This window comes from Kitasatospora sp. NEAU-69 (assembly GCF_057158765.1).
The window spans coordinates 1-56,604 of sequence record NZ_JBWXUE010000003.1; the positions used below are offsets into that span (position 1 = coordinate 1).

Annotated in this window: 51 protein-coding genes (1 of these 51 only partly in view); 18 read left to right on the plus strand and 33 right to left on the minus strand. The window is 71.9% G+C overall.

Features of this window, described 5'->3' with window-relative positions; genetic code table 11:
• Nucleotides 1-107: 107 nt before the first annotated feature.
• From AC060L_RS04265 to AC060L_RS04275, 3 genes are all read left to right on the plus strand, one after another.
• Nucleotides 108-674: a hypothetical protein gene (locus AC060L_RS04265; protein WP_483797064.1), complete on the plus strand. Its 567-nt coding sequence runs from the start codon at nt 108-110 to the stop codon at nt 672-674.
• A 125-nt stretch (nt 675-799) separates the two neighbouring features.
• Nucleotides 800-1,588 carry a DUF4097 family beta strand repeat-containing protein gene (locus AC060L_RS04270; protein ID WP_483797065.1) on the plus strand — a complete coding sequence of 263 codons (789 nt, stop codon included), beginning with the start codon at nt 800-802 and terminating at the stop codon, nt 1,586-1,588.
• A 248-nt stretch (nt 1,589-1,836) separates the two neighbouring features.
• Entirely contained in the window at nt 1,837-3,504 is a 1,668-nt protein-coding gene (locus AC060L_RS04275; RefSeq protein ID WP_483797066.1) for an MFS transporter, read from the plus strand.
• 145 nt (nt 3,505-3,649) lie between these two features.
• Here the strand turns inward: AC060L_RS04275 and AC060L_RS04280 are convergent, their stop codons facing one another.
• The gene (locus AC060L_RS04280) at nt 3,650-5,494 is read right to left on the minus strand and encodes a glycoside hydrolase family 15 protein (RefSeq protein WP_483797067.1); all 1,845 of its coding nucleotides are present in this window, start codon (nt 5,492-5,494) and stop codon (nt 3,650-3,652) included.
• Nucleotides 5,495-5,674: 180 nt separating this feature from the next.
• On the opposite strand from AC060L_RS04280, the gene AC060L_RS04285 reads away from it, so the two are divergent.
• Together AC060L_RS04285 and AC060L_RS04290 are read left to right on the plus strand one after the other, a co-directional pair.
• A complete protein-coding gene (locus AC060L_RS04285; protein ID WP_483797068.1) occupies nt 5,675-6,238 on the plus strand; it encodes an NADPH-dependent FMN reductase in 564 nt (187 codons plus the stop codon).
• Nucleotides 6,239-6,256: 18 nt separating this feature from the next.
• Nucleotides 6,257-6,724 carry a nuclear transport factor 2 family protein gene (locus AC060L_RS04290; RefSeq protein ID WP_483797069.1) on the plus strand — a complete coding sequence of 156 codons (468 nt, stop codon included), beginning with the start codon at nt 6,257-6,259 and terminating at the stop codon, nt 6,722-6,724.
• A 636-nt stretch (nt 6,725-7,360) separates the two neighbouring features.
• Here AC060L_RS04290 and AC060L_RS04295 read toward each other — a convergent pair.
• Nucleotides 7,361-8,101 carry a dienelactone hydrolase family protein gene (locus AC060L_RS04295; RefSeq protein ID WP_483797070.1) on the minus strand — a complete coding sequence of 247 codons (741 nt, stop codon included), beginning with the start codon at nt 8,099-8,101 and terminating at the stop codon, nt 7,361-7,363.
• Between the two features lie 275 nt (nt 8,102-8,376).
• Here AC060L_RS04295 and AC060L_RS04300 point away from each other — a divergent pair, with 275 nt between their 5' ends.
• The gene (locus AC060L_RS04300; RefSeq protein WP_483797071.1) at nt 8,377-8,748 is read left to right on the plus strand and encodes a nuclear transport factor 2 family protein; all 372 of its coding nucleotides are present in this window, start codon (nt 8,377-8,379) and stop codon (nt 8,746-8,748) included.
• A 141-nt stretch (nt 8,749-8,889) separates the two neighbouring features.
• Here AC060L_RS04300 and AC060L_RS04305 read toward each other — a convergent pair whose 3' ends face one another.
• The 4 genes from AC060L_RS04305 to rpe all read right to left on the minus strand — a co-directional run bounded on the left by AC060L_RS04305 (nt 8,890) and on the right by rpe (nt 14,700).
• Nucleotides 8,890-11,691 carry a glycosyl hydrolase family 95 catalytic domain-containing protein gene (locus tag AC060L_RS04305; RefSeq protein WP_483797072.1) on the minus strand — a complete coding sequence of 934 codons (2,802 nt, stop codon included), beginning with the start codon at nt 11,689-11,691 and terminating at the stop codon, nt 8,890-8,892.
• 190 nt (nt 11,692-11,881) lie between these two features.
• Complete coding sequence (locus AC060L_RS04310) at nt 11,882-12,922, minus strand: hypothetical protein (protein ID WP_483797073.1); 1,041 nt, start codon at nt 12,920-12,922, stop codon at nt 11,882-11,884.
• 34 nt (nt 12,923-12,956) lie between these two features.
• The gene (locus AC060L_RS04315) at nt 12,957-13,916 is read right to left on the minus strand and encodes a pirin family protein (RefSeq protein ID WP_483797074.1); all 960 of its coding nucleotides are present in this window, start codon (nt 13,914-13,916) and stop codon (nt 12,957-12,959) included.
• Nucleotides 13,917-14,016: 100 nt separating this feature from the next.
• Entirely contained in the window at nt 14,017-14,700 is a 684-nt protein-coding gene (gene rpe, locus AC060L_RS04320) for a ribulose-phosphate 3-epimerase (protein WP_483797075.1), read from the minus strand.
• Nucleotides 14,701-14,912: 212 nt separating this feature from the next.
• Here rpe and AC060L_RS04325 point away from each other — a divergent pair, with 212 nt between their 5' ends.
• On the plus strand, nt 14,913-15,779 hold the full coding sequence (locus AC060L_RS04325) for an SCO6745 family protein (RefSeq protein WP_483797076.1): 867 nt from the start codon (nt 14,913-14,915) through the stop codon (nt 15,777-15,779).
• 209 nt (nt 15,780-15,988) lie between these two features.
• Nucleotides 15,989-17,209 (plus strand): FUSC family protein, encoded by a 1,221-nt coding sequence (locus tag AC060L_RS04330; RefSeq protein ID WP_483797077.1) that lies wholly within the window; start codon nt 15,989-15,991, stop codon nt 17,207-17,209.
• 91 nt (nt 17,210-17,300) lie between these two features.
• Here the strand turns inward: AC060L_RS04330 and AC060L_RS04335 are convergent, their stop codons facing one another.
• The 3 genes from AC060L_RS04335 to AC060L_RS04345 all read right to left on the minus strand — a co-directional run bounded on the left by AC060L_RS04335 (nt 17,301) and on the right by AC060L_RS04345 (nt 20,209).
• Nucleotides 17,301-18,272 (minus strand): aldo/keto reductase, encoded by a 972-nt coding sequence (locus tag AC060L_RS04335; RefSeq protein WP_483797079.1) that lies wholly within the window; start codon nt 18,270-18,272, stop codon nt 17,301-17,303.
• A gap of 63 nt (nt 18,273-18,335) precedes the next feature.
• Nucleotides 18,336-19,178, minus strand: coding sequence for an ABC transporter permease (locus AC060L_RS04340; protein ID WP_483797080.1), 843 nt, complete (start codon nt 19,176-19,178; stop codon nt 18,336-18,338).
• Nucleotides 19,178-20,209, minus strand: a complete 1,032-nt coding sequence (locus AC060L_RS04345; protein ID WP_483797081.1) for an ATP-binding cassette domain-containing protein — start codon at nt 20,207-20,209, stop codon at nt 19,178-19,180. The genes AC060L_RS04340 and AC060L_RS04345 overlap by 1 nt, the downstream gene beginning before the upstream one ends.
• 115 nt (nt 20,210-20,324) lie before the next feature.
• Here AC060L_RS04345 and AC060L_RS04350 point away from each other — a divergent pair, with 115 nt between their 5' ends.
• Nucleotides 20,325-21,065 (plus strand): TetR/AcrR family transcriptional regulator, encoded by a 741-nt coding sequence (locus AC060L_RS04350; protein WP_483797082.1) that lies wholly within the window; start codon nt 20,325-20,327, stop codon nt 21,063-21,065.
• A gap of 244 nt (nt 21,066-21,309) precedes the next feature.
• On the plus strand, nt 21,310-22,863 hold the full coding sequence (locus AC060L_RS04355) for an MFS transporter (RefSeq protein ID WP_483797426.1): 1,554 nt from the start codon (nt 21,310-21,312) through the stop codon (nt 22,861-22,863).
• Between the two features lie 19 nt (nt 22,864-22,882).
• Here AC060L_RS04355 and AC060L_RS04360 read toward each other — a convergent pair whose 3' ends face one another.
• The 3 genes from AC060L_RS04360 to def form a co-directional block, all read right to left on the minus strand.
• Nucleotides 22,883-24,385 carry an RsmB/NOP family class I SAM-dependent RNA methyltransferase gene (locus AC060L_RS04360; RefSeq protein WP_483797083.1) on the minus strand — a complete coding sequence of 501 codons (1,503 nt, stop codon included), beginning with the start codon at nt 24,383-24,385 and terminating at the stop codon, nt 22,883-22,885.
• A gap of 73 nt (nt 24,386-24,458) precedes the next feature.
• Nucleotides 24,459-25,394, minus strand: a complete 936-nt coding sequence (gene fmt, locus AC060L_RS04365; protein WP_483797084.1) for a methionyl-tRNA formyltransferase — start codon at nt 25,392-25,394, stop codon at nt 24,459-24,461.
• A 48-nt stretch (nt 25,395-25,442) separates the two neighbouring features.
• Complete coding sequence (gene def, locus AC060L_RS04370; protein WP_483797085.1) at nt 25,443-25,988, minus strand: peptide deformylase; 546 nt, start codon at nt 25,986-25,988, stop codon at nt 25,443-25,445.
• A gap of 211 nt (nt 25,989-26,199) precedes the next feature.
• On the opposite strand from def, the gene AC060L_RS04375 reads away from it, so the two are divergent.
• Nucleotides 26,200-26,745, plus strand: coding sequence for a hypothetical protein (locus AC060L_RS04375; protein ID WP_483797086.1), 546 nt, complete (start codon nt 26,200-26,202; stop codon nt 26,743-26,745).
• A gap of 1,169 nt (nt 26,746-27,914) precedes the next feature.
• Here AC060L_RS04375 and AC060L_RS04380 read toward each other — a convergent pair.
• The 16 genes from AC060L_RS04380 to pyrR form a co-directional block, all read right to left on the minus strand.
• Entirely contained in the window at nt 27,915-29,999 is a 2,085-nt protein-coding gene (locus tag AC060L_RS04380; protein ID WP_483797088.1) for a primosomal protein N', read from the minus strand.
• 108 nt (nt 30,000-30,107) lie between these two features.
• Complete coding sequence (gene metK / locus AC060L_RS04385) at nt 30,108-31,301, minus strand: methionine adenosyltransferase (protein ID WP_483797089.1); 1,194 nt, start codon at nt 31,299-31,301, stop codon at nt 30,108-30,110.
• Between the two features lie 206 nt (nt 31,302-31,507).
• Entirely contained in the window at nt 31,508-32,713 is a 1,206-nt protein-coding gene (gene coaBC, locus AC060L_RS04390) for a bifunctional phosphopantothenoylcysteine decarboxylase/phosphopantothenate--cysteine ligase CoaBC (RefSeq protein ID WP_483797090.1), read from the minus strand.
• A gap of 89 nt (nt 32,714-32,802) precedes the next feature.
• Nucleotides 32,803-33,069, minus strand: coding sequence for a DNA-directed RNA polymerase subunit omega (gene rpoZ, locus AC060L_RS04395; RefSeq protein WP_483797091.1), 267 nt, complete (start codon nt 33,067-33,069; stop codon nt 32,803-32,805).
• 54 nt (nt 33,070-33,123) lie between these two features.
• Nucleotides 33,124-33,681, minus strand: coding sequence for a guanylate kinase (gene gmk / locus AC060L_RS04400; RefSeq protein WP_483797092.1), 558 nt, complete (start codon nt 33,679-33,681; stop codon nt 33,124-33,126).
• Between the two features lie 60 nt (nt 33,682-33,741).
• Complete coding sequence (gene mihF, locus AC060L_RS04405; protein ID WP_483797093.1) at nt 33,742-34,068, minus strand: integration host factor, actinobacterial type; 327 nt, start codon at nt 34,066-34,068, stop codon at nt 33,742-33,744.
• A gap of 296 nt (nt 34,069-34,364) precedes the next feature.
• A complete protein-coding gene (gene pyrF, locus AC060L_RS04410) occupies nt 34,365-35,201 on the minus strand; it encodes an orotidine-5'-phosphate decarboxylase (RefSeq protein WP_483797094.1) in 837 nt (278 codons plus the stop codon).
• On the minus strand, nt 35,198-36,256 hold the full coding sequence (locus AC060L_RS04415; RefSeq protein ID WP_483797095.1) for a dihydroorotate dehydrogenase: 1,059 nt from the start codon (nt 36,254-36,256) through the stop codon (nt 35,198-35,200). The genes pyrF and AC060L_RS04415 overlap by 4 nt, the downstream gene beginning before the upstream one ends.
• A complete protein-coding gene (locus AC060L_RS04420; protein ID WP_483797097.1) occupies nt 36,253-37,107 on the minus strand; it encodes a dihydroorotate dehydrogenase electron transfer subunit in 855 nt (284 codons plus the stop codon). Before AC060L_RS04420 ends, AC060L_RS04415 begins: the two co-directional genes overlap by 4 nt.
• A gap of 137 nt (nt 37,108-37,244) precedes the next feature.
• Nucleotides 37,245-38,339, minus strand: coding sequence for a quinone-dependent dihydroorotate dehydrogenase (locus AC060L_RS04425; protein ID WP_483797098.1), 1,095 nt, complete (start codon nt 38,337-38,339; stop codon nt 37,245-37,247).
• Between the two features lie 60 nt (nt 38,340-38,399).
• Nucleotides 38,400-41,708 carry a carbamoyl-phosphate synthase large subunit gene (gene carB / locus AC060L_RS04430; protein WP_483797100.1) on the minus strand — a complete coding sequence of 1,103 codons (3,309 nt, stop codon included), beginning with the start codon at nt 41,706-41,708 and terminating at the stop codon, nt 38,400-38,402.
• 3 nt (nt 41,709-41,711) lie between these two features.
• Nucleotides 41,712-42,887, minus strand: a complete 1,176-nt coding sequence (gene carA / locus AC060L_RS04435; protein WP_483797101.1) for a glutamine-hydrolyzing carbamoyl-phosphate synthase small subunit — start codon at nt 42,885-42,887, stop codon at nt 41,712-41,714.
• A complete protein-coding gene (locus AC060L_RS04440) occupies nt 42,884-43,441 on the minus strand; it encodes a PH-like domain-containing protein (protein WP_483797427.1) in 558 nt (185 codons plus the stop codon). The genes carA and AC060L_RS04440 overlap by 4 nt, the downstream gene beginning before the upstream one ends.
• A 35-nt stretch (nt 43,442-43,476) precedes the next feature.
• The gene (locus tag AC060L_RS04445) at nt 43,477-44,781 is read right to left on the minus strand and encodes a dihydroorotase (RefSeq protein WP_483797102.1); all 1,305 of its coding nucleotides are present in this window, start codon (nt 44,779-44,781) and stop codon (nt 43,477-43,479) included.
• Complete coding sequence (locus tag AC060L_RS04450) at nt 44,778-45,755, minus strand: aspartate carbamoyltransferase catalytic subunit (RefSeq protein ID WP_483797103.1); 978 nt, start codon at nt 45,753-45,755, stop codon at nt 44,778-44,780. Before AC060L_RS04450 ends, AC060L_RS04445 begins: the two co-directional genes overlap by 4 nt.
• A gap of 7 nt (nt 45,756-45,762) precedes the next feature.
• Nucleotides 45,763-46,386, minus strand: a complete 624-nt coding sequence (pyrR, locus tag AC060L_RS04455; RefSeq protein ID WP_483797104.1) for a bifunctional pyr operon transcriptional regulator/uracil phosphoribosyltransferase PyrR — start codon at nt 46,384-46,386, stop codon at nt 45,763-45,765.
• Between the two features lie 323 nt (nt 46,387-46,709).
• Between pyrR and bldD the strand changes: the two genes are divergently transcribed.
• Nucleotides 46,710-47,213: a transcriptional regulator BldD gene (gene bldD / locus AC060L_RS04460; protein WP_483797105.1), complete on the plus strand. Its 504-nt coding sequence runs from the start codon at nt 46,710-46,712 to the stop codon at nt 47,211-47,213.
• A 93-nt stretch (nt 47,214-47,306) separates the two neighbouring features.
• On the opposite strand, the gene AC060L_RS04465 is transcribed toward bldD, so the two are convergent.
• From AC060L_RS04465 to AC060L_RS04480, 4 genes are all read right to left on the minus strand, one after another.
• Nucleotides 47,307-48,158, minus strand: coding sequence for a thioesterase family protein (locus AC060L_RS04465; RefSeq protein WP_483797106.1), 852 nt, complete (start codon nt 48,156-48,158; stop codon nt 47,307-47,309).
• A gap of 144 nt (nt 48,159-48,302) precedes the next feature.
• Entirely contained in the window at nt 48,303-48,743 is a 441-nt protein-coding gene (gene nusB / locus AC060L_RS04470) for a transcription antitermination factor NusB (protein WP_483797108.1), read from the minus strand.
• 2 nt (nt 48,744-48,745) lie between these two features.
• On the minus strand, nt 48,746-49,312 hold the full coding sequence (gene efp / locus AC060L_RS04475) for an elongation factor P (RefSeq protein ID WP_483797110.1): 567 nt from the start codon (nt 49,310-49,312) through the stop codon (nt 48,746-48,748).
• Nucleotides 49,313-49,380: 68 nt separating this feature from the next.
• Nucleotides 49,381-50,487 (minus strand): M24 family metallopeptidase, encoded by a 1,107-nt coding sequence (locus tag AC060L_RS04480; RefSeq protein WP_483797112.1) that lies wholly within the window; start codon nt 50,485-50,487, stop codon nt 49,381-49,383.
• A 139-nt stretch (nt 50,488-50,626) separates the two neighbouring features.
• Here AC060L_RS04480 and AC060L_RS04485 point away from each other — a divergent pair, with 139 nt between their 5' ends.
• The 5 genes from AC060L_RS04485 (at nt 50,627) to AC060L_RS04505 (ending at nt 55,465) form a co-directional block, all read left to right on the plus strand.
• Entirely contained in the window at nt 50,627-50,776 is a 150-nt protein-coding gene (locus AC060L_RS04485; protein WP_483797113.1) for a hypothetical protein, read from the plus strand.
• Complete coding sequence (gene pqqC, locus AC060L_RS04490; RefSeq protein ID WP_483797114.1) at nt 50,761-51,486, plus strand: pyrroloquinoline-quinone synthase PqqC; 726 nt, start codon at nt 50,761-50,763, stop codon at nt 51,484-51,486. Before AC060L_RS04485 ends, pqqC begins: the two co-directional genes overlap by 16 nt.
• 20 nt (nt 51,487-51,506) lie before the next feature.
• Nucleotides 51,507-53,084, plus strand: coding sequence for a pyrroloquinoline quinone biosynthesis protein PqqE (gene pqqE / locus AC060L_RS04495; RefSeq protein WP_483797116.1), 1,578 nt, complete (start codon nt 51,507-51,509; stop codon nt 53,082-53,084).
• Complete coding sequence (pqqB, locus tag AC060L_RS04500; RefSeq protein ID WP_483797117.1) at nt 53,081-53,980, plus strand: pyrroloquinoline quinone biosynthesis protein PqqB; 900 nt, start codon at nt 53,081-53,083, stop codon at nt 53,978-53,980. Before pqqE ends, pqqB begins: the two co-directional genes overlap by 4 nt.
• A 78-nt stretch (nt 53,981-54,058) precedes the next feature.
• Complete coding sequence (locus AC060L_RS04505) at nt 54,059-55,465, plus strand: lipase maturation factor family protein (protein WP_483797119.1); 1,407 nt, start codon at nt 54,059-54,061, stop codon at nt 55,463-55,465.
• A gap of 6 nt (nt 55,466-55,471) precedes the next feature.
• Here the strand turns inward: AC060L_RS04505 and AC060L_RS04510 are convergent, their stop codons facing one another.
• Nucleotides 55,472-56,416: a quinone oxidoreductase family protein gene (locus AC060L_RS04510; protein WP_483797121.1), complete on the minus strand. Its 945-nt coding sequence runs from the start codon at nt 56,414-56,416 to the stop codon at nt 55,472-55,474.
• A 95-nt stretch (nt 56,417-56,511) separates the two neighbouring features.
• Between AC060L_RS04510 and AC060L_RS04515 the strand changes: the two genes are divergently transcribed.
• Nucleotides 56,512-56,604: the 5' portion of a MarR family winged helix-turn-helix transcriptional regulator gene (locus tag AC060L_RS04515; protein ID WP_483797122.1), read on the plus strand. It continues 390 nt past the right edge of the window; the window shows 93 of its 483 coding nt (coding positions 1-93); it begins with the start codon at nt 56,512-56,514; its stop codon lies off the right edge, out of view.

The window sequence follows — 56,604 nt, forward strand, 5'->3', positions numbered from 1 at the left end:
CCCCGGCCCGCTCCGACAACCCCGCCCTGACCAGGCAATCCGCCCCAAAACCCCGCCAAATGGGGGAAGACCTTGCACTGGAGCCAAAGCGGTGCCATAGTGGTGCCATGGATCTGACGCGGTACCTCGACAACCTGCGGCGCGAGATCTCGGTCGCCGCCGAGGCGGAGGGCAAGGAAGGCCGCCTCCTCGCCGAGCGGCTGGCGACCCAGCTCTCGTCGGCTTTCCAGCTGACGCTGCTGGAAGTGTTGTCGGACGCCGCGGGCGAGATCACCCGGGAGCTCGTGCCCGGATCGGTCGAACTCCGACTGCGCGGACTCGATCCGAGCTTCGTCATCACGCTGCCCCCCGAGGAGCGGGCGTACGAGGACGAGCCCGAGGGCGAGGAGTTCGAGCAGGTCCGCGCGAACGGGGCGGCGGCCACGCCGAGCATGCCCGTGTCGGTGACCGGCGAGGGGAGCGGCGGCACCGCCCGCATCAACTTCCGGCCACCCGAGTACCTCAAGACCAGAATCGAGGACGCCGCCGGCCGGGAACGGCTGTCGGTGAACGCCTGGCTGATCCGGGCGGTCTCCGCGACGCTCGAGAGCGACGAGCAGGGCCGCCCCGAGCGGCGGGCTCCGCGCAGCGGGGCGCTGCGCCAGGTCCAGCGCTACACGGGCTGGGTCCGCTAGCGCCGTCCGGCCCCACGTCCGGCCCCACGGGCCGGTCCGGTCCTGGTCGGCCCGCGCGCGAGGCCGTGCACCATCCGTCCGTCCACGATCGGGGACGCTCAGCCGCCCCAGCACGGAGTGCAGTCATGCCTGTTTTCGAGACGCCACTACCGGTTGCCGTGACCATGGAACTCGGCATCGGGCATGTCCGGCTGTACGCCGAGCAGCGTCGTGACACCGTCGTCGAAGTCACCCCGACCGACCCGCAGAACGACGCCGACGTCAAGGCCGCCGAACAGACCGTCGTCGAGTTCGCCGACCAGAAGCTGCTGCTCAGAGGGCCGCGGCAGCGCGGCCTGTTCAACCGGCTCGGCTCGATCGACGTGACGATCGAACTGCCCGACCACTCCGAGCTCTGGGCGAACGCCCGCGAGGCGGGGTTCTACGGCAGCGGCCGGCTCGACGGCGTCCGGATCAAGAGCTCCACCGGCAACATCGAGCTGGAGGAGACCGGACGGCTCGTGCTGACCACCGGCGTCGGCGACATCAGCGTGGACCGTGCCCGCGGCCCGGTCGAGGCCACCACCGGATCCGGCACCGTGCGGATCCGCGAGGCCGTTGACGCCGCGGTCCTGAAGAGCTCCAACGGCTCGATCATCGTCGACAAGGCGCGGGACGCGCTGGAGGCCAAGGCGGCCAACGGCGACGTCCGGGTCGGCAGTGTGAGCCGCGGCTCGGTCATCCTCGGCACCTCGATCGGGCAGGTCGAGATCGGCGTCGCGCCCGAGAGCGCCGCGCTGCTCGACGTCCGGTCCGTCTCCGGCAGCATCCACAACTTCCTGACCCCGATCGACGGTCCCGATCCGTCCGATCAGACCGTCAAGGTCGTCGCCAGCACCACGGTCGGCGACGTCATCATCCGGCGCAGCGCCTGACGGGAACGTCAGCGCGGCGCTGACCACAGTCGCGGTACCGGGGAGCCGTTCCAAGGCGACTCATCGGTACCGGTTCAAGCGGGCCCCGGAGAGACCCCCGCTCTCCGGGGCCTACCCCTCCCGAGGGAACCGCCGGCACCCGGGGTGGCCGCACCGTGCCCGAAGCATGCCCGCTTCCGCACCCCACACCCGGCCGGTAGACCCTGCCCGTTGTCCGGCACGGTCACCTACTGCACAAGGAATCCATCATGACTGAAGCAAGCAAGTCAACCATGGCACCCGACGATTCCCCACCCCTGGCCGCCGTGCCGGCCGCGAGTTCGGGCAAGACGCCCAAAGCGGCCTGGTTAAGCCTCGCCACGGTTGGCGTGGGCATCATGATGGTGCAGCTCGACGGCACCGTGGTCGTGGTCGCGAACCCGGCGATCGCGAAGAGCCTCAACGCGGGCCTCGACAGCCTCCAGTGGGTGATGACGGGCTATCTCCTCGTCCTGGCAGGCCTGTTGATCCCGGCCGGCACGCTGGTCGACCGGATCGGCCGCAAGAAGGGCCTGCTGATCGGCCTGGTCGGCTTCACCGCCGCCTCGGTCCTGTGCGCGCTGTCCGGCTCGATCGGGATGCTGATCACCGCCCGCGTCGTCCAGGGCGTCTTCGGCGCGATGCTCATCCCGGCCGCGCTGGCGGTCATCAAGGCCGCGTTCCCGGCGGACAAACTGGCCACCGCGATCGGCCTGTTCAGCGGTGTCACCGCGATCTCGCTGGCCGGCGGACCGCTGCTGGGCGGCGTGATGGTGCAGCACCTCACCTGGCAGTGGGTGTTCCTGATCAACCTGCCGTTCGGCGTGCTCAGCGTCATCATGGCCGCCTTCTTCGTCCGTGAGTCCCGGCAGCCGGAGCCGCAACCGCTCGACCTGCCGGGCGGCGTGAGTCTCACGCTCGCCATCGTCAGCGTGGTCTGGGCGCTGACCCACGGTCAGGAGGACGGCTGGGCCTCCGGCCGCACGCTCGGGTACCTCGGGCTGGGCGTGCTGCTGCTGATCACGTTCGTCGTGGTCCAGCGCAAGCGCCGCTACCCGATGGTGCCGCTGGAGCTGTTCCGGATCCGCTCGCTGTCCGTCGGATGCCTGCTGATGGTGGTGACGATGTTCGCGTTCTACGCGATCATCTACTACCTCAACTTCTTCCTCCAGGGCATGCAGGGCAAGAGCCCGATGTCCGCCTCCATTGCGCTGCTGCCACTGACGCTGACGTTCATCGTCTCGGCGCCGCTGGGCGGTTGGGCCGTCGACAGGTTCGGCGTCAAGCAGTCGCTGGCCTTCGGTGCGCTGTGCATCGCCGGTACCTCCCTGCTGTTGCTGCGACTGGACGCCCACTCCGCGCTGCTGACCGTCGGGCCGCCGCTGGTCCTCGGCGGCATCGGTGTCGGCTTCATGATGGTCGCGGCCACCCAGGCGATCGTCGGCAGCGCGCCGGTGAACAAGGCCGGTACGGCCTCCGGCATGCAGCAGTCCATGTCACAGCTCGGCAGCCTGCTCGGTACGGCGGTCTTCGGCGCGATCCTCGCCGCACTGGTGGACACCCGGTTCGCCCAGCGGCTGCACGACGCCTTCGGCGGTTCGGGCGGGCCCGCGGTCAACCAGCTGGCGAACGACAAGCAGGTGCACAGCCTCATCGAGCTCGGCTTTCCGCCCAGCGCGCAGCAGGCACTGCAGAAGAAGCTCCAGGACTCGGGCATGTCGGCAGGTCAGGTGAAGCAGTTCTCCGACACGGTGACCCGCGCCGCGCACGACACCTTCCTCAGCGGCCTGCACACCGTCTTCCTGATCAGCGCGGCCGTCGCGGTCGGCGCGGCGCTGCTCTCCCTGCTGGTCTCCAACAAGGACACCAAGGGCGACCAGATGGCCGCCTTCCTGTAGCCGGCACGCCGGCGAGTGGCGAGTGGCGAGTGCCAGGCATGAGAGGTGTCGTCCCCGACGGCACCTCCGTCCGGCTGATGGCCGGCGCTGATGACCGGCACCGGCGGTCGGCACTGGCGGTCGGCGGTGCGGATCAGCCGAGCGCTCAGCCGAGCGCTCGGTCGAGGTTGAAGGCCGCGCTGATCAGCGAGAGATGGGTGAACGCCTGCGGGAAGTTCCCGAGTTGTTCCCCGGTCCGGCCGATCTCCTCGGCGTAGAGGCCGAGGTGGTTGGCGTAGGTGAGCATCTTCTCGAAGGCCAGCCGGGCCTCCTCCAGCCGCCCGGCGCGGGCGAGCGCCTCGACGTACCAGAACGAGCAGATCGAGAACGTGCCCTCCGAGCCCCGCAGGCCGTCCGGGCTGGTCTGCGGGTCGTAGCGGTAGACCAGCGAGTCGGAGACCAGATCCGTGCCGAGCGCCTCCAAGGTGGAGAGCCACTTGGGGTCGGTGGGCGAGATGAACTTGGCCATCGGCATCATCAGCACCGAGGCATCGAGCACGTCGTCGCCCAGCCCCTGGACGAACGCCCCGCGCCGGTCCGACCAGCCCTGCCGCATGATCTGCCGGTAGATCGCGTCCCGGCTCTGCTGCCAGCGGGGAAGATCGGCCGGCAGGCCGCGCCGGTTGGCCATCCGGATGGCCCGTTCGATCGCCACCCAGCACATCAGCCGGGAGTAGACGAAGTTCCGCCGGCCGCCCCGGATCTCCCAGATGCCCTCGTCGGGCTGGTCCCAGTTGTCGCAGAGCCAGTCCACCACGGCGCCGACCTCGTCCCAGCGATCGCTGCTGATCGGCTGGCCCCACTTGTCGTACAGGTAGATGGAATCGATCAGCGCTCCGTAGATGTCCAGCTGGAGCTGCTTGGTGGCGGCGTTTCCCACCCGCACCGGAGCGGATCCCAAGTGCCCTGCGAGGTGGGACAGTTCGTACTCGGGCAGGTCACTGCGCCCGTCGATGCCGTACATGATCTGCAGTGGGCCGGTGGGGCCGTTGCCCCGCATGATGCCCCGCTCGGACAGGAACCCCATGAACGCCTCGGCCTCCGAGGTGAAGCCCAGGCGGAGCATGGCGTAGACGCAGAACGCGGCGTCGCGCACCCACACGTACCGGTAGTCCCAGTTGCGCTCGCCGCCGACCCACTCGGGCAGGCTGGTCGTCGGTGCGGCCACGATCGCACCCGTCGGCGCGTAGGTGAGCAGCTTCAGCACCAGCGCGGAGCGCTGCACCATCTCCCGCCACCGGCCGCGGTAGCGCGAGCGGGCCAGCCAGTGGCGCCAGAACCGCACCGTCGCCTCGGCCTGCTCCCGCGCCTCGGCGTGCGGACACGCCCGGGGGTGGACCTCATCGCTGACCTGGTCGAGGGCGAACACCACGGACTCGCCTTCGAGGAGCTTGAAGTGCGACCACACGTCCGTGCCGTCGCACTCCAGCGGCGCGGTGGAAGTCAGCGCCAGTGAGAGCGACGGTGACTCGAAGAGGGCTTCGTGGGACTGCGCGTGCACGGTGTGCTTCTCGGCCCCGTAGCCGAACCGGGGCGCCACCCGCGCGGCGAACGGCAGGGTGCCCCGCACGCACACCACCCGCCGGATCAGGCGGTGCCGGTCCACCTCGCGCGACTCGTCGGTGACCGGCATGAAGTCCTGGATCTCCGCCACCCCGTCGGCCGCGTAGAACCTCGTGATCAGCACGTTGGTGTCGGGGAAGTAGAACTGCCGCGTCCGCGTCGGCACGTCGGCGGCCAGCTCGAACGATCCGCCCCGGTCGGCGTCGAGGATCGACGCGAACACGCTCGGTGCATCGAAGCGCGGGCAGCAGTACCAGTCGATGGTGCCGTTGGTCCCGACGAGCGCGGCGGTGCGGAGATCGCCGATCAGGCCGTGCTCGGAGATCGGCAGATAGCCCGAGCCGTCCCCTTGCCCGGATCCGTTGCCGAACGCGCTACCGAACTCCATGCCGGCCTCCCTGCCATGTGCGGGGATCGAGAAGACCTTGTGTTTCATGGTAGATCGCCGGTCCGCCGCCCGGTACGACGAGCCCGCCCGGCCCGCGCCCACCCCACCCCGCGCCCGCCAACGCGTGCGCCCGGCCGGGGCGTCTCCTACCGTGTTGTCGAGGCGCAAGGAGCGAACATCATGAGCACTCTCAAGATCGCCGTGATCCTCGGCAGCACCCGCCCCGGTCGCAACGGCAAGGCCGTCGCCGACTGGATCTGCGACCACGCGGGCGCCCGCACCGACGCCGAGTACGAGCTGATCGACCTCGCCGACTGGCCCCTGCCCTTCATGGACGAGCCCCTGCCACCCTCGATGGGCCGGTACCAGGGCGAGCACACCAAGGCCTGGGCCGCCAAGGTCGCCGAATTCGACGGCTACGTCTTCATCACTCCCGAGTACAACCACTCGATGCCCGCCGTGCTGAAGAACGCGCTCGACTTCGCCTACGCGGAGTGGAACAACAAGGCCGCCGCCATCGTCTCCTACGGCACCGTCGGCGGCATCCGCGCCGCCGAGCACCTGCGCAGCGTCGCCAGCGCCGTCCAACTTGCGCACGTAAACCAGCAGTTGGCCTTCTCCCTGTTCACCGACTTCGAGAACCTCTCGCTCTTCAAGCCCGCAGCCCACCACGACGCCGGGGCCACCAAGCTGTTCGAACAACTGGAGTCATGGGCGACGGCCATGAAGACGCTACGCAGCTGAACCCCCACAGGAGCCGCCATGTCCGCCCACCCGTCGCTCCCACCCGAGGAAGCCACCGACCGGCTGGCCATCCGCGAGCTCGTCGATGCCTACGCCCACTGCGCCGACCGCCGGGACGTCGAGGGCCAGATGGCCCTCTTCACCGAGGACACCCGCTTCGCGGTCCACATGGACGCCACCGCGGCCGAACCGACGCAGGAGCTCCACGGTCGCGCGGCCCTCGCCCCGGTCTTCGCCAACCTGAACACCTACCGGACCACCACCCACTTCAACGGCCAGAGCACCGTCTCCCTGGACGGCGACCGGGCCAGCGGCGAGAGCTACTGTCTGGCCCACCACATCTCCCGCGGGGAGGACGCCGAGCGCACCATCATGATCGCGTCCATCCGCTACCTCGACGAGTTCGTCAAACAGGACGGCGCGTGGTTCTTCGCCGAACGCCGCCTGATCGTCGACTGGACCGAGACCCGCCCCTGCCCGCCCTGACCCACGCCCTGACCCACGCCGCGCTCCGGGCCGCGGAGAGCCGTACCGGTGGTCTGGTTGCATGGTGCCCCATGAATGCCATAGTCACGAGCGTCATCGCGGTCCTCGGCACGCTGCTGGGCTCGACGGTGACGCACGTCTTCCAGCAGCGCTCCGCACGGCGCACGGAACAGAACAGCCACAGCGAGCGGCTGCGTCAGGAGCGGCTGAACGCCTACGGCACGTACGCCGGCCTGCTCGTCGAATTCCGCCAGGCGATGCTGCACCACTGGTTCTGCGAGCACGAGGGCCAGGACGCCGACGACGCGGTCGCCATCCGCAGGCGCTCCTTCGAGCTGCTCCAGCACCCAGCACGCCCTCTTCCAGGTCCAACTCATCACCGACGAACCCGAACTCGTCACCGTCGCGGTCGACGCCTTCACCGCAGTCGGCAAGATCGACCGCGCAGCGGACCGCCCCGACGTCGTCACCCGACGGGACGCGACTCGCGACTTCATCGACGCCTTCGTCGGCACGGCGCGCCGGCACGTCTAGGGCTCCACCGAATCATCACCCCGAGTCATCGCCGCGAGTTACCGGCCCGGCCGGCCGGTACTGGCTGGTACCGGCCGGCCGGGGTGGTTGTGCAGCTCCTGGCTAGCGCAGGTGGCGGGCGAAGAATCCGTTCGCGGACTCCCCCGCGAACTGCGGGACGCCGGTGTGCCCGCCCATGTTGGCCTGCAAGGTCTTCTCCTTGGAGCCGAAGGCGTCGAACAGGTCCAGGGCCGCCTGCCGGTCGTTCCCCTCGTCGTCCCACTGCAGCAGAACGTGCAGCGGAATGGTGACCTGCCGAGCCTCCTCGAACATGGCGCGCGGCACGAAACTACCGGCGAACAGACCGGCGGCCGCGATGCGCGGCTCGACCACCGCCAGCCGGATCCCGATCGAGATCACTCCCCCCGAGCACCCGACCGGGCCGCCGATCTCGGGCAGCGCGAGGAGGGCGTCCAGGGCGGCCTGCCATTCCGGGACCGCCTTGTCGACCAGCGGAAGGATGAGGGCGTCGACGATCTCGTCGCTGACCGGCTCACCGGCCTGCATCACCCGCCGCAGGTCGGCGCGGGCCTGCTCGACGGCGGGCCAACGCGGCCGCTCCCCGCTCCCGGGGAGCTCGATGGTGGCCGCTGCGAAGCCCTGCGCCACGGCCTGCCGGGCCCGCCCGACCAGCCGGGGGTACATCTTGCGCAGCCCGAGCGGAGGGTGGCCGAGCAGGATCAGCGGCACCGGTGCGGCTGCGGATGCGGATTCCGGCGTCCACAGGATGCCGGGGATCTCATCGAGGGTGAACTCACGTTCGAAGACGCCGTCGTCAAGGCGCTTTTCAGAAGTGACGTGCATGGTCGTGCCTTTCGGGAGTGCTCAAAGACGGCGCTCCCGGACGACCTATCGCCCGACCGTGACCCCGGAGGAGAGCACCCATGTCGATACTGCGTTCACGGGTACCACCTCCTCGTTCTCTCGCACGGCCTCCGGAAGGTTAGCAGTGGCCCCGGCAGTCCGCCCAACGGGTTTTCGCGGAGCCGCCGTGAGCCGCCGCCTTCGGCGCACCAGGGTGCGTGAGACTGGCGGCCGGGACCACAACCCACCCTGCAAGCCAACCCGGAGGACCGCCCATGAACAGCGCCGTCGCCGACCTGATGCGCCGCAACCTCCTCGACGTCTTCAACGAACCGGACCCCGAGCGCCGCAACGCGGCCATCGCACTGACCTACGCCCAGGACGTCGTCTGGCACGAACCCGACCGCGTCATCCGAGGCCGCGAGGCGCTCGCCCGGCGCGCTGTGGAGCTGCGTGCGCAGACCCCGGACTGGGTCTACCGGCCCGACGGCCCAGTCTCCGTCAACGACGACCTCGGCCACCTCGGCTTCCATCTCGGCCCCGCCGGCCAACCCCCCGTCGTGACCGGAATGGACATCGCCCGCTGCAAGGACGGCGTCATCGTGGAGCTCTACACCTTCGTCAACGCGAGCAGCCAACCGTCCTAGCCCGACGGGCCCGAGCGCTCCGCCACGGCCGACGCTCCGTAGCGAGGGTGGCCGCGGTTGGCGCCGCCCGGTTCCCGGGTCGCGTTGCCGGCCGCGGCCACCCTCGCCCTCACCCTCGCCATCGCCCAGCCCCGGTCCGGCTCAGGCGAGGACCAGTCGCCACTGCTGGTCGGCAGCACCGGTGCTGGTCTCCTGCTCAAGGCCGGCGAGGTCGGCCGTCGAGGACCCGACGACGCCGACCAGCTTCCGGCTCCGGACGCTCACCAGGTTGACGTAGCCGTCGCCCGCGTCCTTCAGGGTCCACTGCTGGTTGGTCGCCCCGGTCGGGGTCCACTGGACGATCGCGGCGCCGTCCGACGTCGAGCCGCCGAACACGTCCATCGCCAGACCGGAGGCTGCGTTGACGAGCGTGAAGACACCCGGCCCGACGGGTTGCAGCAGCCACGACTGGTTGGACCCGCCGTCGGGCGAGTACTGGATCAGCCCCGCCCCGGCGGCGCCCGAGGCCCCGGGGTCGTCGATGGCCTTGCCGCTGGCGCGGTTGACCAGGACGAACCTGTCGAACGTCGCCGACTGTCCGGGCGCAACGGTCACCTGCCTGCTCCACGCGCCCGATACCACCGTGGTGGTGGCACTGGCCGGGCCGATGTTGTGCAGGGTGAACGAGGTCACCTGCCCCGCGCTCCAGGCGAGGTCGACGGTGAAGCCGCCGCGGACGCCGACTCCGCTGACACTGCCGGAGGCCGACCAGGCCGACGGCAGCGCCGGGAGCAACTGGAGCAGGCCGGGCCGGCAGTAGACCAGCATCTCGATCACGGCGGCGGGCAGGCCCATGTTGGCGTCGATCTGGAAGACCTGCCCGCCGTAGATGTCGAGGAAGTTCCCCGCGGTCCCGGTCGAGCCGTTCACCGAGGGGGTGAGGCCGTTGACGAAGCACTGGTAGGCGTTCGCCGGGTTCTTCAGCCGCGACCAGCAGATCGAGCGCCAGGCGACGCCCCAGCCGTAGCTGGTCATGCCGCGCGCGGTCAGCAGCTCGGTGACACCGGTGAGCAGCTCCGCCGGGCTCTGGTCGGCGGTGATCCGGTCCCCCGGGAACAGCCCGGCCAGCGGCGACAGGTGGCGGTGGGTGATGTCGTCGGTGTCCAGGTTCTGCGGTGTCATCCACTCCTCCAGCCAGCCGGTCACGTTGCTGACCTGCGGCAGGTAGAGCTGACTGCGCAGCCCGCCGACGGTCGCGGCATAGGCTGCGTCCCGGCCGAGGAGGGCGGCCGCGGCCTGGTAGTTCCCGAAGAGTTGCCAGACCAGCTCCTGCGCGTAGCTGATGCCGAGCGCGTTCGTCGGGCCGTGCTCGGGTGACCAGTCCGCGTCATCGACCAGCACGGTGTGGGCCACTCCGGCCGCGTCCGTGTAGGTGGCGGTGATCAGCCGCGCCTCCCAGAACTGGCACGCGCCCTTGAGCAGCGGGTAGATCTTCGCGAGGTACGCGGGGTCCTGCGCGTACTCGTAGTGGGCGTACAGCTCGTTGCACAGCCAGGCGTTGCCCGCCGGGTGCCACCACCAGCCGAGGCCGCCGTAGATGTTGGCGGAGATCGCGACGGTCCAACCCGCTATCCGGCCAGAGGAGTTGCGGAACCCGTTGGCGGCGGAGTTGAACAGCGCCCGAGTGTGCTCCTCCCACTGCGGCAGCTGGTTGACGCAGTAGTCGGCGAAGGCCTGGTAGCAGGACGGCAGACCGGCCCGGTCCGGGAGCCAGTAGACCATCTGGACGTTGATGTCGGTGTGGTAATCGCTCATCCAGTCGGGCGAGTTGTCCAGCTGCCACGGTCCCTGGAGGTTGATCGGCAGGCTGATGCGGGAGCCGCTGATCATCAGATACCGGCCGAACTGTACGTAGGCGGCGTGCAGTTCCGGGTCCGGTGCGGCACCGGATGCGTACGCTGCGGTCAGTCGCCGATCGGTCGGCAGAGCTCGCTGCGCGGCACTCGAGCGGCCGAGGTCGAGCGTCATCGCCTGCTGCAGCGGCTGGTAGTCGGCGAGGTGGTTTCCGAGCAGTGCCGACCCGCCGAGGCCGACGGCTCGGGATGCCTGGTTCGCGGCCACCTTCGCCGGTGCGATGGCCGGGTCCATGAACCCCGCCGCTGTCGGGGAGTAGTTGGTGCCGCCGCTGATGACGAGCAGGACGTCGGTGCAGTCGGTGAAGGTCACCGCCGTCCCCGAGGCGCTGATCGCGCCGCCGGTGCCGGTCGCCTGGACCAGTGCCGCGTAGGCCAGGCCGTTGGCGAGCGTACCGGTGAACGATGCCCCGGCCGATCCGGGGTTCACGGTGGTGCCCTCGGCGTGGGTTCCGTTCAGGCTGAGGGAACCGGTGTAGCTGCCGCCGCCACTCTGGCTCAGGTGGATGACGATCACGTCGTCCGGATGGCTCGCCCAGACGTCACGTCGGTAGCTGACACCGCCGACCTGGTAGGACGCCGATGCAAGGCCGTTGCTCAGGTCCAGCTGCCGCCGGTAGCCGCTGACGGCGGAGCCCGAGTGGGCGGGAACGCTCAAATACGCCTTGGCGAGCAGCTGCTGCGTGCCGAAGTCGGTGGCGTCGTAGGGGAACTGCCCGCCGGAGTCGAGGGATGCGTTGGCCGTGCCCTCCCAGAAGCTCACGTCGGTCACGTAGTAGGCCTCGTACCCGGGGTCGCCGGTGAGCAGGGCGCCGATCCGGCCGTTGCCGACCGGCAGCCCGGTCGCCATCAGCTTGGACTCGGTGCCCGGCGAGGCGTACCAGAGCACCGTCGCCTGATCCGCCGGCACCGGAACCGCCGCCCTCGCGGCGGACGGGTTCGCCGCTGCGGCACGCGGAGTGAACGTCGGCGCTGCCGACGCCGCCAGCATCGCCCCGAGGGCGGCTGCACCGCGCAACAGCGCTCTGCGCGAGGGATGGGTTTCCGGCATCAGGGCCTCCAGCAAGTGATCGAGCAGGCGCCTACGACCCACGGGCGGGCGCCCTGGGCCGAGTCGACGGAGAGACATGTTCGAACGTGCTAAAGATGGAGCGAAAATGAGCAACAGTCAACAGTCGTGAACAGAATCGCGCACACGGCTGGCCGGGATCCGGGGCCGGATCCGGGGGCAGCAGCGCGGTTCAGTCGCGGGTGATGCCGCGGTTGGCGGTGATGATCCCCTGCGCCGTCTGCCACACCATGGGCAGCGCCGCGATCGTCTCCTTCGCGCGGGCGATCAGGTCGCTCGTGGAGGTGATGCCGAGATCGGCGAGGAGCTCGGCGAAGGCGGGCCGAAGCGCGGCTTCGCGGTCCGGGGCGTCGGCGGCCAGGATCTTGTGGCAGCGGGCGAAGGTCGCCGCGATCCAGAACACCGCCTCCCGATGGTCGCCTCGGCGCGCGAGCTCGTAACTCGCGTCGATGGCGATCGGCCTGGCAGCGGGCGTGATGTCGGAACTGAAGAAGAACGGAGTCCTGGCCACGGCCGCCGCCTCGTCGAAGGTCCGCGCCAGGGCATCGACGTGCTGCTTGACCCGCTCAGCCGTGAGGTTCTGACAGCCCGTCAGTCGCAGCAGATCAGGGTAGCGATCGATCAGACCGTAGTCGGCGAGGACCTTGCGGGCCCGCAGGTAGCGCAGCCGCACCGTCGGGTTCCGCAGGGCCGCGACCAGCAGGAGGTGTGTGGTGACGCCGGTCGGGAAGAGCCAGCTCGTCACCTGGTCGTGCCAGGGCGCCGAGGTGTCGCGGGACGACAGGGCGGTCTCGATCTTCCGGTGGACGTTCTCGCAGCGGCGCCGCACCCACGCCTCGTCGGCGAACGAGCGCGCGACCTCCGCCTGCAGCTCGCGCAGCTCGCCCGTCGGGTCGTCGATGACGGTGTCGTGGCTCAACCCTGCGGCGAGGTGGTAGTTCGCCAGCGCCGACGGGGCCGGCCAGATCTCGCCCCAGGGCTGGTAGGTGACCTCCAGCAGCACGCCTCGCTGCTCGAACTTGCCGAGCTTCAGCCCTGCGGTGGGCCTGTCGGTGACGAGCATGACGTCCACGTCAGTGCCGACCGGCAGCACCGCGTCCGGAGCGAGGTCCACCGTCGATCCGCTGAAGTACGCACCGCGGTAGCCCTCGTACCGGCGGCCTTCCCGCTCGACCCAGTCCGCCGCCACACCCCGTGCCATGCCGATGTCCATGCGCGTCATTGTCCCGTCGCGGCGAAATCCCAGGTCAGCGCGCCCGACCCCGCGGCTTGAGGGGCACCGACGGCAGCGTCGGAGCGCCCAGCCGGTCGCCGTCGTAGCCGTGCACCTCGCCGAAGCGGGTGCCGGTCATCCACTCCTCGCGTGCCTGCCTGACGTCCTCGTCGGTGCGGCCGAGGAAGTTCCACCACATCAGGATCTGCTCCTCGAACGGCTCACCGCCGAGCAGCAGCAGGGAGCTGTCGGTCCGGGCGAGCAGCGGGAGTTCGCGGCGGCCGCAGCCGAGGTAGAGGATCGAGCCGGGCTCGACGCGGACGCCGTCCACGTCGACGCTGCCGCTTATGGCGAGCGCCGCGTACTCGAAGTCCGGCTCCAAGGGCAGCTTGGCGGTGCTGCCCTCGTGCAGGGTCAGGTCAACGCCGACGAGCGGGCTGTACGTGGTGCCCGGGGAGGCGGCGCCGTCCACCTCGCCGAGGATGACCGTGCCGTGCAGGCCGGCGGCGGTGATCTCGGGGAGGGTGGCGTGGTGTTCGAAGGTCGGGGCGGTGTGCCGGTGGGCGTCCGGCAGGGCCACCCAGAGCTGGGCGCCGTGCAGCAGGCGGGCGTGCTCGCGAGGGGACTCCTCGGAGTGCGAGATGCCGTGGCCGGAGGTCATCAGGCCGAGCTCGCGCGGCCGGACGGTCTGCAGGCTGCCGAGGCTGTCGCGGTGCAGCACCTCGCCGTCGTGCAGCCAGCTGACGGTCTGCAGGCCGGTGTGCGGGTGCGGCGGGACCTGCATGCCGGGCTCGTCGGCGATGTCGTCGGGGCCGTAGTGGTCGACGAAGCACCAGGCGCCGACCATGCGTCGCCCGAGGTTGGGCAGCAGGCGACGGACTTCGGTGCTCTCGCCGAGCTGCACGGTCCGGCCGGTCAGCAGATCGCGGACCGGACCGGCGCTGGCGTCGCCGCCGCACAGGGTCGCGGCGGGCTTGAGATCAAGGTTGCTCACCCGGCCACGGTACCGACTCACGGCGCCGGTGCCGTGACCGGCGCCTGATACCCGGTCACTTGATGTCCGGCCACTTGATATCCGGCCACTTGGCATCCGGTCAGTGCGCGCACGCCCAGGCCGCGGTGGCGGTGGCGGCGTCGGCCTGGGCACGCAGCGCGCGGACGGCCTCGGCCGGGTCGGAGGCGCCGTAGACGGCCGAGCCGGCCACGAAGACGTCGGCGCCGGCCTCGGCGCAGCGCTCGATCGTGCTCGCCGAGACGCCGCCGTCCACCTGGAGCCACAGCTCCAGGCCGTGCTTGGCGATCAGCTCCCGGGTCCGGCGGATCTTGGGCAGCATGATGTCCAGGAAGGACTGGCCGCCGAAGCCGGGCTCGACCGTCATGATCAGCAGCATGTCCAGCTCGGGCAGCAGGTCCTCGTACGGCTCGATCGGGGTGGCCGGCTTGAGCGCCATCGAGGCGCGGGCGCCCTTGGCGCGGATCTCCCGGGCCAGCCGGACCGGCGCCGCCGCGGCCTCGACGTGGAAGGTGACCGAGCCCGCGCCGGCCTCGACGTACTGCGGGGCCCAGCGGTCGGGCTGCTCGATCATCAGGTGGCAGTCCAGCGGGGTGTCGGTGGCCCGGGCCAGCGACTCGACGACCGGGACGCCGAGGGTCAGGTTCGGCACGAAGTGGTTGTCCATCACATCGACGTGCAGCCAGTCGGCCCCCCGCACGGCCTCGGCCTCCTGGGCGAGACGCGCGAAGTCCGCGGACAGGATGCTGGGGTTGATCTGGGCCATGACCGACTACCTTCGTGCGAGGACTGGGGCGCCGCGGGGAGCGGGCACCTCATCCCATCATCCCGCGCCGCGTCACCGGCAACCGCACGCTGTCACCACCGGGTGACCGTCATCACACCCCGGCCCGGGTTACCGGGGCGGCTGCCATGGTCATCAGCACTTGAGCAGCCACCCGCACCAGTACCAACCACCCGTGCCAGGAAGGTCTCCCGATGTCCGATCCCGTCCACCCCGCCCGCGCGCTCTGGTGGCTCTTCGAGCCGGTGTACGCCGTCACCTTCCTCCAGCCCGAGAGCCGGGCGGCCTTCGAGGCCGCCGGGCTGGACGGTGGCTGGCGCGGCTACTTCGCCGGCCGCTCGGCTCCGCTGGGCGCGGTGGACGCACCGCCGGTGACCGCCGCGTTCTTCAGCTTCTCCCCGGCGATGGTCGAGCGCGCCCTGCCGGACGTGTGGACGCGCGCGAGCCCCGAGCAGGCGCTGGCCGCCCGGACCGAGAGCTCCGCGGCGGTGCTGGCCCGGCTGCTGACGCCGGTGAAGCCCGAGCAGGTCGAGGCGGCGGCGACCGCGCTGGAGGCGGCGGTGGCCCGGCTGGACTTCGCCGGCCGGGTGCTGGCCGCCGCCAACGCCGCGCTCCCCAGGCCCGCGGACGTGTACGGACGCCTGTGGCAGGCCGCGACCGTGCTGCGCGAGCACCGCGGGGACGGCCACGTGGCCGCGCTGGTCGCGGCCGGGCTGGACGGCTGCGAGGCGCCGGTCCTCCACTGCGCGCTGGACGCCGGCCGCGAGGTGCTCCAGCCACTGCGCGGATGGACGGACGAGGAGTGGGACGCAGCGGCGGCGCGGCTGGCCGAGCGGGGCTGGCTGACGGCGCAGCGGACGGGCGCGGCGACGGTCACCGAGCTCGGCCGGATCCGGCACCGATCCATCGAGGCCGCCACCGACCTGGCCGCCGGGCGCGCGTGGGAGGGCCTGTCACACGACGAACTCGACGGCCTGACGGCCACCTTGAAGCCGATCGCGGCGATCTGTCGCGAGCAGATGCCGATCAACCCGCTCGCAATGCCGCCAGTGAGCCGATGAGCCAGTGAAACCAGTGACCCGGTGACTCAGCGGCCGGCCGCCCCACTCCCGCACTCGAAGACCAGCACGTCATAGCGCTCCGACACGGGCGCGCCGGCGTCCGCGACCATCTCACGCACCGTCATCCCGCGAAGGGCAAACGGGTGAACCACGCGCGCCGCTGCCGCAGCGCGCCCCCGGGACCCACCGCGCCACGGTAGAGAGGACCGATGCCCGCCCTCCCCGCCGCGGCGACCGACCTGCTCGACCGCGCCCGCAAGGACCCCACCGTCTCGCAGACCGTCCGCGCGACCGCGGCGGCCACCCTCGCCTATGCCGTCGCCGTCCACCTGAGCAGCCAGCCGGCGCCGCTGACCGCACCGCTCACCGCGCTTCTGGTCGTCCAGGTGACCGTCTACTCGACGATCACCACCAGCGTCCGCCGAGTCACCTCGGTGGTCGTCGGGGTGGTGATCGCGATCGGGTTCAGCTCGGTGGTCGGGCTGTCCTGGTGGAGCCTGGGGCTGATCATCCTGGCCTCGCTGATCATCGGACGGTTCGTCCGGGTGGACGAGTTCGTCAACGAGGTCGCGATCAGCGCCATGCTGGTGCTCGGCGTCACCCGGCTCGCCTCGCAGGCCTGGGACCGGGTGCTGGAGACGCTGATCGGGGCCGTGGTCGGGCTGCTCTTCAACCTGCTCTTCGCGCCTCCGGTCTGGGTGGACACCGCGGGCGAGTCGATCGAGGACCTGGCCAGGCGGGCCCGCGGCCTGCTGCGGAGCATCGGCGAGGAGCTCGGCGGGCCGACCCCGGTCGAACGGGCGGCCGCCCGGCTGCACGAGGCGCGCGACCTCGACCAGGCGATCGCCGAGGTCGACGCGGCGCTGCGGCAGGCGGAGGACAGCCTGCGGCTCAACCCGCGGATCAGCGAGGGCCTGCTCTCCCGGCTGGTGCTGCGCACCGGGCTGGACACGCTGGAGATCTGCGTGGTCGTGATCCGGGTGCTGGCCCGCTCGATCACCGACCTCGCCAAGCGGCGCGATCCGGGTGAGCGGCTCTTCCCGGCGGAGGTCGCACGGGCGCTCGAGGAGCTGCTCGGGCACGTCGGCAGCGCACTGGTCAGCTTCGCCGTCCTGGTCACCACTCAGGTCAGCCAGGACGCCGAGGACGCCGAGGAGCGCCTGACGTCGGAGCTCGACGCCGCCTGGGTCAGCCGGGAGGAGGTCGCCCAGCTGCTGCTGCGCCGGGTGCAGGCGTACCCGGAGGCCTGGCAGCTGCACGGCTCGCTGCTCGCGGAGGTCGACCGGATCCTGGACGAGCTGAACCTCGAACACCGCTCGCGCCGGCTGATGGAGGAGCTGGACCGCGCCTCGGCCGAGCAGCACGCAGCCGCCGGTGCGCTGAACCGGTTGCGCCGACTGGCCCGCGGCGACCGGCGCGAGCGCGGCTGAGGCTGAGGCTGAGCAACGCGTCTGGCCTGGACGGACTGCGTGATGCCACGCAGTCCGTCCAGGCGTCCAGGCCAGGCTCAGCCGAGCCGACTCACCAGGCGTAGTCCTCCGGCGCCGGCCGGTGGCCCGGGAAGATCTCGTCCAGCCGGTCCAGCGTCTTCTGGTCGAGCGTCACGTCCAGCGCCCGCACCGCCGCGTGCAGCTGCTCCAGCGTGCGCGGGCCGACGATCGGCGCGGTGACCGCGGGCCGGGTGAGCAGCCAGGCGAGCGCGATGTCACCGGGCTCGTGGCCGAGCTCGGCGGCGAGGTCCTCGTACGCCTGGAGCTGCTCGCGCTTGGCCGCCAGCGTCTCGGCGGCCCGGCCCGAGGTGCGCCGGACGCCCTCGCGCTCCTTGCGCAGCACCCCGCCGAGCAGGCCGCCGTGCAGCGGCGACCACGGGATCACGCCGAGCCCGTAGTGCTGGGCGGCCGGCAGCACCTCGCGCTCGACGCTGCGCTCCAGCAGGTTGTACAGCGACTGCTCGCTGGTCAGGCCGAGGAAGTTGCGGGCCCGGGCGGCCTCCTGGGCCTGGGCCAGGTGCCAGCCGGCGAAGTTGCTGGACCCGACGTAGACGATCTTGCCCTGGGCGACCAGCACCTCCATCGCCTGCCAGATCTCCTCCCACGGAGTCGCCCGGTCGATGTGGTGCATCTGGTAGAGGTCGATGTAGTCGGTCTGCAGCCGGCGCAGGCTCGCGTCCACCGCGCGGCGGATGTTGAGCGCGGAGAGCTTGCCCTCGTTGGGCCAGCTCCCCATCTCACCGTAGAGCTTGGTGGCGATCACGGTCCGCTCGCGGCGGCCGCCGCCCTGGGCGAACCAGTTGCCGATGATCTCCTCGGTACGGCCGCGGTTCTCGGCCCAGCCGTAGACGTTGGCCGTATCGAAGAAGTTGATGCCCTGGTCGTGGGCGGTGTCCATGATCTGGTGGGCGTCCGGCTCCTCGGTGTGCGGGCCGAAGTTCATCGTGCCGAGGCAGAGACGGGAGACGCGCAGGCCGGTCCGGCCGAGGTGGGTGTACTCCATAACAGCACAGCCTCACTCATCAACTCACACTGCCGCAAGGCTCAACTCAAGCTGCCGCAAGGCTCATCGGCCGTGCGCCGCGTAACGCCGCACCGCGAGCGGCGCGCAGATCAGCAGCAGCAGCGCCGACCAGGCCAGTGTCGCCACCACCGGGTGGTGCAGCGGCCAGGCCGTTCCCACCGAGGTCGGGTTGCCGAACAGCTGCCGGCAGCCGGCGACCACCGAGCTGACCGGGTTCCACTCCGCGACCACCCGCAGCCAGGGGGGCATCCCGCCGGTCGGCACGTACGTGTTGGTGATCATCGCGATCGGGAACGTCAGCACGGCCAACTGTCCCGCCACCTCCTCTCGTCCGGCCAGCAGACCGAGCACGGTCCCCAGCCAGGTCATCACGAAACGGAACAGCAACAGCAACCCGAACCCGGCCAGCGCATCCGCGATGCCCCGGTGCGCGCGCCAGCCCGTCGCCAGGCCGACCGCGACCAGCGGGACCAGCACGACCGTGGTGACCAGCAGATCGGCGAGCGTGGTGCCGAGCAGCACGCCGGCCCGGGAGACGGGCATCGAGCGGATCCGGTCGGCCGCGCCCCGGCCGAGGTCGCGGGCGGTGCCGACCATGGTGGGCATCACCCCGTTGACGGCGACCATGGCGAACAGACCCGGCATCAGGAACGCGCGGTAGTTGCCCCCGCCGGGCAGGGACATCGCGCTGCCGAAGACGTAGCCGAAGACGACGACCATCACCACCGGCACCGCCAGCGAGGCCGCGACCAGGCCCGGCGAGTGACGGTAGTGCAGCAGCACCCGGGTGGCGGAGGTGGCCGCATCGGCGCCGATCCGGCGCAGCGCGGACGGACGGCGCGCGGACGGACGGCGGACCTCGGGGGCGAGCGCGAGCGTGGACATCAGGCCGCCACCTCCGCCGCGGCCGTAGCCGTACCCGTACCGGTAGCCGCAGAGCCACCGCTGGTCAGGGCGAGGAACACGTCGTCCAGCGTCGGCGTGCGCAGCGCGACGTCCCGCACCACGACCCCCACCGCGTCCAGCTCCCGCACCACCTGCGGCAGCGAGACCTCCAGGCCCGGTGTGGAGACGACCGAGACCAGCAGCCGGTCCGGGTCGGTCTGCGGCCGCCCGCCGGTGAGCGCGGCGAGCCCGGCCTGCGCCGCCGCCAGGTCGTCGGCGCCCGCCACCGCGACCTCGACCCGGGCGCCGATCGAGGCCTTGAGCCGGTCCGGTGGACCGTCCGCGATGGCCCTCCCCTGGCCGATCACCAGCACGTGGTCGGCCAGCCGGTCCGCCTCGTCCAGGTACTGCGTGGTCAGCAGCACCGTCGTCCCGGTTCCGGTCAACTCTCGCACCGCGTCCCAGATCTCGCCACGGCTGCGCGGGTCGAGGCCGGTGGTCGGCTCGTCCAGGAACAGCACCGGCGGCCGGGTGACCAGGCAGGCGACCAGGTCGAGCCGGCGCCGCTGGCCGCCGGAGTACGTACGGACCAGCCGGTCGGCGACGTCCGCCAGCCCGAACCGCTCCAGCAGCTCGTCACTGCGCCGGCGCGCCTCGCGACCGCCGAGGTGGTGGAACCGCCCGACGAGCCGGAGGTTCTCCCGGCCGGTGATGCCCTCGTCCACGGCGGCGTGCTGGCCGGCCAGCCCGATGCTGCGACGCACCTGCTCCGGCTCGGTGGCCACGTCGTAGCCGGCGACCGTGGCGGTGCCGCGGTCGGGCGTGGCGAGTGTGGCGAGGATCCGCACGGCGGTGGTCTTGCCGGCGCCGTTCGGGCCGAGCAGGCCGTAGACGGTGCCGGCCGGGACGGCCAGGTCGAGCCCGTCGAGCGCCTGGGTCTTGCCGTAGCGCTTGCCCAGGCCCGTGGCCGAGACGGCGAGTTGTGCCCGGGACGTTGCTCGGGACGTTGCTCGGGAGATTGCTCGGGACATGGCTGTGCCCTCCTTGTTCCGGAGCTTCTAAGTACCTCGTACGTAGAAGCGCTGTTGCCAGAATCGTACTACGTACGGCGTACGTCGCTAAGATGTGAACCGAGGTGATCTTTCAGTGCCGTCGAACAAGCCCCCCGCAGATGCGTCCACCCCCGCCGAGAGCCACGCCGTCCCGGAGCTGATCTGGCTGCGCCCGGAGCGGCACGGCCGCGGGCCGCGCCCCGCACACAGCCGCGCCTCGATCGCCGCGGCCGCGGTCGCGCTGGCCGACGCCGAGGGACTGGAGGCCGTGACGATGCGCCGGATCGCCGCCGAACTCGGCGCGGGCACCATGTCGCTCTACAACTACGTGCCGAAGAAGGAGCAGTTGTTCGACCTGATGCTCGACGCGGTCTGCGCCGAGTACGAGCTGCCCGACGCCTCGTCCGGCGACTGGCGCGCCGACCTCACGCTGCTCGCCCGTCAGCAGCTCACGATCCTGCGCAGGCACGCCTGGGCGGTGACGGTCATCCGCACCCGCGCCTCGTTCGGGCCGAACAGCCTGCGGGTCACCGAGTTCTTCCTCGGCGCCCTGGCCGGCACCGAGCTGAGCAGCGGCCAGAAGATGGAGTCGCTGGCGCTGCTCACCGGCTTCGTCTGCCAGTTCGCCGACTGGGAGCAGGCCACCGTCACCGCCGCGGCCGATCCGCAGCAGTGGCACAGCGACCTGATGACGTATCTGACCGGCGTCGCGATGAGTGGCGAGTACCCCCACCTGTCCGCGACGCTGGCCGGCGGCTCCGGAGCGACACCGGACCTGCAGTCCTCCTTCGAGCGCTACCTGGACCGGCTGCTCACCGTCCTCGTGCTGCCCTGACGGCGGGGGCCGCTCCCCCACGGGCCCGGTGACGCGGATTCAGCGGATTCAGCCGTGCGGATGACATCGACGCGGCGCGCCGCCGCTGCGACACTCGGCGCGGGCAGGGTCAGTCCGTACCCGGGGCGGCGCACAGCCGTCCCGCCCGCCCGAACCGGAAGGGAAGGGACCCGTGGGATCCGACAAGGCCTCCGCAGCATCCGCACCCACTGCCGCCGCGAGCCAGTCGCTGACGCTGGCGGGCATGATGTTCGCCGTCTCGATGACGTTCATCGACCAGACCATCGTCTCCATCGCCGCCCCCAGCATCATCCACGAGGTGGGCCTCTCCTCGGCCGGGATGCAGTGGGTGGTCAACGCCTACCTGCTCTCGCTCGCCGCGTTCTTCGCGCTCGGCGGGCGCCTCGCCGACATTCTCGGGCACCGGCGGATGATGCTGATCGGCACGCTGACGTTCGTGATCGCCTCGGCGATGTGCGGCGCGGTGCCGTCCGGCAGCGGTGCGGAGGCCTGGCTGATCATCTTCCGCGCGGTGCAGGGCCTCGGTGCGGCGCTGATGTTCCCGGCGGCGCTCGCGGTCGTCGTCGAGGTGTTCCCGCTGGAGCGGCGCGGCCGCGCGCTGGCGCTCTTCTTCGGGGTCGCCGGCGGCCTGACCGCGATTGGCCCGATCCTCGGCGGCTGGCTGACCAGTTGGACCTGGCGGGCGATCTTCTGGGTCAACATCCCGGTCGCGATCGTCGCGGTCGTGCTCACGATGATGGCCAGGATCCGCAACACGCCGCGCCCCGAGCCGATCGACTGGACGGGCGCCGCGCTGGCCGCGGTCGGCATGGGCCTGAGTGTGCTCGGGCTGCAGCAGGCGTCCAGCTGGGGCTGGGGCAGCGCGACGACCTGGCTCTGCATCGGCGGCGGACTGCTCGTCCTGGTGCTCTTCGTCTTCGCCGAACTGCGCAGCGCGGACCCGCTGATCACCATGCAGGTCTTCAAGGACCGGGCCTTCGCGGCGGACAACGCCGTGCTGTTCTTCGCGATGATGGCGTTCGTCCCGGTCTTCTTCTTCGCCTCGGTCTACGCCCAGGTGGCGCTCGGCTACACGCCCAACCAGGCGGGCACCTACCTGCTGGTCTTCTTCCTCGGCTTCGCACCGGGCTCGCAGGTCGGCGGCCGGATGCTGGACCGGCGCGGCGCCCGGCCGCCGATGCTGCTGGGCACCGCGATCGGCGCGCTCGGCTTCGCGCTCTGGGCGGCGAAGATCACCGATCTGTCGCTCGGCGCCCAGTGGCCGTACATCGTGCTGGGCGGTGTGGGCATCGGGCTGCTGCTCACCCCTGCCTCGACCGATGCCGTCAACCGGGCGATCGGCGCCTCGTACGGCGAGGTCACCGGGATCACCCAGACCGTGCGCAACTACTCGGCCAGCCTCAGCCTGGCGGTGCTCGGCACTATCCTGCTGAACACCACGACCTCGAAGGTCGAAGCCACGCTGAAGCAGCAGGGGCTGCCGGCGGCGGCCGCGCACGCGACCGCCAAGACCGTCACGCAGAGCCTCACGGGCCACGGCGGCGGCCAGGGCGCGCCGGCCGGGATCAGCCCCGGCCTGCTCGACGCGATCCGGCGGGACTTCGCCGAGGGCAACCGCCCGGTGCTGCTCGGCATGGCGGCGGCGCTCGCGGTCGCGTTCCTGTGCGCGCTGCGCCACCCCGGCACCCGGGTCACGGCGGCCTCCCAACGCACCTCCCGCCCGGCCGTGTTGACCACGGACCCGAGCGGGGAGGCGGCGGACGGCGGCACTGGCTGACCGCTATGGAGTCGTGCGCTCAGGCCGTGCGGCGCAGCAGCGCGAGGTACATCGCGTCGGTGCCGTGCAGGTGCGGCCAGAGCTGCACGTCCGGCCCGTCGCCGAGCGCCGGCACGCCCGGCAGCAGCGGACGGGCGTCCACCCACTCCACGGCCGCCGTGCCACCGCTCACACCACTGCCCGCGCCGTCCCCGTTGCCGTCGCCCTTGGCCAGCCCGCGCAGCACGTCGTCCACCACCGCGCGGGTCTCCGCCAGGTGCGGCGAGCAGGTCGCGTAGCCGACCACGCCGCCGACCCGCACCGAGTCGATCGCCGAGCGCAGCAGATCCCGCTGCAACGGGCCGAAGCCGGCCACGTCCTGCGGGCTGCGCCGCCAGCGCGCCTCCGGCCGTCGGCGCAGCGCGCCCAGGCCCGAGCAGGGCACGTCCACCAGCACCCGGTCGAAGCTGCCCGGCCGCCAGGCGGGCTTGGTCCCGTCCGCGGTGATCACCGTGTACGGGCCGGGGTTGCCGTCCAGCGCGCGGGCCACCAGCCGGGCCCGGTGCGGCTGGCGCTCGCTGGCCACCAGCGCCGCGCCGCGGCCGGCGGCGAGCGCGCCGAGCAGCGCGGCCTTGCCACCGGGGCCGGCGCAGCCGTCCAGCCAGAGCCGGTCCGGACCGTCCAGCGGGGCGTTGGCCAGCGCGACGGCGACGAGCTGGCTGCCCTCGTCCTGGACGCCGGCCTGGTTCTGCTGGATCGCCGCGACCCCGGCCGGGTCGCCGCCCTCGGCGAGCCGGACCGCGTACGGCGACCAGCGGCCCGGCGAGCTCTCCGGCAGCGCCTCGGCGAGCTCCTCGGTGCCGATCCGGCCGGGCCGGGCGACCAGCGTCACCTCGGGCCGCTCGTTGTCGGCGCGCAGCAGCTCCTCGATCGCCGCCCGCCCGGCACTGCCGGGCTGCCAGCGGCCGAGCGCGTCCCAGAGCGCGGAGACCACCCAGCGCGGGTGCGAGTGGACGACCGCGAGGTGGTCCTCGGCGTCCTCCTCGTACGGCGGCGCGACCTGGGCGAGCCAGGCGTCCAGGTCCTGTGCGCTGATCCGGCGCAGCACCGCGTTGACGAACTTCGCCCGGCCGTCGCCGAGCACCGCCCGGGCCAGCTCGACGGTCGCCGAGACGGCCGCGTGGCTGGGGATCCGGGTGGCCAGCAGCTGGTGCGCACCGAGCGAGAGCACGTCCAGCACCGGCGGGTCGACCTCGCGCAGCGGCCGGTCGATGCAGGCGGCGATGATCGCGTCATAGCTGCCCTGGAGGCGCAGCGTGCCGTAGACCAGCTCGGTGGCGAGCGCGGCGTCCCGGCGGTCCATCCCCTTCTGCTCGGCCTCGCGCAGCAGCGAGGGCAGAATCAGGTTCGCGTAGGCGTCGCGCTCGTCCACGGCGCGCAGCGCGCGGAACGCGACGATCCGCGCGGGGTCCTTCTTCGGACGGCGGTGCGGCCTGGGTGCACGCTTGGCGGGGTTGGCGGAGTTGGCGGGGACAGTGCTCATCAGAAAACCTCAAAAGTGCTGCGGAAGTATGGGGCAACGGTAACGCGGCCGGCCGCGTGGCCGGCCCACGTGTTCAGCCGCCGAGCAGTTCGCCGCTCTCGATCCGCACCCCACGCGCCCAGTCTGCCGCGCGCATCGGCTTCTTGCCCTGCGGCTGCACCTCGCCCAGCTCGATCTCGTGGCTGCCGGTGCCGACCCGCACCGCGTTCTTGCTGACCGCGAGCTCACCGGGGGCCAGCTCAGCGGCGTCTGTGACGAGCTTCGCCGGGCCGGAGAGCTTGAGCCGCTCACCACGGAACGTGGTCCAGGCGCCGGGCGCGGGCGCGCAGCCGCGCACCAGGCGGTCGATCCGCAGCGCGGGGTGCTGCCACTCGATCCGGGCGTCCTCGACGTTGATCTTCGGCGCCAGCGTGATCCCGTCGGCCGGCTGCGGGACGGCCACCAGACTGCCGTCCTCGATGCCGTCCATGGTCGCGACGAGCAGGCCGGAGCCGGACCGGGCGAGCCGGTCCAGCAGCTCGCCGCTCGTGTCGGTCGGCCGGATCTCCTCGGTGATCACGCCGAAGACCGGGCCGGAGTCCAGGCCGCGCTCGATCCGGAACGTCGAGGCGCCGGTCATCTGGTCGCCGGCCAGCACCGCGTGCTGCACCGGGGCCGCGCCGCGCCACGCGGGCAGCAGCGAGAAGTGCAGGTTGACCCAGCCGTGCCGGGGGATCTCCAGCGCCGGCTCGCGCAGCAGCGCGCCGTAGGCGACCACCGGGCAGCAGTCGGGCGCCAGTTCGGCCAGCCGGGCGAGGAACTCGGGCTCGCCGGGCTTCGCGGGCTTGAGGACCTCGATCCCCGCCTCCTCGGCGCGCTGCCCGACCGGGCTGGCGACCAGCCGGCGGCCACGACCGGCGGGCGCGTCGGGCCGGGTCACCACCGCGACCACCTCGTGCCGGTCGGAGGCGAGCAGCGCCTCCAGGGCGGGAACGGCTACCTCGGGGGTTCCGGCGAAGACAAGACGCAAGACAACAGCCTTTCAGTACTCAGTCGTTGTGTTCGGCTATGCGGTCGCTCAGCGAACGGGACCGAACGTGCTGTGCGGCGAGACCCGGATCTCGGGGGCCGGGCCGGTGCCCCAGTCGGCCTCCCGGACGGCGCGCATCGCCTCCTTGCGCGCCTCCCGATCCAACCGGTCGATGAAGATGATCCCGTCCAGGTGGTCGGTCTCGTGCTGGATGCAGCGGGCCAGCAGCTGCGTGCCCTCGACGGTCACCGGGTCGCCGTACTCGTTGAAGCCGCGGGCCACCACGCCGAACGCGCGCCTGGTGTCGAAACGGAGGCCGGGCAGCGACAGGCAGCCCTCGGGGCCGTCCTGCTCCTCCTCGGAGAGGTGCAGGTCCGGATTGATCAGGTGGCCGGTCACACCGTCCACGTGGTAGGTGAACACCCTTAGGGATATCCCGAGTTGAGGCGCAGCCAGGCCGGCGCCCGGGGCGTCCAGCATGGTCTCGGTGAGGTCCTTGACCAGGGTGCGCAGCTCCTTGTCGAAGGTGGTCACCGGCTGCGCCTTCGCGCGCAGCACCGGGTCACCGAAGATCCGGATCGGCTTGATCGCCACGGCGGCAGGCTCCTTCTCGGGATCAGCGGCGGGCACGGCCGCGGGACAGCACGACAGTCTATGCGGTGGACGTGCCCATGTCGGCCGTCCTATCTGGCATATCCCGGACGGTTCCAACGCGTGACCCCGGACCCTGCTCCGGCGTTGGTCAAGTGGGATTGACCGAGAGTTTTCCGACCGTGAGTTTCACCGGGAAGGTGGCCTGAGCACGATGGCCGAGCAGATCAACCACGACACCCGGGCACGGGCGAGCCTGCACCTGCTGGTGCGCGACATCGAACGTGTCCGCCGCCAGGTCGACGCCCTGCGCACCCTCACCGCCCAGCTGGGCAACGTCTACCGGCCGCGCCGCCCGAGCAGCTCCGGCGGCTTCGTGGTCTACGGGCGGGCGCCGGCGCCGACCGTCCGGCTCGCCCAGGAACTGCGCGAGAGCGTGGAGACCCTGGTCGCGGCCGCCGTCGAGTTCGACCGCGCGCTCGGCTTCTCCTGGGACTCGGTGGGCTCCGCCCTCGGCGTCACCAAGCAGGCCGTGCACCGCCGCTACGGCATGCGCCGCTCGGCCGGCGAGCTGCTCGGCGCAGCGGGCGGCCCGACGGCAGGCGCAGTCCTGCCCGCCCCGGCCGGCCCCCGCGACGACCTGCTCCCCGACGACACCCCGCCCACCACCCCCACCCCAGAACCCGCCCACCTCGCCCGCACCGTCCCCGCCGCCCGCCAGGGCGGCCTCGACCGCCCCGGCCTCCAAGTCCGCAGCTGAGGCAGCCACCACACCACCTGCGGTGCGATGGGGGGGGGGGGGGGGGGGAAAAAAACTCTCCCCCCCCCCCCCTCCCCCCCCCCCCCCCCACCCCCCCCCCCCCCCCCACCCCCCCCCTCCGAGGTGGGGGAAGCCACCACACCACTGGGGGGGGGGGGGGGGGGGGGGGTGGGAAAGGCCGATTTCCGCCCCCCACTTACTCCACCCCCGCACCCCAACTCCCTAGCACCCCCAAGCCCTGAAAGTCAGCCACCCCGACTTCCCACGCCCAGCACCAAAAGTCACCCCCACCGACTACCGGGCACCCAACACCCCCACCCCACTCACCCCCCTGAAACTCACCCCCACCAACTTCCAGAAGCCCAGCGCCCCCACTCACCCCAGAAATCAGCCCCACCGACTTCTAGCACCCCCACACCACCCCACCCAGCCCCGAGAAGTCGTCCCCCCCAACTCCCCCTACTGCCCTTGAAAGTCACCCCCACCGACTTCCAAGGCCCCCAGCGCGAGTAACCCCCACTCACAAACCACCCCAGCACCCGAGAAGTCAGCCCACCCGACTTCTCCCACCCCCCGAAAGTCAGCCACCCCAACCTTCGGGGCCCACCACTCCCAAGCCCCTGAAGCCCCCCCCCCCCGACCCGAGAAGTCAGCCCCGCCGACTTCCGGAGCCCGAGCCCAGAAAGTCGCCCACCCCAACTTTCCCCGCACTCCCGCCGCCTCCCCGAACAAGGGAATCAGCCACTCCGACTTCCGCGCCCCAAGCACGGGACGTCAGCCACCCCGACTTTTCCCGCGCGCCCCCGAAAATCGCCCCCACCAACCCTCCGGGACCCGAGCCACCCTGAAAACAGGAAGTCGGCCCCTCCGACTTCCCGGGCGCCAGATACCCCCGAGCGAGCCAAGTCCGAACGCGCGTGTCGGCCACTCCGACTTCCCCGGGGCCAGGCGCCCCCGAGCGAGCCCAAGTCCGAACCCCGGAAGTCGGCCACTCCGACTTCTCTGGGGCCAGGCGGCCCCGAGCGAGCCAAGGTCCGAACCTCGGAAGTCGGCCACTCCGACTTTCGAGCCGACCCCCGAGCGAAGCTCAGCCCTCTCGTCCCCCGCGCCCCGAAAGTCGGCCACCCCGACTTTCCGCGCGCTCAGCAGAGCGGCCCACCCCCACCCCGCTACCCGATGTCCAGCGGGTCGATGCGCACCTTCACCGGCTCCGCCGTCCGCAGCGCCACCCGGGCGATCTGTGCGGCCTTCAGGGCCGAGGCCAAGGCTCCGCCCTGGCCTGGCCGGACTCGGAGCAGGGCGCGCTCCTGCTCCTCCCCCCGCACCGCCGGGAGCGGGACCGGGCCGAGGAGGTCGGTGCCCTCCGGGAGGCGGGTCAGGCTCAGCAGGTCCTCGACCGCTCGCGGCGTGCCGGTGACCGAGGCCATCCGGGAGACCGGCGGGAACCCGAGCTGCGCGCGTTCCTCCAGTTCCAGCCCGGCGTGCCCGGCCGGGTCCCAGCGGACCAGGGCCTGCACCGGCCGGGCGGTCGGCTCCGCGACGACCACCACCAGCCCGCCCGCCGCCGCCGGCCTGACCAGCGCCGCCGCCGCCAGCCAGAGCCGCAGGGTCTCCTCGCCCGCCCGCAGGTCGGGGCGGTTCAGCAGCGCCCAGCCGTCCAGCAGCAGCGCGGCCGCGTACCCGCCCTCGGCCACCGGCTCGGCGCCGGGCGTGGAGATCACCAGCGCCGGCTCCCCCGCGACGCCGGCCAGCACCGCGTCCCGCCCGCTGGTGCGGACCGGGACCTGCGGAAACGCCTTGCCCAGCTCCTCCGCCGTCCGCCGCGCACCCACCACCTGCGCCCGCAGCCGGAACGAGCCGCACTCGACGCAGTGCCACTCCTTCTCCTCCACCCCGCACCACGCGCAGCGCAGCGCACTCGCCGCGCCGGTGGCCTCCAGCGGCCCGACGCAGTGCGCGCAGCGGGCCGGCGTGCGGCAGCGCTCGCAGGCCAGCCGCGGCACGTACCCGCGGCGCGGCACCTGGACCAGCACCGGCCCCTCGCGCAACGCCTCGCGAGCCGCCTGCCAGGCGACCGAGGGCAGCCGGGCAGCGTGCGCCGCGGCGTCCCTGGCCTGGTCCCCGTCGCCGACGGTGCGGATCCGCGGCGCCGTCTCACGCACCACCGCGCGGTCGGCGGCCAGCGGCCTGGCCCACCCGGTGCGCAGCAGCTGCGCCCCCTCGACCGTCATCGCGAGCCCGCCGAGCAGCACCGCCGCCCCCTCCTCGGCGGCCCGCAGCAGCGCGACCTCGCGCACGTGCGGGTGCGGGGCGCGCGGGTCGCTGTGGCTGCTGTCGCCGTCCGACCAGACGACCAGCAGGCCGAGGTCGCGGACCGGCGCGAAGACGGTGGCCCGGGTGCCGATCACGGCGCGCACCGAGCCGCGGCTGACCGAGAGCCAAGCCCGGTAGCGCTCCTTGGGGCCGAGGTCGGCGGTGAGGACGGCATGTCGCTCCGGGCCGCCGAGCAGCTCGGTCAGCGCCTGGTCGACCCGCGCCACCGCCCGCCCGTCCGGCAGCACCACGAGCGCGCCGCGCCCGCCGGCCAGCGCCGCGACGACCGCGGCGGCGATCTCGCGCGGCCAGTCGGGCCCGGGCAGCGCCGTCCAGACCGCGCGGGGGGCGTGACCGGCGGTGAGTGCGCCGAGGAACTCCGGTCCGTGCGGGTAGCGCTGCCAGCCGCCCGGCTCGGGCGCGGCCGGCGGCGGGAGCGGCGCGGGCGAGGGCTCGGCCTCGGCCTTGGCGTGCCGGGGCGGCACGGCGAGTTGCAGCACGTCGGCGAGCGAGCCGGCGTAGCGGTCGGCGACCGTGCGGCTGAGCTTCAGCAGAGCGGGCGTCAGCACCGGCTCCGGCGAGAGCACCTGGGCCAGCGGGGCGAGCGGTCCGGTGTAGTCGCTGGTGGCCAGTCGGGCGACCACGAAGCCGTCGTGCAGCTCGCCGCCCTCACGCCGCCCGGCGGCGGTCACCCGGGCGCCGAACCGGACCCTGACCCGGACGCCGGGCTGCGCGGTCTCGGCCATCGCGACCGGGACGGCGTAGTCGAAGAACTGGTCGAGGTGCAGCAGGCCCTTGTCCACCACGACCCGGGCGACCGGAAGCTCCTCGGCCAGGTGGGCACCGCGCCAGGTCCGGGGCTTCGCCCGGCGCACGGTCTCGCGGATCAGCGCCAGCTGCTCGGGCGGCCCGCCGCCGGGGGTGGTGTCCTCGCTGCTCATGTCCGTTCAGTGGTACCACGTCGTGCTGACAACGAACGGCGGCGGCCACCCCAGCCGGGGTGACCGCCGCCGCCGAAAGCGATGGTCAAACAATGACCAGAGCCGTGATCAGGCGTTCGCAGCGACCTTCAGCTGCTCGGCCCGGTCGGTGCGCTCCCAGGTGAAGTCCGGCAGCTCACGGCCGAAGTGGCCGTACGCGGCGGTCTGGGAGTAGATCGGCCGCAGCAGGTCCAGGTCGCGGATGATCGCGGCCGGGCGCAGGTCGAAGACCTGGGTGACGGCCTCCTGGATCTTCAGCACCGGGACGGTCTCGGTGCCGAAGGTCTCGACGAACAGGCCCACCGGCTCGGCCTTGCCGATCGCGTACGCGACCTGCACCTCGGCGCGGGTGGCCAGGCCGGCCGCGACGATGTTCTTGGCGACCCAGCGCATCGCGTAGGCGGCCGAGCGGTCGACCTTGGACGGGTCCTTGCCGGAGAACGCGCCGCCGCCGTGGCGGGCCATGCCGCCGTAGGTGTCGATGATGATCTTGCGGCCGGTCAGGCCGGCGTCGCCCATCGGGCCGCCGATCTCGAAGCGACCGGTCGGGTTCACCAGCAGCCGGTAGTCCGAGGTGTCCAGGTCCAGACCCGCGAGCTCCGGCTCCACGACGAACTCGCGGATGTCGGGAGCGAGCAGCGAGTCCAGGTCGATGTCGCTGGCGTGCTGGGTGGAGACCACCACGGTGTCCAGGCGGACCGGCTTGTCACCGTCGTACTCGATGGTGACCTGGGTCTTGCCGTCGGGGCGCAGGTACGGGATCTTCCCGTTCTTGCGCACCTCGGTCAGCCGGCGCGCCAGGCGGTGCGCCAGCGTGATCGGCAGCGGCATCAGCTCGGGGGTGTCGTCGCACGCGTAGCCGAACATCAGGCCCTGGTCACCGGCGCCCTGGCGGTCCAGCTCGTCCTCGTCACCCTCGACGCGGTGCTCGTGCGCGCTGTCCACGCCCTGGGCGATGTCGGGCGACTGCGAGCCGATCGAGACCGAGACGCCGCACGAAGCGCCGTCGAAGCCCTTCTTCGAGCTGTCGTACCCGATCTCCAGGATCTTCTCGCGCACCAGCTGCGCGATCGGCGCGTACGCCTTCGTGGTGACCTCACCGGCGATGTGCACCTGGCCGGTGGTGATCAGCGTCTCCACGGCGACCCGGGAGGTCGGGTCGTCCTTCAGGAGGGCGTCGAGGATGGTGTCGCTGATCTGGTCAGCGATCTTGTCGGGGTGTCCCTCGGTGACGGATTCCGAGGTGAACAGGCGGCGAGACACAGCGCTCCCTGGGGTTGCAGCGGCTGCTGACTGAACGCTCCCGGCCGGGCCGGGGCGTCCGGAAAGACTTGATTCCTGGAGTGTAACGGTCGGCTTTCCTCCGGGAAGACTCCCTCCCCCATTTCTGGACAGGTCGTCTCACCAGATGATCACCCGGTCAGCCTTACCCGAAGGAGAACGGCGATAAACCGGACAACGTGTGTTACTCAGCGCGGCAGCCGGGCCGCGACCAGGTCCCAGACCGTCTCGGCGAGCTGCTCCTTGGGGCCGACCGGAATCGGCGTCTCGGAGCCGTCCGCACCGAGCACCACGGCCTCGTTGGTGTCCACGCCGAACGCCTTGCGCTCGCCGACCTCGTTGACCACCAGCAGGTCGCAGCCCTTGCGGGCGAGCTTGGCCCGGCCGTTGGCGAGCACCTCGTCGGTCTCCGCGGCGAAGCCGACCACCAGCTGGCCGGGACGGGCCCGGTGCGCACTGAGCTCGGCGAGGATGTCCGGGTTGCGGACCAGTGCGACCGGCGCGGGATCGACGCCGTCCTTCTTCTTGATCTTCCCAGTGGCATATTCGGCCGGCCGGAAATCGGCCACCGCGGCCGCCATCACGACCACGTCCGCCTCCGCCGCGACCTTGACGGCCGCCTCGCGCAGCTCCAGCGCTGTGGAGACCTTGATCACATCGACGCCGGCCGGCTCCGGCAGCTCGGCGTTCGCGGAGAGCAGCGTGACCCGGGCGCCGCGCGCGGCGGCGGTCGCGGCCAGCGCGTAGCCCTGCTTGCCGGACGAACGGTTGCCGAGGAAGCGCACCGGGTCGAGCGGCTCACGGGTGCCGCCGGCCGAGACCACCACGTGCCGGCCGGCCAGGTCCGCCTCCAGGCCGCCACGGGCCAGGATCCGGCGGCAGGCGGCGAAGATCGCGTCCGGGTCGGGCAGCCGGCCCTTGCCGGTGTCCACGCCGGTCAGCCGGCCGACGGCGGGCTCGATCACGATCGCGCCGCGCCGGCGCAGCGTCGCGACGTTCTCCTGGGTGGCCGGGTGCTCCCACATCTCGGTGTGCATCGCGGGGGCGAAGACCACCGGGCACCGGGCGGTCAGCAGCGTGTTCGTCAGCAGGTCGTCGGCCAGGCCGTGGGCGGCCTTGGCGAGCAGGTCGGCGGTGGCGGGCGCGACGATCACCAGGTCGGCCTGCTGCCCGATCCGCACGTGCGGGACCTCGTGCACCCGCTCCCAGGTCTCGGTGGCCGCCGGCCGCCCGGAGAGCGCGGCCCAGGTGGCCTCGCCGACGAAGTGCAGCGCCGCCGCGGTCGGCACCACGGTGACCTGGTGCCCCGACTCGGTGAACCGCCGGAGCAGCTCGCACGCCTTGTACGCGGCGATCCCGCCACTCACTCCGAGGACCACACGGGGCTGGTTCACAGGGCTCTTCTCAGTCACAGGGTCACCCTACGACCCCTCAGAACACGAAAGGCCCGCCGGACGGATCCGGCGGGCCCTCCATCAGCACATCACGGGGCGTCGACGGCCTCGGCGGTGAGCATGCCAGCGTTGATCTCGCGGAGCGCGATCGACAGCGGCTTCTCGTGCACGTGGGTGTCGACCAGCGGGCCGACGTACTCCAGGAGACCCTCGCCGAGCTGCGAGTAGTACGCGTTGATCTGACGCGCGCGCTTGGCGGCGTAGATCACCAGGCTGTACTTCGAGTCGGTGGCCTCAAGCAGCTCATCGATCGGCGGGTTGATGATGCCCTCAGGCGCGGTCATAGAAGAGGACACGCGAAAACCTTCCGAAAGGGTGGCAAAGACAGAAAACTGATCACAGATATCGGATCAGGCTACACCGAGCAAGGCTAGCAGTTCTGTCGCGACCTGTTCGACCGAGGTGTTCACCAGCGTGGTGTCGAACTCCGGCTCGGCGGCCAGTTCGATCCGCGCGGCGGCGAGCCGCTCGTCGATCACGTCCTGTGCCTCGGTGCCGCGCCCGGTGAGCCGGCGGACCAGCTCGTCCCAGCTCGGCGGGGCCAGGAAGACCAGCTGTGCCTCGGGCATCGACTCGCGCACCTGGCGGGCGCCCTGCAGGTCGATCTCCAGCAGCACGGGCTCGCCGCGCTCCAGCTTCTCCTCGACCGCGGCCCTCGGGGTGCCGTAGCGGTTGCCGGCGAAGACGGCCGACTCCAGCAGTTCGCCGTTGGCGACCAGCTTGTCGAACTCGTCGTTGTCGACGAAGTGGTAATGAACCCCGTCCTTCTCGCCGGGCCGGGGGCGCCGGGTGGTCGCCGACACCGAAAGCCAGACCTCGGGGTGCTGCTGCCTCATATGAGCGACGACCGTGCTCTTGCCGACCCCCGAGGGGCCGGAGAGCACGGTCAGCCGCGGACGTTCACTCATGCACCGATTATCCCGGATCCTGGACGAACCCGGCACCACCGGGGGGCGCCGAGCCCGAGCTCAGGACGCGGTGGCGCCGAACTCGCGCTCCAGCGAAGCGATCTGGTTCGTACCGAGGCCGCGAACCCGGCGGCTCTCGCTGATCCCCAGGCGCTCCATGATCTGCTTGGCGCGGACCTTGCCGACGCCCGGAAGGCTCTCCAGCAGTGCGGAGACCTTCATCTTGCCGATCACGTCGTTGTCTTCCTTGCCGGCCTTGATGACCTCGTGCAAGGAAGCACCCGAGTGCTTGAGTCGGTTCTTCACCTCGGCGCGCTCCCGGCGAGCCTCGGCGGCCTTGGCCAGCGCGGCGGAGCGCTGTTCAGGGGTAAGGGGCGGAAGAGCCACGCCGTTCACCTCAGGGTCTGGAAGGAAATGAAGTGCTAGGACATAGGTCGTACCAGGTGCCCTGAGGGCCTCCTGGACTCCGGCCGCAGTGGAACCTAGCTGCTCTGACCTGCGAGAGCAACGAGAAGCACAGCGCGACTGGGCACCTACCGCCGGACACTACCCGCATTGCGCGCCCGCGTCAGGAAAAGAAGCCGAAAAGTCCTGGTCAGCACAGGTAGGCCAGGACTTTTCGGGAGAAAACGGCCCGGTTTGGCCCCTCTTCGTCAAGCGAGTGTGACAGCCCTCACATCGCCTCAGATCGCCGAAACGACCCGCACCTCGTCGATGAAGCGCTGTGCGGCCGTCCGCAGCCCCTCGACGGACGGGCCGTGCTTGAGCACATCCCGACTGACGCTCGGTACAACGTCACGTACGGCAGCCCCGAAGACCCGCGGCAGGTCCGCCATGGTCGCCCCCTGGGCGCCGACGCCGGGCGCCAGCAGCGGCCCGTTGATCGCCAGATCCACCCCGGCTTCGGCGAGCGTGGCACCGACCACCGCGCCGAACGAGCCGAGCGGCTCGGCGCCGGCGTTCTCGGCCGCGAGCCGGCGCAGGATCCGCTGCGCCACGCTCACGCCCTCCGCGTCCTGCGCGCGCTGGACCTCGAAGCCCTCCGGGTTGGAGGTCAGCGCGAGCGCGAACAGGCCGGTGCCGTGCTTGTGCGCCAGGTCCACGGCGGGCTGCAGCGAACCGAAGCCGAGGTACGGGCTGACCGTGAGCGCGTCCGAGAAGAGCGGGCTGCCGGGCGCCAGGAAGGCCTCGGCGTAGGCGGCCATGGTGGAGCCGATGTCGCCGCGCTTGGCGTCCATCACCACCAGCGCACCCGCCGCCCGGGCCTCGACCACGGTGCGCTCCAGCACCGCGACGCCCTTGCTGCCGAACCGCTCGAAGAACGCGGCCTGCGGCTTGAGCACGGCGACCCGGTCGGCGAGCGCCTCGACCACGGTGCGACTGAAGGTCTCCAGGCCCGCCAGGTCGTCGCCGAGCCCCCACGCGGAGAGCAGGGCGGCGTGCGGGTCGATGCCGACGCAGAGCTGGCCGCGGGCGTCCATCGCCTGGCGCAGCCGGGTACCGAAGGGAGCGAGCGTCATGAGGGCCTTTCCTCGTTGTTCCGATGAGCGGTGTTGTTCCGATGAGCACTGTTCTGATGAGCGTTGTTGTTCCGGTGGCCGTGGTGGGCGAACCCCACCGCGTCCGTGTACTTCGCGAATCCCCGGGCCGCGAGCAGCTCGCGCAGCTCCTCGAGGATCCGCAGGGGTGCGGCCGGGTCCTGGAAGAGCGCGGTACCGACCGCCACCCCGCTCGCCCCGGCCAGGGTGAACTCCAGCGCGTCCCGCCCGGTGCGCACGCCGCCCATGCCGAGGATCGGCACCTGCGGAATCCGGCCGGCCAGCATCGCGGCGTGCACCTGGTAGACGCAGCGCAGCGCGATCGGGCGCAGCGCCGGCCCGGAGAGCCCGCCGGCGCCGGCGGCCAGCGCCGGGCGCAGCGTGTCCAGGTCGATCGCCATGCCGAGCGAGGTGTTGACCATCGAGAGGCCGTCGGCGCCGGCCTGCACGCAGGCCGCGGCGATCTCGGTGATCGAGGTGACGTCCGGCGAGAGCTTCGCGTAGACCGGCAGCTCCGGGTCGGTGACCTTGCGCACCGCGCGCACCACGTCGTAGGAGGTGGCCGGGTTGCTGGCGAAGACCAGGCCGCGGTCGGCCACGTTCGGGCAGGAGATGTTGAGCTCCAGGCCGGCCACGCCGGGGTGGCCGTTCAGCCGCTCGGCGGCGTCGGTGAACTCCTCCAGCCGCTCCCCCGCGATCGAGACCAGCACCCGGGCGCCGCGCTCGGCGAGCCAGGGCAGCTCGCGCTCGACGAAGGCATCGATCCCGCAGCCCTGCAGGCCGATCGCGTTGAGCATGCCGGACGGCGTCTCGGCCATCCGCGGGGTGGCCAGACCGGCCCGCGGGTACGGCATCAGCGTCTTCGTGGTGACGGTGCCGAGCGCGTCCAGCGGGACGAACCGGGCCAGCTCGCGCCCGTAGCCCGCGCAGCCGGAGGCGGTGCTGACCGGGTTGGGGATCGACAGCGCACCCAGCGGTGCGGTCAGATCGACGTCCTGCGGATCGAGCGCCGCATCGAGGGTCGTGTCGAGCGTCATGCCGACACCCCCATCGCCGCGGCGCCGTCCAGATCGGCCGGGATGCTCCCGATGTCGGCCCAGCGCACCCGCGCGCCGTCGAAGACCGGCCCGTCGGTGCAGGAGCGGACGAAGCTGCTCCGCCCGTCCGCGCCGATCACCGGCAGCACGCAGCTCATGCAGATGCCGGTGCCGCAGGCCATGGCCACCTCGACCGAGGTGTGGCAGCGCACCCCGAGCGGCCCGGCGGTCTCGCTGACCGCGCTGAGCATCGGCATCGGGCCGCAGGCGTAGAGCACGCTCGCGCCGATCGCCTGGATCGCCTGGGCCAGCGGGTCGGTGACCCGCCCGCGCATGCCGAGCGAGCCGTCCTCGGTGAGCACCAGCACGTCCGGGGTGAGCGCGCGGGCCTGCTCGACGCCGTACAGCCGCCCGGCCGTCGAGGCGCCGAGCAGGAAGCCGACCTGGCCGCCGCGCCGCTGGATCTCGGCGCCGAGCGCGAAGAGCGGCGCGCTGCCGTAGCCGCCGGCCACCAGCAGCGCGCTGACCGGGCCGTCCGGCAGCGGGAACGGCGTGCCGAGCGGCGCGATCAGGTCGAGCGGGTCACCGGGCCGGCTCTGTGCCAGCTGCCGGCTGCCGTCCCCGCGCGCGGCGACCACCAGGTCGATGGTCTCCGCCGCCGGGTCGGCCCGGTGGATCGCGAAGGGCCGCCGCAGCAGCAGCGCGGAGTTCGCGCCGCCGACCGCGAGCGCGGCGAAGTGGCCGGGGCGGACCCGTTGCGGCACTCCCGGTGCGTGCAGCACCAGGCGCCGGTACGCCCCTTCGGCATGGTTGGCGAGCAGCTCGGCCCGCAGCTGCAAGGGGTTGGCCATGAAGTAGCACCTTTCGACCGCTCCGAGCTGTGGCTGGACACCGAACTCTCCCAAACCAGTCCTCGGACTGTCACATCCCCCCGATTTATGACATGTCGTCAGATGATCATCCAAAAGATGATCACACATTCCATGGGTCAGGCGCCGGCGCCGACCGCCTCCGCGATCGAGCGGTAGCCGGCCCGGCGCAGCCGCAGGCTCAGGCCCTTGTGCACCCGGCGCATCCAGAAGGGCCCCTCGTAGATGAAGGCGCTGTAGCCCTGCACCAGGTCGGCACCGGCCAGGATCCGCTGCCAGGCGTCCTCGGCGCTCTCGATGCCGCCGACCGAGACCAGCACCAGGCGCCCCTCGGTCCGCTTGCGCAGCCGCTTCAGCACCTCCAGCGAGCGCCCCTTCAGCGGCGCGCCGGAGAGCCCGCCCATCCCGATCGCCTCGACCTGCGCGGCCGGTGCCCGCAGGCCCTCGCGGCCGATCGTGGTGTTGGTGGCGATGATCCCGTCCAGGCCGAGCTCCAGCGCCAGGTCGGCAACCGCGTCCACGTCGTCGTCGGCCAGGTCCGGCGCGATCTTGACCAGCAGCGGCACGTGGTGCGGGCAGCTGCGGTCGGCGGCCTCGCGCACCGCGGTGAGCAGCGGGCGCAGGTGCGAGACGGCCTGCAGGTTGCGCAGCCCCGGGGTGTTCGGCGAGGAGACGTTGACCACGAGGTAGTCGGCGTGCCCGGCGAGGCGCTCGGTGCTCTTCACGTAGTCGGCGACCGCGTCGGCCTCCTCGACCACCTTGGTCTTGCCGATGTTGACGCCGACCACCGGGCTCAGCGGGCCGCGCTGCCGCTCGGCCAGCCGGGCCGCGATCCGGGCCGAGCCCTGGTTGTTGAAGCCCATCCGGTTGATCAGCGCCCGGTCGTCCACCAGCCGGAAGAGCCGCGGCGTCGGGTTGCCGGGCTGCGGCTCACCGGTCACGGTGCCGATCTCGACGTAGTCGAAGCCGAGCATCGCCAGGCCGTCGATGCCGACCGCGTTCTTGTCGAAGCCGGCGCCCAGGCCGAACGGGCCCGGCAGGTCCAGGCCGAGCGCGCTGGTGCGCAGCGCCCGGTCCTTCGGCGCCAGCACCAGCGCGACCAGCTGCCGCAGGCCGGGCACCGAGGCGGCCAACCGGATCCAGAAGAAGGCCAGGTGGTGGGCCTTCTCCGGGTCCATCTTCCGGAAGACCAGGTTGAACAGAATCTTGTACACAGGGCTCCTCGCATGGCTGTGGGAGGCACCCGACTCGGGTGCCTCCCACTCAGGATCGTGCTACTTGCGGCTGGCGTTGATCAGCGCCGCGTGCTCCTGGAGCGACATCACTCCGACGTCGCCGCGGGTCAGCGCGTCGATGCCCTGGACGGCCGCGCCCATCGCCTGGACGGTGGTCAGGCACGGCACGCCGCGCGAGACGGCCGCGGTGCGGATCTCGTAGCCGTCGAGCCGGCCGCCGGTGCCGTACGGCGTGTTGATGATCAGATCGACCTCGCCGTCGTGGATCAGCTGCACGATGGTCCGCTCGCCGTTCGGGCCCTCGCCCTCGCTGTGCTTGCGCACCAGCGTGGACGGGATGCCGCCGCGCTGCAGCACCTCGGCGGTGCCGGCGGTGGCCAGCACCTCGAAGCCGAGCTCGACCAGCGCGCGGGCCGGGAAGACCAGGTTGCGCTTGTCCCGGTTGGCGACCGAGACGAAGACCTTGCCCTTGGTCGGCAGCGCGCCGTACGCGCCGGCCTGCGCCTTCGCGTACGAGGTGCCGAAGACCCGGTCGATGCCCATGACCTCGCCGGTCGAGCGCATCTCGGGGCCGAGCACGGTGTCCACGCCGCGGCCGTGGATGTCGCGGAAGCGGCTCCACGGCATCACGGCCTCCTTGACCGAGACCGGGCAGTCGGCCGGCAGCGTGCCGCCGTCGCCCTCGGCCGGCAGCATGCCCTCGGCGCGCAGCTCGGCGATGGTGGCGCCGAGCGAGATCCGGGCCGCCGCCTTGGCCAGCGGGACGGCCGTCGCCTTGGAGGTGAACGGCACGGTCCGCGAGGCGCGCGGGTTGGCCTCCAGCACGTAGAGGATGTCCCCGGCCAGCGCGAACTGGATGTTGATCAGACCGCGCACGCCGACGCCGCGGGCGATCGCCTCGGTGGAGGTGCGCAGCCGCTTGATGTCGTAGCCGCCGAGCGTGATCGGGGGCAGCGCGCAGGCCGAGTCGCCGGAGTGGATGCCGGCCTCCTCGATGTGCTCCATCACGCCGCCGAGGTAGAGCTCGGTGCCGTCGTAGAGCGCATCGACGTCGATCTCCACCGCGTCGTCCAGGAAGCGGTCGATCAGCACCGGGTGCTCGGAGATCAGACCGGCGTGCCGCTCCAGGTAGGAGGCGAGCGACTCCTCGTCGTAGACGATCTCCATGCCGCGCCCGCCGAGCACGTAGGACGGGCGGGCCAGCACCGGGTAGCCGATCTCGTCGGCGATCGCCTTGGCCTCCTCGAAGGAGAAGGCGGTGCCGTGCTTGGGGGCCGGCAGGCCGGCGTCGCGCAGCACCCGGCCGAACGCGCCGCGCTCCTCGGCGAGGTCGATCGCCTCCGGCTGGGTGCCGACGATCGGCACGCCGTTGTCCTTCAGCGCCTGCGCCAGGCCCAGCGGGGTCTGGCCGCCGAGCTGCACGATCACACCGGCGACCGGGCCCGCCTGGGTCTCGGCGTGCACGATCTCCAGCACGTCCTCCAGCGTGAGCGGCTCGAAGTAGAGCCGGTCGGAGGTGTCGTAGTCGGTGGAGACGGTCTCCGGGTTGCAGTTGACCATGACGGTCTCGTAGCCGGCCTCGGCGAGCGCGAAGGAGGCGTGCACGCAGGAGTAGTCGAACTCGATGCCCTGGCCGATCCGGTTCGGGCCCGAGCCGAGGATGATCACCGCGGGCTTGGTGCGCGGCGCGACCTCGTTCTCCTCGTCGTAGGACGAGTAGAAGTACGGGGTCTTCGCGGCGAACTCGGCGGCGCAGGTGTCCACCGTCTTGAAGACCGGGCGGATGCCGAGCGCGTGCCGCACCTCGCGGACCACGTCCGGCTTGAGCCCGCGGATCTCGCCGATCTGCTGGTCGGAGAAGCCGTGCCGCTTGGCGTGCCGCAGCAGCTCCGGGTCGAGCCGGTCGGCCTCGACCAGCTCGGCGGCGATCTCGTCGAGCAGGAAGAGCTGGTCCACGAACCAGGGGTCGATCTTCGTCGCGTCGAAGACCTCCTGCTGGCTCGCGCCGGCCCGGATCGCCTCCATCACGGTGTTGATCCGGCCGTCGGTCGGGATCTGCGCCTTGGTGAGCAGCTCGGCCTTGTCGCCGACCGGGCCCGCCCAGGAGAACTGCGAGCCCTTCTTCTCCAGCGAGCGCAGCGCCTTGTTCAGCGCCTCGGGGAAGTTGCGGCCCATCGCCATCGCCTCGCCGACCGACTTCATGGTCGTGGTCAGCGTCGCGTCAGCGGAGGGGAACTTCTCGAAGGCGAACCGCGGGACCTTGACGACCACGTAGTCGAGCGTCGGCTCGAACGAGGCCGGGGTCTGCTCGGTGATGTCGTTGGGGATCTCGTCCAGCGTGTAGCCGACGGCCAGCTTCGCGGCGATCTTGGCGATCGGGAAGCCGGTCGCCTTGGAGGCGAGCGCCGAGGAGCGCGAGACGCGCGGGTTCATCTCGATCACGATGACCCGGCCGTCCTCCGGGTTGATCGCGAACTGGATGTTGCAGCCGCCGGTGTCGACACCGACCTCGCGGATCACCGCGATGCCGATGTCACGCAGGATCTGGTACTCGCGGTCGGTCAGCGTCATGGCCGGCGCGACCGTGATCGAGTCGCCGGTGTGCACGCCCATCGGGTCGAAGTTCTCGATCGAGCAGACCACCACGACGTTGTCGTTGCGGTCGCGCATCAGCTCGAGCTCGTACTCCTTCCAGCCGAGGATGGACTCCTCCAGGAGCACCTCGGTGGTCGGCGAGAGGGTCAGGCCCTGGCCGGCGATCCGGCGCAGGTCCTCCTCGTCGTGCGCGAAGCCGGAGCCGGCGCCGCCCATGGTGAAGGAGGGGCGGACCACGACCGGGTAGCCGCCGAGCGTCTCGACGCCCGCGAGCACGTCCTCCATCGAGTGGCAGATCACCGAGCGGGCCGACTCGCCGTAGCCGATCTTGGCCTTGACGGCCTCGACGACCTGCTTGAACAGCTGGCGGTCCTCGCCCTTGTTGATCGCCTCGACGTTGGCGCCGATCAGCTCCACGCCGTACTTCTCCAGCGTGCCGTCCTGGTGCAGCGAGATCGCGGTGTTCAGCGCGGTCTGGCCGCCCAGGGTGGGCAGGAGCACGTCGGGGCGCTCCTTGGCGATGATCTTCTCGACGAACTCCGGCGTGATCGGCTCGACGTACGTCGCGTCGGCGATCTCCGGGTCGGTCATGATCGTGGCCGGGTTGGAGTTCACCAGCACGACCCGCAGGCCCTCGGCGCGCAGCACGCGACAGGCCTGGGTGCCGGAGTAGTCGAACTCCGCCGCCTGGCCGATGACGATCGGGCCGGAGCCGATGACCAGAACGGACTTGATATCAGTGCGCTTCGGCACGGGTCAGCTCCCTGCGGTGGTACGGGCCGGGGCGCCGGCCATGAGCTCTACGAACCGATCGAACAGATACGCGGCGTCGTGCGGGCCGGCCGCCGCCTCGGGGTGGTACTGCACGCTGAAGGCGGGCGTGTCCAGGCACTGCAGGCCCTCGACGACGTCGTCGTTGAGGCAGACGTGCGAGACCTCGGCGCGGCCGAACGGCGTGTCGCTGACCCGGTCGAGCGGGGCCTCGACGGCGAAGCCGTGGTTGTGCGCGGTGACCTCGACCTTGCCGGTGGTGCGGTCCTGCACCGGCTGGTTGATGCCGCGGTGGCCGTACTTGAGCTTGTAGGTGCCGAAGCCCAGCGCGCGGCCGAGGATCTGGTTGCCGAAGCAGATCCCGAAGAACGGGGTCTTGCGGCTCAGCACCTCGCGCAGCACCGCGACCTGGTGGTCGGCGGTGGCCGGGTCGCCCGGACCGTTGGAGAAGAAGACGCCGTCCGGGTTGACCGCGTAGATGTCCTCGGCAGTGGAGTTCGCCGGCAGCACGTGCACCTCGATGCCGCGCTCGGCCATCCGCTGCGGGGTCATCGCCTTGATGCCCAGGTCCACCGCCGCGACGGTGAACTTCTTGGCACCGATCGCCGGCACGACGTACGGCTCGGCGGTGGCGACCTCGGCGCACAGGTCGGCGCCCTTCATCTCGGGCGCCTGCTGCACCCGGGCCAGCAGCTCGGCCGGCTTGGCGAGCGAGGGGCCGGAGAAGATGCCGACCCGCATCGCACCGCGCTCGCGCAGGTGGCGGGTCAGCGCGCGGGTGTCGATGCCGCTGATCCCGACCACGCCCTGCGCGGTCAGCTCGGCGTCCAGCGAACGCTGCGAGCGCCAGTTCGACGGCACCCGGGCGGGGTCGCGGACGACGAAACCGGCGACCCAGATCCGCTTCGACTCCGGGTCCTCGTCGTTGACGCCGGTGTTGCCGATCTGCGGCGCGGTCATCACGACCACCTGGCGGTGGTACGACGGGTCGGTCAGGGTCTCCTGGTAGCCGGACATGCCGGTGTTGAAGACAGCCTCGCCGAAGGTCTCGCCGGTCGCGCCGTACGCCTGACCGTGGAACGTCCGGCCGTCCTCCAGGACGAGCACGGCCGGCACGCGCTCCCGCCAGGAATGCCGTGTGGTGGGGGCAGCTGCGGTCATGGTGTTACGCCTTCCGTCTTCTTCGTCGTACGTACAGCAAGTTCGGTGATCGCCGCGACCCACGCGGTGTGCTGCTCCGGGCGGTCCAGCCGGAAGCCCGAGTCGAGCTCCCGGGCTTGCGTGCCCTTGCCCCGCAGCGTCCAGCTGACCACCAGCAGACCGGCCGGGACGACCTTGCCGGCGATCCCGGAGTCGGTCCGGGCCCCCGTCAGGTCGGCGGCCGGGATCCACAGGTCGGTGTCACCCGGTCGGCGGGCCAGCAGGCCCTGCTCGCTCAGGGTCAGCTCGGCCAGGCTGCGGGTGCCCAGGCCGTGCGCGACGACCCGGTCCAGCCAGTTCCCGGCGGTCGTGCTGCCGTGGTAGCGGCCGCTGCTCTCCAGGATGGCCGTCCCGGTGCCGGTCGGCACGGCGGGCAGCTCGGGCAGGTCCGACTGGAGCGTGCGGCGCCAGTTCCAGCCCTGGCGCATCAGCCAGTAGAGCAGCGCGACCAGGATCAGCAGACCGACGATCCAGCCGATGTGCATCGGCCAGTTGGTGACCTTGGCCTTCTCCATCGCGAGCAGCGTGACAGCGGTGGCCGTGCTCGCGCTCACGCGAGCTCGCCCGGCTCGACCAGCTCGCCGGCCAGCACGGTGGGCACCCCGCGCAGGAAGGTGGCGTGCACCCGTCCCGGCAGGTCGAGGCCGCGGTAGGGGGTGTTACGGCTGCGAGTGGCGAAGCTGTCGGGGTTCACGGTGCCACGGTACGCGGGATCGAACAGCACCAGGTTGGCCGGCTCACCGACCGAGACGGGGCGGCCGTGGCCGCTCAGCCGGCCGATCCGGGCGGGGCGGTGCGACATCCGGTCGGCGACGCCCTCCCAGGTCAGCAGGCCGGTGTCGACCATCGCCTGCTGGACCACCGACAGCGCGGTCTCCAGGCCGACCATGCCCATCGCGGCGACCGCCCACTCGCAGTCCTTGTCCTCGGCCGGGTGCGGCGCGTGGTCGGTGGCGACCGCGTCGATGGTGCCGTCGGCCAGCGCGGCGCGCAGCGCCTGCACGTCCTCGGCGGTGCGCAGCGGCGGGTTGACCTTGTAGACCGGGTCGTACGAGCGGACCAGCTCGTCGGTCAGCAGCAGGTGGTGCGGGGTCACCTCGGCGGTGACGTTCCAGCCCTTGGCCTTGGCCCAGCGGACGATCTCCACCGAGCCGGCCGTCGAGACGTGGCAGACGTGCAGCCGCGAGCCGACGTGCGCGGCGAGCAGCACGTCGCGGGCGATGATCGCCTCCTCGGCCACCGCCGGCCAGCCGCCGAGGCCGAGCTCGCCGGAGACCCGGCCCTCGTTCATCTGGGCGCCCTCGGTGAGCCGCGGCTCCTGGGCGTGCTGCGCGACGACGCCATCGAACGCCTTCACGTACTCCAGCGCGCGGCGCATGATCACCGCGTCGTCCACGCACTTGCCGTCGTCGGAGAAGACGCGCACGTTCGCGGCGGACTCGTGCATCGCGCCGAGCTCGGCGAGCTTCTTGCCCTCCAGGCCGACCGTGACGGCGCCGACCGGCTGCACGTCGCAGTAGCCGGACTCCTGGCCGAGCCGCCAGACCTGCTCGACGACGCCCGCGGTGTCGGCCACCGGGAACGTGTTCGCCATCGCGTGCACGGCGGTGTAGCCGCCCTTGGCCGCAGCCTGGGTGCCGGTCAGCACCGTCTCGGCGTCCTCGCGGCCGGGCTCGCGCAGGTGGGTGTGCAGATCGACCAGGCCGGGCAGCGCGATCAGACCGTGCGCGTCGATGTCGACGTCCGCCTCGGCGGTGAGGCCGGCGCCGATCTCCCGGATCACGCCGTCCACGATCAGGATGTCCTGCGCGGGGCCGCCGAGGATCTGGGCGTTGCGGATCAGGTAGCTACTCACTGGGCGGCCTCGTTGCTGTCGGTGCGGTGGTTGTCGGCGAGGGTGGCCCCGCCGAGCAGGAGGTACAGGACGGCCATCCGGATCGAGACGCCGTTGGCGACCTGCTCGACCGCGGTGCAGCGCGGCGAGTCGGCCACCTCGGCGGTGATCTCCATGCCGCGGACCATCGGGCCGGGGTGCATCACGATGGCGTGCTCGGGCAGGTGGGCCATCCGCTGGGCGTTCATGCCGTAGCGGCGCGCGTACTCGCGCTCGGTGGGGAAGAACGCGGCGTTCATCCGCTCGCGCTGGACCCGCAGCAGCATCAGCGCGTCGGACTTGGCGAGGGTCGCGTCGAGGTCGTAGGAGACCTCGCACGGCCAGTGCTCGATGCCGATCGGCAGCAGCGTGGGCGGGGCGACGAACGTGACGTGCGCGCCGAGCGTGTTCAGCAGCAGCACGTTCGAGCGGGCCACCCGGCTGTGCAGCACGTCGCCGACGATGGTGATCCGGCGTCCGGCGAGGTCCTTGCCAAGGCCCGGGTTGAGGTGCCGGCGCATGGTGAACGCGTCCAGCAGGGCCTGGGTGGGGTGCTCGTGGGTGCCGTCACCGGCGTTGATCACACTGCCGTGCAGCCAGTCGGACTGCGCGAGCCGGGCCGGCGCGCCCGAGGCGTGGTGGCGGATCACGACCGCGTCGGCGCCCATCGCCTGCAGGGTCAGCGCGGTGTCCTTCAGGCTCTCGCCCTTGGAGACCGAGGAGCCCTTGGCGGCGAAGTTGACGACGTCGGCGGAGAGCCGCTTCTCGGCGACCTCGAACGAGGTCTTGGTGCGGGTGGAGTCCTCGAAGAAGAGGTTGACGACGGTGCGGCCGCGCAGCGTGGGGAGCTTCTTGACGGACCGGCCGGCGAGCTGGGCGAGCTCCTCGGCGGTGTCCAGGATCAGCAGCGCGTCGTCGCGGCTGAGATCGGCGGCGGAGACGAGGTGGCGCTTCACGGGGCCTTTACTCCGAAAGATGGGGGGCCGAGGGGTTCGGGGCGGCGAGAGCCTGCGAGCTGCGGGCGGCGTAGTCGCGGTCACCGACCAGGACGGCGTCCACGCCGTCGCTGTCGGCGAGCTTGACCTGCACGGCCTCGCGCAGCGAGGTGGGCAGGTTCTTGCCCACGTAGTCGGCGCGGATCGGCAGCTCGCGATGGCCCCGGTCCACCAGGACGGCCAGCTGCACGGCGCGCGGGCGGCCGATGTCGCCGAGCGCGTCGAGCGCGGCGCGGATGGTGCGGCCGGAGAAGAGCACGTCGTCCACGAGGATCACCAGCCTGCCGTCGATCCCGGTGGCCGGGATCTCGGTGTGCTCCAGGGCGCGGGCGGGCTTGAGCCGCAGGTCGTCCCGGTACATGGTGATGTCGAGCGTGCCCAGCGGGATGTCGCGGCCGGTGATCTGGGTGAGCTTGGCGTGCAGCCGGCGGGCGAGGTGGACACCGCGGGTGTGGATGCCGAGCAGGACGACGTCCTCCGCGCCCTTGGCGCGCTCCACGATCTCGTGCGCGATCCGGGTGATCACCCGGGAGATGTCGGCGCCGTCCAGCACCTGGTGCGGCGGACGCGGTGTATCGGTCTGTGTGGTCATGCCGAAGCGGACCTCCTTCCCCGCCTCACAGGACGGGCCTTAAAGGATGTCTGATGAACGGCTCCCCGGCGCGCCGGTAGCCTCAGCCATCCTACCAGGGTGATCTTGTCGTCTTCGCCACGCTTCGTGTCGTGTTCACGCAGAGATAGCAGCGCGTTCGCACGACTGCCCCATTCGGCTTGACGCGGCCACCTTACTCTACGTAACCTCACAGTGAGTTACGGAACAGACGTCGAACCCATCGGTAGGACGCCCTGGGCCGCGAGGTGCACCTCGCTCCCCCGTAGCCACCATGAAAAGGCAATTTTCGTCCGGGGAGACCAATGTCCAGCGACTACGCGAAGCAGCTCGGAGGCAAACTCCGTGCTATCCGCACTCAGCAGGGTCTCTCCCTGCATGGCGTCGAGGAGAAGTCCCAGGGGCGCTGGAAGGCGGTCGTGGTCGGCTCCTACGAGCGCGGCGACCGTGCGGTGACCGTGCAGCGGCTCGCCGAACTGGCCGAGTTCTACGGCGTTCCGGTGCAGGAGCTGCTGCCCGGCGGCACCCCGGGCGGCGCGGCCGAGCCGCCGCCGCGCCTGGTGCTGGACCTGGAGAGACTGACCCAGGTCCCCAGCGAGAAGGCCGGCCCGCTGCAGCGCTACGCCGCGACCATCCAGTCGCAGCGCGGGGACTACAACGGCAAGGTGCTGTCGATCCGCCAGGACGACCTGCGCACGCTGGCCGTGATCTACGACCAGTCGCCGTCGATCCTGACCGAGCAGCTGATCAGCTGGGGCGTGCTCAACTCCGACGCCCGTCGCGCCGTCCGCGAGGACGACGCCAGCTGACGGTCGTTCAGCTGAAGAAACGTCACGGCGCGGTCCCCGCAAGGGGGCCGCGCCGTCGGCGTGTGTCGGCATGTCAGGTGCCGCGAAGGCTAGCTACTGCTGCGGGCGCGGCACCCGGGCCAGCTGGCGGGACTGGGCGACCAGGCGGCCGTCCGCGTCCCAGACCTCGGCGTCCTCCTCGAAGTGGCCGCCGGCCAGGTTGCGGGTGCTGTGGCTGACCCGCAGCCAGCCGGGCGCGGGCTTGGCCCGCAGGTGCACGGTGAGCTCGATGGTCGGGGCCCAGCCGGGCATCCCGAGGTCGAAGGTGACCGGCGGCAGCGCGTCGGCGACCAGCAGCAGCGAGAGCGGGTCGGGCTGACGGCCGTCGGCGAGCTTGAACCAGCCCTGGATCCGGCCCTGCTTCGACGGCTGGCCGAGCGCCCAGCCGATGGTGGCCGGGTCGAGCCGCAGGTCGAAGCGCTCCAGCAGCGCGGCCTGCTTGAGCAGACCGGGCGGCGCGTGCTCGACGCCGATGCACTGCTCCACCGGCGGCAGCTCCGGCGCGGTGGCGGCGGTGAGCACCTCGCCGTCCAGCTCGGCCAGGTCGCCGTAACTGGCCAGCACTCTCAGCCGCTCGACCGGCACGCCGTCCGGGCCGTCCTGGTGGAGGGCAGCGGTCGCGGTGGAGAGCGAGCGGCCGCGGCGCACCACGTCGGTCTGCACCGTGGCCGGTCCGGCGGTGGCGGAGGAGAGGTAGTAGCCGCTGATCGAGAGCGGGTCGGGGTGGCCGGGCAGCTCCTGGCGCAGCGCGTTGGCGGCCACGGCGAGCAGCAGTCCGCCGTTGATACCGCCGCCGATCTGCCAGCCGGCGCCGAGCTCGCCGCGGTGGCGGCCGGGCGCCGCCGGGTCCGGGGCGAGCGCGATGGCCTGGTCGAACTCGCTGCTGGTGGCGGTTGCGGTCGTCATGGGGCGACACCCTTCGGAAAGTTACCGGTCAGTAATTCTGTACTTGCCAGTAACAACGTACGCGCGATGGCCGCCGGACCGGAAGGTCCGACGGCCATCGAAGGGTGCGCCCAACGCCGGCCGAACCGGCGGTACCGCCGCGGCTCAGCCCCGGCGGAGGGTCGGCTTGAGCTCCATGAACCGGGCCAGCAGACCGTTCACGAAGGCCGGGGAGTCGTCCGTGGAGTACTCCTTGGCGATCTCCACGGCCTCGTCCACGACGACCGCGTCCGGGACGCCGTCCTCCCAGATCAGCTCGTAGGCGCCGAGCCGCAGGACGTTGCGGTCCGCGATCGGCATCCGGTCCAGCGTCCAGCCGACCGCGTAGGTCGAGATCAGCTCGTCGATCCGACGGGCGTGCTCGACGTAGCCCTCGACCAGCTCCATGGTGTACTCGGCCACCGTGGGGATGCCGTCGCCGGGCTTGGCCTCCCGCGCGCGGGCGACCCAGTCGGCGAGGACCGACAGCGGGCTGACGTCCCGGTGGTCGGCCTCGAAGAGGATCTGGAAGGCCCGCGTGCGGGCCTTGGTGCGTGCGGACGACACGGTTACTTGTTCACCCGGCCGAGGTAGCTGCCGTCGCGGGTGTCGACCTTGATCTTCTCGCCGGTGGTGATGAAGAGCGGGACGGCGATCTCGGCGCCGGTCTCCAGCGTGGCCGGCTTGGTGCCGCCGGTGGAGCGGTCGCCCTGCAGGCCGGGCTCGGTCTCCGTGATGACCAGCTCGACCGAGGCCGGCAGCTCGATGTACAGCGGGTTGCCCTCGTACACGGCGACCAGGGCCTCGAAGCCCTCCAGCAGGTAGTTCGCAGCGTCGCCGACGACCGCGGGGCTGATCATCATCTGGTCGTAGGTGTCCATGTCCATGAACACGAACTGCTCGCCGTCCTTGTACGAGAACTGCATGCCGCGCTTGTCGACATTGGCGGTCTCGACCTTGGTGCCCGCGTTGAACGTCTTGTCGACGACCTTGCCGCTCAGCACGTTCTTGAGCTTGGTGCGCACGAAGGCAGGGCCCTTGCCCGGCTTGACGTGCTGGAACTCGACGACGGACCAGAGCTGGTCGTTGTCGAGCTTGAGGACCATGCCGTTCTTGAGATCGTTCGTGGAAGCCACGGGCGCACTTACTCCTGATATAGCTGTCAAGGAACCAAGGGGTGCGGCCTGCTCCACCTGGGCGGTGGTCACAGGGCGAGGAGCTCCTTGGTGGTAATGGTGAGCAGCTCGGGCCCACCCTCTTCGAGAGGGCGCACGACGAGCGTGTCCTCGATCCGGACACCGCCTCGACCCGGGAGATGAACCCCTGGACCGACGGTGACCGGCACGCGATTGTCCAGTTTACCCATCTCTCCGGGTGCAAGCTGCGGCGCCTCCCTGACCTCCAGCCCCACACCGTGTCCGAACGGCTGGGCGGGCGCTTCGACGAAGCCCGCCGAGCGGAGCAGATCGCGGGCGGCACGGTCGGGCTCGGCCCCCGGCGCGCCCGGTGCCAGCGCCTCCCGGCCGGCCCGCTGCGCCTCGAAGACCAGCCGGTGCAGGTCCACCTGCCAGGGCGCGGGAGCAGCGCCGATCACGAAGGTCCGGGTGGCCGAGACGCTGTAGCCGCGGTACTGCGCGCCGAGCGAGACGGTCAGGAAGTCGCCCTCCTCGACCCTGCGGTCGGTGGGCGCGTGCGCGATCCGCCCGGAGTGGCTCCCGGTGCCGACCGAGACCGGGAACGCGGCCCGGTCGGCGCCGTGGTCGATCATCCGGCGCTCCAGCTCCATCGCCAGGTGCCGCTCGGTGCGCCCGACCAGGATCGACTCCAGCAGCTCACCGAGCGCCTGGTCGCCGATCTCGGCGGCGATCCGCAGCTCGCCGATCTCGTGCTCGTCCTTGACCACCCGCAACCGCTCGACCGCGCAGGTCAGATCGACCAGCCGGGACTGCGGCAGCAGCGCGGCCAGCCCGCGGTGGCGGCTGACCGTGAGGTCGTGCTCCTCCACCGCGACCGCCCGCACACCGAGCCCGGCGGCGGCCGCGGCGGCGCTCTGCGCGGTGTCCTGATCCGGTCCGGCGACCAGGTGCGGCAGGTCGGCGGCGTACGGGTGCTCGCCGGTATCGTCCGGCGGCAGGTCGGCGGGCAGCACCAGCACCGCCCGCTCACGGGTCAGCAGCAGGGTGGCGCCGCACGGAGCGCAGCCCGTCAGGTATCTGACGTTGGCGGCCCGGGTGACCAGCGCCGCGTCCGCTCCGCCCGCGCTGCAGTGCTCTCGGAGGCGCTCTCGGCGATCCGCATGCGCATCGGACATATCTGGAAGCCTACGAAATCCGGCCACCGTGCGCCTGTTCTACGGAACCGGTAGCGCGCGGTCGTGCGCTCCCCATAGCGTGCTTCATGGTCGTCCGGATCCTGCCGGCGGCCCGGCTCCTACCTGTCCGGAGGACGTCATGAACACCACCGTCGCCACCGAGCTGCTCGCCCCGGAGGCCGAGGCCGCCGCCCGCCCGCAGTGGACCAGTCCGCAGGTCGAGTGCCTGGAGACGGCGCCCGAGGTGACCGCCTACGCCGGCAAGGACGACACGTGGCTCAGGCGCTGACCCAGACACCGACCCCGGCGCTGACCCAGGCAGTGACCCAGGCGCAGTTCAGGGCCGAGCTGTTCGGACTGCGCGAGCGCTACTGGGACACGCACCCGTTCCACGTCCGGCTGCACGAGGGCGGCTGCTCACCGGCGGAGCTGCGCCGGTGGGTCGCCAACCGCTGGTACTACCAGCTGGTCCTGACGCAGAAGAACGCCGCGATCGTCGCCAACTGCGAGCTGTCCGAGGTGCGCCGCGAGTGGTCGCAGCGGCTCGGCTACCAGGACGGGCCGAACGAGCACGAGGGCGGGCTCGCCGACTGGCTGGTGCTGGCCGAGGCGGTCGGGCTCAGCCGCGAGGAGGTCGTCGAACAGCGCCACCTGGTGCGCGGGGTGCGCTTCGCGGTCGACGGCTACCTGAACTTCTGCCGGACCAGGCCCTGGTACGAGGGCGTGGCGGCGGCGCTGACCGAGATGTTCTCGCCGGACCACATGGCGCAGCGGGTCGTCGCCTGGAAGAAGCACTACGACTGGATCGATCCGGCCGGCTACGCCTACTTCGAGCACCGGATCCCGACGGCCCGTCAGGACAGCGCCCGCACGCTGGAGCTGGTCCTGACGCACTGCGTCACCCGCGAGCAGCAGCTGGCCGCGATCGAGGCGCTGCGCTTCAAGACCGACGTGCTGCGGGCGATGCTGGACGCCGTGGACTACGGCCCCGACCGGTGACCGGCGATCCGGCGAGGGCTGTGACCGGTGCGACGGATGCGACGGATGCGATAGGGCTGCGCCCCGGCGTGCGGCTGGTGCGCGACCCGGTCCGGGAGCGCACCGCGCTGCTCTTCCCCGAGGGCGTCCTGCTGCTCAACGGGACGGCCGCCGCGGTGCTGCGCGAGTGCGACGGGCGGCGCGGCCCCGAAGCGGTGACCGCGGCGCTGGCCGAGCGGTACCAGGGTGTGGACGCCGCCGAGGTGCGCGAGCTGCTCGCCGACCTGGCGGCCCGCCGCCTGGTCGTGCTGGACGGCACCGGGCGGGGCGTCACCGAGCAGCTCGCGGCCGCCGTGCCCGAGCCGGCCGAGCAGCGGGCCGGGGTGCCAGCGGCGCTAGGGCCTGTCCGGCGGATCTTGCCGGGCGCGCGACGCCGGGCATCCCGGCTGGACGCACCGGCGGATCATCCAAGTACGACCCAGTACGAGGACGATCCGCCGGCACGCCCAGCCGGGCGCCCAACGCCGCGCGCTGATCCGACAAGATCCGCCGGACAGCCCCTAGGCCTGCTCGCCGAGCTGACCTACCGCTGCCCGCTCAGCTGCACGTACTGCTCCAACCCGGTGAACCTGGCCGACTACCGGACCGAGCTTGCCACCGAGGAGTGGCTGCGGGTGCTGGACGAGGCCCGCGCGCTCGGCGTGCTCCAGCTGCACCTGTCCGGCGGCGAGCCGCTGCTGCGCCGCGACCTGCCGGAGCTGATCGCGCACGCGAGCCGGCTCGGGCTCTACACCAACCTGATCACCAGCGGGATCCCGCTGGCGGCGGACCGGGCGGCCGCGCTCGCCGCAGCCGGCCTGGACCACGTGCAGCTCTCGGTGCAGGACGCCGACACCGGCCGCGCCGACGCGGTGGCCGGGCTGGCCGCCGCGCACCGGCGCAAGCTCGCCGCCGCCGAGCTGATCACCCGCCAGGGCCTACCGCTCACCGTCAACGCGGTGCTGCACCGCGGCAATCTGGACCGGGTGCCGGCGATCACCGAACTGGCGCTCGCGCTCGGCGCGAGCCGGCTGGAGCTCGCGCACACCCAGTTCTACGGCTGGGCCTGGCGCAACCGCGCCGCGCTGATGCCCACCCAGGAGCAGGTGGACCGGGCCGCCGAGGCGGTCGCGGCGGCCCGCGAGCGGTTCGGCGATCGGCTGGAGATCATCCACGTCGCGGCCGACTACCGCAGCGGCATGGTGAAGCCGTGCATGAACGGCTGGGGCAGCCGGCAGCTGGTCGTCGCGCCGACCGGCGCGGTGCTGCCCTGCCTGGCGGCCGCCCAGCTGCCGGGCCTGGACCCGCCGAGCGTGCGGGACGGCTCGCTCGCCGCGGCCTGGTACGACTCGGCCGCGTTCAACCGGTACCGCGGCACCGACTGGATGCCCGAGCCCTGCCGCGGCTGCGAGCTGCGCGAGGTGGACCACGGCGGCTGCCGGTGCCAGGCGTTCCAGCTCACCGGCGACCCGGACGCCACCGACCCGGCCTGCTCGCTCTCGCCGCACCACCAACTGGTGCTGGACGCGGCCGCCTCGGCCACGTCCGTTCCCGAGGCCGTTCCCCGGAGGATGCGGTGAAGATCAGGATCCTGGGCAGTGCCGCCGGTGGCGGGCTGCCGCAGTGGAACTGCGGGTGCCCGACCTGCACGACGGCGCGCGAGCGCGGCCCGGCCGCCCGGCGCGGCCAGGACTGCCTGGCGATCAGCGCGGACGGGCACAGCTGGTACGCCGTCAACGCCTCGCCCGACCTGCGCGGCCAGCTGCTGGACACGCCCGAGCTGGCGCCGGCTCCGGGCACCCGCGACACGCCCCTGCGCGGGGTGCTGCTGACCAGCGGGGAGCTGGACCACACGCTGGGCCTGCTGATGCTGCGCGAGGCGGGCGCGCTCAGCGTGCACGCGACGGCTCCGGTCCGCCGCGCGCTGGCCTCGGCGTTCCCGGTCGGGCCGATCATCGCGCCGTACACGGCGGTGGACTGGCGCACCGTCGAGCCGGACCGCCCGTTCGAGCTCGACGGCGGGCTGCTGGTGACGGCGGTGGCGCTGAGCGCCAAGCGGCCGCGCTACGCGGCGCAGCTCGCGCCCGAGCCGTCCGACAGCGACGTCTGGACCGTCGCGTACCGCTTCACCGACCCCGGCAGCGGCCGCTCGCTGCTCTACGCGCCGTGCCTGGCCGAGTGGACCCCGGCGTTCGAGGCGGCGCTGGCCGGCGCCGATGTGGTGATCCTGGACGGCACCTTCTGGGACGACGGCGAGATGTCGCGCGGCAGCGGCGCCCGGCGCACCTCCCGGGGCATGGGCCACCTGGCGATCGCCGACTCGCTGCCGCTGCTCGCCAAGCACCCCGGGCCGCGCTACCTCTACACCCACCTGAACAACACCAACCCGCTCGCGCACCCGGACGCACCGGAGCGCGCGCTGCTCGCGGCCGCGGGGGCGGAGATCGCCGAGGACGGGCTGCTGATCGAGCTGTAGCCCGTTTGCCCGCCCGTTCAGGGGGCGTGGGCGCATCGTCCGCGCCGTCCGGTGCCGCGGGTGGTAGGGATGGGGCTCGTGGAGTGGTTCACGGCGCCCGAGTACGCGTTGAGCCGGTTGCTGCTGCTGCGGATGCTGGCCGGCGTCTACCTGCTCGGGTTCCTGGCGGCGGCCCGGCAGTTCCGGGCGCTGATCGGCGAGCGCGGGATGCTGCCGGTCCCCCGCTACCTCGCCTACACGCCGTTCCGCGAGGCGCCGAGCCTGTTCCAGTGGGGCTACTCCGACCGCCGGTTCGCCGCCGTCGCGTGGACCGGCGCGGCGCTCTCGGCGGCGCTGGTGGCCGGCGCCGGCGACGCCGTACCGCTCTGGGCCGCGATGCTCTGCTGGCTGCTGCTCTGGGTGCTCTACCTCTCGATCGTCAACGTCGGCCAGACCTGGTACTCCTTCGGCTGGGAGTCGCTGCTGCTGGAGGCCGGGTTCCTGGCGGTCTTCCTGGGCAACTCCGCCGTGGCACCGCCCCTGCCGGTGCTCTACCTCTTCCGCTGGCTGCTCTTCCGGGTCGAGTTCGGCGCCGGTCTGATCAAGCTGCGCGGCGACCGCTGCTGGCGCGACCTGACCTGCCTGCGGTACCACCACGAGACCCAGCCGATGCCGGGACCGCTGAGCTGGTTCTTCCACCACCTGCCGATGCCGCTGCACAAGGTCGAGGTGGCGGCGAACCACGTCGCGCAGCTGCTCGTCCCGGTGCTGCTCTTCCTGCCGCAGCCGGTCGCCACCGTCGCCGGGTTCGCGGTGATCGCCACCCAGCTCTGGCTGGTCGCCTCGGGCAACTTCGCCTGGCTGAACTGGCTGACCATCACGCTGGCGCTCGCCGCCCTGCGGCTGCCCGGCGGCGACACCGGCTACTCCGGACACCGCAGCGCACCGCTCTGGTTCGAGGTGCTGGTGCTCGCGGCGACCGCGCTGGTGCTGGTGCTGAGCTACTGGCCGGCCCGCAACCTGCTCTCCCGGCGCCAGCTGATGAACTACTCGTTCAACCGCCTGCACCTGGTGAACACGTACGGCGCGTTCGGCAGCATCAGCCGGATCCGCTTCGAGGTCGTGATCGAGGGCACCGACGAGTCGCGGCTGCGGCCGGAGACGCAGTGGCGGGAGTACGGCTTCAAGGGCAAGCCGGGGGACGTACGGCGACTGCCGCGCCAGTTTGCGCCGTACCACCTGCGGCTGGACTGGCTGATGTGGTTCGCCGCGCTCTCCCCCGGCTACGCGCGCCCGTGGCTGCGCCCGTTCGTCCAGCGGCTGCTGGTCAACGACCCGCCGACGCTGCGGCTGCTGCGGCACAACCCGTTCCCGCAAGCGCCGCCGGTGTACGTCCGCGCGGTGCTCTACCGCTACCGGTACACGAGTTGGCGCGAGTGGCGGGAGACCGGCGCCTGGTGGCACCGGGACCGGCTACGGGTCTACCTGGCACCGGTGCGGCGGTGAGGATCGTCAGCCTGTGCCGGTCGTGAGCACCACCTTGCCGAGGTTCGCGCGCGCCGCCAGCAGCCCGACCGCCTCGGCGGCGCGCTCCAGCGGGAACACCGCCGAGGCCGGCCGCAGCCGTCCGGCGGCCAGCAGCTGCCACAGCTCGGCCCGGATCTGCGTGATCAACTCCGGCCGGTGGCGGGCCAGTACGCCCATCGACAGGCCGGTCACCGTGGTCATCGCGCCGAGCACCGCGCCGGCGTCGAGCGTGCCGCCGTGCCCGGCGAGCGTGACGAGGCGGCCGAACGGCTTGAGCGAGCCGTGCGCCCGGGGCAGCACCTCGCCGCCGACGCCCTCCAGCACCAGGTCCACCGGCGCTCCCCAGTCGGCGTCCTGGTAGCCGACCACCTCGTCGGCGCCGAGCGAACGGACGAACTCCGCCTTGTCGGCTCGCTGCGCCGAGCCGATCGCCGCGACCACCCGCGAGGCGCCGAGCTCCCTGGCCAGTTGGACGATCAGGTGGCCGACCCCGCCGGCGGCTCCTGTGACCAGCACCGACTCGCCCTTCGCGAACCCGCCGACCCGCAGCGCCGCGAGCGCGACCAGACCGCCTTGCACGAGGCCGAGCGCGTCGGCCGCGGCGACCTGCTCCGGCACCGGGCTGAGCAGCGCGGGCACGGCGATCGCCAGGTCCGCGTAGACCCCGTCGGCGATCCCGCCGACCCGGTCGCCGACCTGCAGCCCGGTCACCCCGTCGCCGAGCGCCAGCACCCGGCCGACCACCCCGCCGCCGGGCGAGCCGGGCAGTGGGGCGGCGCCGACCCCGCGCAGCGTCTTCAGCACCATCAGCCCGACACCGGCCGCCTCGACCCGCAGCAGTACCTCGCCCGGCCCGGGTGCCGGCTCGGCGACCTCGTCGAGGCGCAGCACGTCCGGGCCGCCGTACTCGTGAAACCTGACCTTGCGCACGGTGGCGCCTCCCCCTCGTCGAGAACCGTTGGTAGTCCCAACGATATCCCCTGGATCATTGGGATGTCCAACGATTCCCCGACTAGACTGCCGCCATGACCCCGCCACCGAACCGCACCGCGAGCCCGACCCCGTTCTCCCGGCTGCAGACGCTGCCCAGCTGGCTGCTCGGGCGCACCGGCGCGCTC

What these genes read in the sequence shown, in the direction of transcription:
- AC060L_RS04265 (WP_483797064.1), top strand. Translation starts at nt 108, where the DNA reads ATGGATCTGACGCGGTACCTCGACAACCTGCGGCGCGAGATCTCGGTC.
- AC060L_RS04270 (WP_483797065.1), top strand. Translation starts at nt 800, where the DNA reads ATGCCTGTTTTCGAGACGCCACTACCGGTTGCCGTGACCATGGAACTC.
- AC060L_RS04275 (WP_483797066.1), top strand. Translation starts at nt 1,837, where the DNA reads ATGACTGAAGCAAGCAAGTCAACCATGGCACCCGACGATTCCCCACCC.
- AC060L_RS04280 (WP_483797067.1), bottom strand. Translation starts at nt 5,494, where the DNA reads ATGGAGTTCGGTAGCGCGTTCGGCAACGGATCCGGGCAAGGGGACGGC.
- AC060L_RS04285 (WP_483797068.1), top strand. Translation starts at nt 5,675, where the DNA reads ATGAGCACTCTCAAGATCGCCGTGATCCTCGGCAGCACCCGCCCCGGT.
- AC060L_RS04290 (WP_483797069.1), top strand. Translation starts at nt 6,257, where the DNA reads ATGTCCGCCCACCCGTCGCTCCCACCCGAGGAAGCCACCGACCGGCTG.
- AC060L_RS04295 (WP_483797070.1), bottom strand. Translation starts at nt 8,101, where the DNA reads ATGCACGTCACTTCTGAAAAGCGCCTTGACGACGGCGTCTTCGAACGT.
- AC060L_RS04300 (WP_483797071.1), top strand. Translation starts at nt 8,377, where the DNA reads ATGAACAGCGCCGTCGCCGACCTGATGCGCCGCAACCTCCTCGACGTC.
- AC060L_RS04305 (WP_483797072.1), bottom strand. Translation starts at nt 11,691, where the DNA reads ATGCCGGAAACCCATCCCTCGCGCAGAGCGCTGTTGCGCGGTGCAGCC.
- AC060L_RS04310 (WP_483797073.1), bottom strand. Translation starts at nt 12,922, where the DNA reads ATGGACATCGGCATGGCACGGGGTGTGGCGGCGGACTGGGTCGAGCGG.
- rpe (WP_483797075.1), bottom strand. Translation starts at nt 14,700, where the DNA reads ATGGCCCAGATCAACCCCAGCATCCTGTCCGCGGACTTCGCGCGTCTC.
- AC060L_RS04325 (WP_483797076.1), top strand. Translation starts at nt 14,913, where the DNA reads ATGTCCGATCCCGTCCACCCCGCCCGCGCGCTCTGGTGGCTCTTCGAG.
- AC060L_RS04330 (WP_483797077.1), top strand. Translation starts at nt 15,989, where the DNA reads ATGCCCGCCCTCCCCGCCGCGGCGACCGACCTGCTCGACCGCGCCCGC.
- AC060L_RS04335 (WP_483797079.1), bottom strand. Translation starts at nt 18,272, where the DNA reads ATGGAGTACACCCACCTCGGCCGGACCGGCCTGCGCGTCTCCCGTCTC.
- AC060L_RS04340 (WP_483797080.1), bottom strand. Translation starts at nt 19,178, where the DNA reads ATGTCCACGCTCGCGCTCGCCCCCGAGGTCCGCCGTCCGTCCGCGCGC.
- AC060L_RS04345 (WP_483797081.1), bottom strand. Translation starts at nt 20,209, where the DNA reads ATGTCCCGAGCAATCTCCCGAGCAACGTCCCGAGCAACGTCCCGGGCA.
- AC060L_RS04355 (WP_483797426.1), top strand. Translation starts at nt 21,310, where the DNA reads ATGATGTTCGCCGTCTCGATGACGTTCATCGACCAGACCATCGTCTCC.
- AC060L_RS04360 (WP_483797083.1), bottom strand. Translation starts at nt 24,385, where the DNA reads ATGAGCACTGTCCCCGCCAACTCCGCCAACCCCGCCAAGCGTGCACCC.
- AC060L_RS04375 (WP_483797086.1), top strand. Translation starts at nt 26,200, where the DNA reads ATGGCCGAGCAGATCAACCACGACACCCGGGCACGGGCGAGCCTGCAC.
- AC060L_RS04380 (WP_483797088.1), bottom strand. Translation starts at nt 29,999, where the DNA reads ATGAGCAGCGAGGACACCACCCCCGGCGGCGGGCCGCCCGAGCAGCTG.
- gmk (WP_483797092.1), bottom strand. Translation starts at nt 33,681, where the DNA reads ATGAGTGAACGTCCGCGGCTGACCGTGCTCTCCGGCCCCTCGGGGGTC.
- pyrF (WP_483797094.1), bottom strand. Translation starts at nt 35,201, where the DNA reads ATGACGCTCGCTCCCTTCGGTACCCGGCTGCGCCAGGCGATGGACGCC.
- AC060L_RS04415 (WP_483797095.1), bottom strand. Translation starts at nt 36,256, where the DNA reads ATGACGCTCGACACGACCCTCGATGCGGCGCTCGATCCGCAGGACGTC.
- AC060L_RS04420 (WP_483797097.1), bottom strand. Translation starts at nt 37,107, where the DNA reads ATGGCCAACCCCTTGCAGCTGCGGGCCGAGCTGCTCGCCAACCATGCC.
- carA (WP_483797101.1), bottom strand. Translation starts at nt 42,887, where the DNA reads ATGACCGCAGCTGCCCCCACCACACGGCATTCCTGGCGGGAGCGCGTG.
- AC060L_RS04440 (WP_483797427.1), bottom strand. Translation starts at nt 43,441, where the DNA reads ATGGAGAAGGCCAAGGTCACCAACTGGCCGATGCACATCGGCTGGATC.
- pyrR (WP_483797104.1), bottom strand. Translation starts at nt 46,386, where the DNA reads ATGACCACACAGACCGATACACCGCGTCCGCCGCACCAGGTGCTGGAC.
- bldD (WP_483797105.1), top strand. Translation starts at nt 46,710, where the DNA reads ATGTCCAGCGACTACGCGAAGCAGCTCGGAGGCAAACTCCGTGCTATC.
- AC060L_RS04465 (WP_483797106.1), bottom strand. Translation starts at nt 48,158, where the DNA reads ATGACGACCGCAACCGCCACCAGCAGCGAGTTCGACCAGGCCATCGCG.
- AC060L_RS04480 (WP_483797112.1), bottom strand. Translation starts at nt 50,487, where the DNA reads ATGTCCGATGCGCATGCGGATCGCCGAGAGCGCCTCCGAGAGCACTGC.
- AC060L_RS04485 (WP_483797113.1), top strand. Translation starts at nt 50,627, where the DNA reads ATGAACACCACCGTCGCCACCGAGCTGCTCGCCCCGGAGGCCGAGGCC.